Source organism: Levilactobacillus suantsaii, assembly GCF_014069315.1.
GTDB lineage: Bacteria > Bacillota > Bacilli > Lactobacillales > Lactobacillaceae > Levilactobacillus > Levilactobacillus suantsaii.
This window is the reverse complement of record NZ_CP059603.1, coordinates 57,672-114,223: the sequence shown is the minus strand read 5'-3', so window position 1 is coordinate 114,223 and position 56,552 is coordinate 57,672. Positions and strand designations below refer to the sequence as shown.

Below are 56,552 nucleotides of genomic sequence, written 5' to 3'. Positions count from 1 at the left end.
AAGCTTTCGCCAGACTCTAAGAGGACGAAGTCACGGACCACCGTCTGGTTGGCGATGGCGTGACTGCCCTTAGCGATGATGTTCTTGGCACCCATGGTTTGCATTTTCTGGGTGGCCGCGACCATGTCGGCATCGCTGTGAATTGTGATTTCTGCGATCTTTTCGACCTCGTAGAAGTTGGGGGTCAAAACCGTAGCCAATGGCAACAGCTTCGTCCGGAGCGTTTCAAAGGCGCTCTCTTCGAGCAGCTGGTTGCCGTGCTTGGTCATGATGACGGGATCGACGACCAACGGGCCAAAATCAGCTTGCTGGTAGTTACGCACGACATCGTTGATCAGTTCCGAATCGGCGAGCATCCCGGTCTTAGCAGCACGAATATGGTAATCGTCTGCTAAATCCTGGAATTCCTGATCGATAAAATCCGTAGGCATGGGGATGCTGGCGTGGATACCATAGGAGTTTCCCGCCACGCACGCGGTAATGACGGACGCGCCGTAAACGTTGCGGGCAAAGAAAGTATGTAGGTCAGCCTGCATGCCAGCACTGCCGTCGCTATCGGACCCGGCGATGGTCAGCGCTTGTGGATAAGTATTTGTCATATAAACCCTCCTAAGAAATGTCATTAAGCCTAGGATAGCATGAATTGCCACGGGGAACGATTAAATCGATTAAAAATTAGTGCGAGGGGGTAAACGGATTATGGGGAAACGTTGGCGGGGGCCACTCTGGGGCCTTATCGGACTGCTCATGGGGAGCTATGCGCTTACGGGGGCCCTCGGCTGGGCGTATCGCCTAACGGGTAACGAACCACTGACCTTAACGTTCGGATTGCTGGGATGTGTGCTAAGCTTAATAGGCCTAGGGAAAACGTTCGCTCACCAATCGGTCTGGTGGCTGGTCTGGACCGTGGTGGCTATGTGGGTCGCCGTTATCGGCGCTTTTGCCGACGGGTTGTTGCTCTGGTTCGGCCGGACCATCACTGGTTTTTATTAACGTTGCACCGAGGCAACGGTCAAACTTACAGGATAGAAGGGAACTGAAACGTCATGTTAATTCAACAGGGTTTCATTGAAAATGCCACGGAACCACAGGATATTCGAATCGAAAAGGGTCGCTTTACGGCCATTGCCCCGCACTTGACGCCGCTAGACCATGAAGATGTCCTGGACGCCAAGGGAAAGCTGATTTTACCACCATTCGTGGATCCACACGTTCATTTGGACAGCACCATGACGGCAGGGGACCCCGAATGGAACCAATCCGGGACGCTTTTTGATGGCATTCGTATCTGGGGAGAACGCAAGAAGACACTGACTCACGATGACGTCAAACAGCGGGCCCGACAGGCACTGGAGTTGCAAGCGTCACATGGGATTCAGTTCGTCCGTTCCCACGTGGATGTGACCGACCCGCATTTGACGGCATTGAAGGCTTTGATCGAAGTTCGTGACGAGGTCAAAGACTTTATCGAGTTGCAGTTGGTCGCTTTTCCACAAGACGGCATCTTGTCATTTCCACACGGGAAGGAACTCGTAGAACGCGCGGCCCAATTAGGAGTCGACGCGATTGGGGCGATTCCGCACTTCGAATTTACCCGGGAATACAGCGTGGAATCCTTACACTTTGCGGTGGGTATCGCCCAAAAGTACGGGAAATTAGTCGATGCGCACTGTGACGAGATCGATGATCCGGCATCGCGTGGCTTGGAGACGCTGGCGACGTTGGCCTACGAAACGGGGTTACGCGACAAAGTCACGGCCAGCCACACCACGGCGATGGGCTCGTACAACAACGCCTACGCTTACAAGTTGATGCGCTTGCTGAAGCTCTCGGGCATCAACATGATTTCGAACCCGCTGATCAACACTCACTTGGGTGGTCGCTTTGACACCTATCCAAAGCGTCGGGGCCCGGGTCAAGGAACTCAACGAAGCAGGCATCAACGTGGCTTTCGGTGAAGATGACATCAAGGACCCGTGGTACCCGATGGGCGATGGCAACATGTTGGATGCGTTACATACCGGGATTCACGTGACCCAAATGATGGGCTACGACGATATTTTGAACTCCTATCAATTTATAACCACCCACGGGGCTAAAGCCATGCACGTGGCCGACCACTACGGTATCGAAGTCGGTAAACCGGCGAACCTGGTCGTGATGAACAGCGATAACTTCTACAACGCGTTGAACACCCGTGCAGAAGTGTTGTATTCGATTCATCACGGCAAGGTGATTGTCCGGACCGAACCGAAACACGTCCACCTTCATTTGACACAAGACGAATTGAAATGATGCTTAAAAAGTCGCGCATTAATGACTCCGGTGAGACGCCTGCTTGGGGGTAGGCTCACCGAATTCGGGCTCAGCGCAACGACCTGACTTTTGGCGCCCGTTGCGGTATCGTTCTATTGGGTCACTTAAAAAGTGCACCGCCTTTAAATGGCTTTCCCATTTAAAGGCGGTGCACTTTAGTGTTTTGTCCCCGGCCCGTTTACCGATTAATGGGGACACAAAAAGCGTTCCCGAAAACGCGGAACGCCTATTTCTTCGCGTGTTTACTTTTCTTAACCACGGCAATCGTCGGTTTTTTCGCTACAGTGCTGGGTTTCTTTTTCTCGTGATGCTGGGTCCGTAGTTGTTTCTTCAGGACTTCAATTTCGTCAACGTGTAAGGATTTCCATTCTTGGTAGGAACTAGCGGAGTCAGTGTCGGTTGGTTTCAGACCGGTGTTTAACCAAAAGCAGGCCTCAGACAAACTAGGAAAATTATGAATCCACAACGTTTGGCCGTTGTCGGAATCAAACGCCACGTAAGACCGGAAGTGCCGTTTCAAGAAGGTGTGTCGGCGAATTTTAAACGCTTCACGTTTGCGGGTTAACCGATAATCTGGCAAGATATACTGACCGGAAAGTGCAAGGTGGGGAAAACGTTCGCCCCGTTGGTCGTGCTGATCTTTCAGCATGGCCCGGGCTTGGTCAACGGTAATGAGTGTTGCACGGATAGGACTTTCCATAAAGACCCCCCTTAGAAGTTTTAGACAAGGTAACAGATAAAGTCACTTTCCGGTCGGTAAAATCCCCTTATATACTAGGTTAGCATAATCTGTGCATAATGAAAACAAATATCCCCTGCAAAGGGCAGAATCCCGAATGAAAGCGGGAGCTAAGTCATTAGTCAGTTGATTTAACTTGTGAAATCGGCAAAGGTAACGGCTTCACAATTTTGGTAATACCCATTTTCAAAAATCTGATGAAAAAGTATGGTAAACTAACAAGGATTAGTGTGAAAGTGGGGATGACGATGGGACAGAAGTTTTATGCGGTCCGCCGCGGTCGTAAGCCCGGCATCTACCGGACTTGGCCGGAAGCTCAACGACAAGTCCAAGGGTTTCCGGGCGCCCGTTACAAGAGCTTTGCCACGCGCGGCGAAGCGCAGGCTTTTCTGACGGGGGAGCCCCCAAAAACGACGGCTAAAGTAGCGTCAAGCTCTCTGGCAACTCAATCGGGTGCCCAGACAACAGCGACGTCAACTAGTGAAATTACCGTTTATACGGACGGTGGCTCACGCAATACTGGTAACGTGGCGGGGGGCCACGTGCGGCAGGGTGATAAGGCCGCTTGGGCCTACCGCATCGAGTTGCCTGAGCAAGTCGTGACCGATTCTGCCGGTGAATGGGGCGCCAGTAATAACCGGATGGAGATCATGGCGTTTTTGCAAGCCCTCCAACGGTTAGTGGCACTCGACCAGACGGCGCGCCAAATTCAATTCGTGCTGGATTCCCAGTACGTTTTGAATGCCGTGACCAAGGGTTGGCTTTCTGGTTGGAAACGGCGTGGATGGAAGCGCAGCGCGGGGCCGTTAGCCAACACTGAGCTTTGGCAGCAAGTCGACCCCCTGTTAGGGCAGTTCCAGCACCTGAGTTTTCACTGGACGAAGGGGCACGCCACGAATCAAGGCAACGTGTTTGTCGACCACCTGTTAAACACGACGATGGATCAGATGGGGTCAACGGCCACTAACTCGCGGGTAAAACCGACGGGGACCCCGGCTAAGCAACCAACAGCCCAACCGGCGAATCAACAAACTGTTGACCAGTCGGTCGCGGCTATTCGGCGCATCCTCCAGATGCCGCCGGATGAGGAGTAATCAGACTAAGAATAATGAGGTAACGATCATGGAAGCAAAAATGATTCCCTATTTGGAATTCGAGAATGCTAAGGAAGCCTTAGCTTACTATCAACAAGTCTTTGGGGCCACGAACGTTTATCGGGTCAGTCCGACCGCGGACGAAGCGGAACAGTATGGGCTGAACGCTGACGTGGAATTGAGCCAATTGACCATGCGCGGGGGCTTTCAATTATTAGGGTTAGACGTGCAATGTGCCGACGCCTTCATGGGTCAACCCACGTCCTCGACGTTGATTTCACTGATGTTGCTGGTTGATGAGGACGACAGCGACAGCGTGAAGGCCTTAACGGCACTCTATCAACGCTTGGTGAAGGCCGACGTCAAGATTATCAGTCCGTTTACGGATCAACAACAGGGTGGTAAGATGGGCCAAATTGTTGATGCGTATGGCATCACCTGGATCCTCCGGGAAGCCCCGACACAACCCGTTGTGCCGACCCCGGCGGACTAAAGTGCCACTAAATCGATCATAAACCGGGGTCCGGGCAGGTTTTGCCGGGCTTTTTTGGCGTCCCCAGGTGGTGGGCTTTAGAGACCGTGCCTAGGGACTTCTGGGGGAAAGTGGTATCATTAACGGATATAGAGGAGTGATTCATGTTATGGCAACAGAACGGGAAAAGATGACCGCGGGCCAGCCCTACAAACAGTTCGATCACGAGTTGATTGCGCGGCGGACCGCAGCCCGGAAACAATTACGGGCGGTCAACCAGTTAGACGACAACGATGAACGGAACGCCGGCTACCGCAAGCTTATCACCGATACGGGTGACGACTTCTTCGTGGAAGCAGGGTTCAAATTTGATTACGGGTGGAATATCCACATCGGTGATCACTTTTATGGCAATTACGATATGACTTTCCTGGATACTTGTCCCATCACGATTGGTGAACACTGCTACTTTGGACCGAACATTGGTCTTTACACGCCGGTCCATCCCTTGAATGCGCTGGCCCGGTCGGCCGACGTGGAAATGGGCGCCCCCATCACCATTGGCGATAACGCCTGGTTGGGGGGCCGAGTCACTATTTTACCCGGGGTCACGTTGGGGAATAATGTGGTCGTAGGGGCCGGTTCCGTGGTGACGAAGTCCTTTGGCGACAACGTGGTCATTGCCGGTAACCCCGCGCGGGTCATCAAGGAAATCGATAATGGCGCGACGGGCAACGCCGCTGTTAAGGCGAAATGGCCCTGGGCTTTTTAGTTGCCGGCCAACCAATTGTCGACAATCAAAATTCTCATCAAATTCTTAGATTAAAGCCATGATGGGGACCGCAACCGTTTACAAAAGTAGGCTAATGTCTGATTTAAGGTTAGGGTTTTACTAATGACAGCGACCGCGTATAATAAGCTTTGGATATTGCTTCACAGGAATGCAGTCGTAGCGGCTGTTTAGGCGCGTAGCGTCGGACTCGTGGGACGACCCGGTTCGGCGCTTTTTGTGTATCCTGGGAGCGTGACACCCCGAGCGAAAGTCGTTCGGGTAGACTAATGAGGAGGTAATTGATGATTTCTAATTTCACCTAAAACATCTGTTGGCCTAATACAGCCAACAACGTTTCGAATGCGGTTATCATTTTCGATTACCGAAGATTGGCGGAACCTTAAGCCAACCCGACACGCAGTCTTTGTTCTCTAATGAGTCAGTCATTGATGTTTTGCCAATCGTGAGGCCTCAACTTGCGACGTCGCGACTGATGGGGGGCAAAGTGTTGAGCCAGTTGAAGGTTTGTCGGCACTGAGTTTTATTTGCGAGGCTTCGATCAGTATCTTGCACCGCAGGCCAGACCGAAGAAGGAAGGAAAATCTGCTACTGATTTTATACCTAGCAAAACTAGGCCGAACGTGCAAAAACTCTATCAGGAACGGAGTGTTCCCGTTCCTGCGCCCAACGAGGTTTTGTCAAAGCCCCGTTAAAAATCTGGAGATACTGAAAATCTTTGTGCGGTCGTTGACCGTTAGCAAAGGGCTGTACCGGTAGCTAGCCGGGAATTAACGCTTGTGGACTAGGCACTAAATTGTGTGTGATACAATTTGACGAGTGCGAATAGGACGAAGCAAGAACTTCTGAAACTTTTAACCAAGTTATCAGTGGCAGGATTTTTATTTTAGCGCGAAAAAATATTGATAAGTTAGTGTTCGTGCCAACCTTTGTCTTGTTTATTATCGCGTCCATCTTCTTTATTATGGGCGGTGATCGATTACAGGCAACGTTAAGTACCGTGCTGAGTTGGATTGATACCAACATGGCGTGGGCTTATCTGCTGGTTTACGTGATCAACTTTTTATTCTTTATGTATCTCGCTTTTGGTAAGTTTGGGAAAATTAAATTAGGGGATCCCGATGACAAGCCGCGTTACAGCAGCTTCCAGTGGGGGAGTATGGTCTTTGCGACGGCGATTGATGCCAGTATCTTAATGCTCTCCATCGTTGACCCCCTGCGGTACTTGCAGCACCCGGCCTTCGGGTTAAAGCCGTTTTCCAAAGCGGCTTACGGGGCAGCACACATGTACGGTCAGTTCAACTGGGGGCCGATGGCGTGGATGATGTTCGCGCCGGCTACCATTGCGATTGCCTACGTGTTGTTCGTGAAGCACGGAAAAGTGCAACGGGTAAGTGCCGCCATTACCAGCCTCCAAGGTGATAGTCGCGGTAAGAAGATTGCCCGTCAGGTGATTGACTTCCTCGTGGTCTTCGGGATCATGGGCGGAATCGGATCATCGGTCGGCATGGAAATTCCGATTATTTCGAAAGTCTTAAGTCGCTTGACCGGGGTTCAAGATAACTTGACCCTGAAGATTGAGCTCTTTATTATTTTATTCGTTTTGTTTGCCGTCACGGTCTTCCACGGGTTAAACGGGGGGATTGACCGGTTGAGTGCGGCACATATTTGGACCGCCTTAGGACTGTTGGCCTTGATTTTGATTATCGGACCAACCATGTATATTTTGAATTCCGAAACCAACAGTTTGGGCTTGATGGCCCAGAAGTTTGTCTCGATGGCCACGAATACCCTGCCGAACGGTGGGGACACCACGGCCCAGCAGGAAACCATTTTCTACTGGGGTTGGTGGTTGTCCTACATGCCCGTCATGGGACTGTTTATCGCCCGGATCTCTAAAGGCCGGACTATCAAGCAGGTCTTGATTGGAATGCTGACTTATGGGGCTTTGGGTTGCATGAGCTTCTACGCCATCTTCGGGGGTTACTCCCTGTGGCTCCAGCAGACGGGGGCTGTGAACTTGGTCCACATCTTAAACACGCAGGGGCAGGCCGCCGTGGTCGCCACGGTGATCTCTACCTTACCGTTTAAGATGATTGTGTTGGCCTTGTACTGCATCTCGTGTTTCATCTTCTTGGCCACCACGATTTCGTCATCGGCGTTCATCGTGTCGTCGTTCACCAGTCTGAACTTAGACGATGGGCAACAACCAAGTCGTTGGAACCGGATGGTCTGGGTCGTCGTCTTCATTTTCTTCTCCTTCGGGATTGTGATGGTCGGGGGCTTCAAGACTGTTCAGACGGTCTCAACGATTGCTGGATTCCCGTTGATGGCAGTTTGCCTGTTGTTGCTTCATTCCATCTGGCACATGTTAACGGCGAAGACCAAGCCAGCCACGGCACCCGTGGTTGTGCCTAAGCCAGTGGTGATGCGCCGAATTACGGTTGAATTACCACACGCGGTTCGCGGACCGATGATTCTGTCACCGGACCACGCCCGTTAAGGTCAGGCATCATTAACTTAAATCGAATTAGAAAAAGGGTCCTGCCGACTGATTGTCGGTGGGGTCCTTTTTAGTTAAGGCCGTCGCTTAGCGGTTCGGTTGCGTTTTCATAACTGGTTGTTATAATGAAATCAGGAAAAAGAGAACACCAGGAGGGGTTTTATGCCAGAAGAAGAGTACCGCCCGTTATTTTTTGACCGGATTTTGATTACGATTGATGAAGATGATCGCCCATCGACCAGTCGCGCCTTTCGCTTTGCGCTGACCATGGCGCGGGATTACGATGCCGAACTGGGAATCGTGTCGGTCCTAGAAAATAACGATATTAGCGTCTACGACTCGTTAATGCCGGATAAGCTACACCAGAAGCGTACGGAACTCCAAACGGTCGTTAAAGATTACGCCGCTAAGGCCGAAAGCTTTGGCGTCAAGCACGTTCAACCGCTGGTTGCTGAAGGCGGTGACGTGGACGACGTCATCTTACAGCAGGTCATTCCGAGCTTTGAGCCCGATTTGGTCGTCTGTGGGGCCGACGTTGACTTCGCGTCACACGGCCGACCAGGAGCTATTGGTCTGCGCTTGGCCCGCAAGGCCGACGTGTCCGTCATTGTGATTCGTTAAGACGGTTGATTGAAGTCACTTTAAAAGCGCCAGCGGATGAAATACCGTTGACGCTTTTAATGCTAATTGGGGTGTATAATTGCGCCTAATGAGTACGCGATAGGGGGGAGTCTCGTGACTAAAACACAGATTAAAGGCTTTTTATTTGATCTCCACGGCGTGATCGCTGATTCCTGGCAGTATCACTTGCAATCCTGGCAGGCCGTAGCTCGTGAGCTCCAGATTCCGTGGACCGCCGATTTGACGCGCCGGTTACCAGGGATGAGTCGGCGTCAATCACTGGTGACGATTCTAGACTCGGTGGGGCAACCCGACCGATTAGACGCCCAACAGTTCCAACAGATGACCGATCATGAAAATGAGCTGTACCGCCAATTTGTGGCTCAGATGACGCCGGCCAACCGGTTACCGGGGATTACGGCCTTTTTGACCGAAGTGACGCAGCAGGGCTACCCAGTGGCCTTAGCGTCGGCCTCAACCAATGCCCCGGCGGAAATCGCCCACCTCGGCTTAACGGCGATTTTTGATAAAATTGTCCCGGCGGCGAGTCTGCCAGCCAGTAAACCGGCCCCCGATGTCTATCTTGCCGCGGCCAAGTTAATCCACCAGGCTCCGGCGCAGTGCGTGGCGTTTGAAGACACGACCACCGGGGTGCAAGCGGCCATGGCGGCAGGGTGTTTGACCATCGGCATCAACGCTCAGCCGTTAACGCCGGTTACCGCGATGCTCGCCAGTACTGAAGAGCTTAGTCTGCCAACCGTTCAGCGGATACTTGCCCCGCAAGCTGAGCTTGTAGCCAAGCCTTGAGGACTACGGCCTGATTGTGGGTCTGGTCCTTGGCGCCGTAAAGTAAGATGACGTCTTGTTGGGGCAATTGCTCCGCCAGGAGTTGCAAAAAGGCGTCCTTGTCCGGGTTAGCGGCCAGCTCCGCTAAGTAGCGGGCCCGAAATTCGGGAAATTTTTCGGGATCGTGGTTGAACCATTTACGTAGGTCGGTCGATGGCCCAATCGACTTTTCCCAGCGATCCAACTTAGCGTTGACTTTAGAAATGCCGCGGGGCCATAACCGGTCGACGAGGACCCGGTAACCGCTAAGGTCGGCGGGCTTGGTATAGATGCGTTCTAATTTTAATGCCATCAGTCATATCATCTCCTATGCCCCATTTTACCGTTTCGTAAGCTGGGTGCAAGCGTACTTCTTTTAGATTGTCTCTCGCAGAAAACGGAAACCGGGTGTACAATTAAAGGGGAAGTAGAAATTTTTGGAAGGGAGCGTAGCGGATGACGAACCCAATTGGCGATTTTTATACGGGTCGGCCAACCGAGCAGATTGCCCAAGACCTGTTAGGGCATGAGTTGATTTACGAGACCCGGGCTGGTGTGATGAGTGGTTGGATCGTGGAGACCGAAGCTTATCTGGGCGAGCAGGATACTGCTGCGCATGCCTTTGGCGGCCGGAAGACGGCGGCTAACGCGGCGTTGTATGATGACCCGGGTACCATCTACATTTACGTGTTACGGGGTTATTACATGTTTGATGTCGCGACCCAAGCCAACGGGGTGCCTCAAGGAATCTTGATTCGCGGGTTAGAACCGCACCGGGGGCGTGAACTCATGCAGATTCACCGCGACCAACCGGTGTTGAACCTGACCAATGGACCGGGAAAGTTGATGGCGGCTTTAGGAATTCACACGAAGGACCTTAATCGGACTATGTTGGGAACCCACAACTTGACGATTACGGCGGAAGCCACGCGAGTGCCCCAAAGAATTCAGGCTTCAGCACGGGTCGGCGTCAGCGCCGGTAGCTGGCAAGACCAACCGTTACGCTTCACGGTCGCTGGTAACCCGTTCGTCTCAGCCAGCCGTAAACGTGACTGGGACCGTACCCACCACGGGTGGCAATTTTAACAGTCGTGGTGTACTCTGAAAGTGTAACCCCGAAACCATTTAAGGAATGAGAATCCAATATTATGAACGTAGAAATTTTCATTGAGACTCGAAAACAGATGCACCTCTCGCAAGATCAGCTGGCTCAGGGAATTTGTACGCAGGCCACCCTTAGTAAATTCGAACGAAAGGGGAAGGTCCCATCGTTAAAAATTCTGTTACAGCTGTGCGACCGCTTAGAATTGACCCTTGATGACCTTTTTCCGGTCAATCAGGGGGGCGATTCCAAACGTGCCGCTATTTTAGAAGCGGCCGAAACGCACCTCCAACGGGAGATGTATCCAGCTGTGCGTGCGGATTTGGTCCAACTAGGCGACCCACATGAGGATTCAACGACCTTTCAGTTGCGTTATTACTTCTTGCGTGGTTACGCGACGGCGTTGGGTCATGGGAGTATCAGCGATGCGTTGTTTGATTTCTCCCAGATTTTAAATCGCTTGGACGAAAGCCATCACTCGATGTACGCCTTATTGGCCTACACGGGGACGGGGATTGCGTACAACCTGGCTGGGGATGCGACCCGAGCTGAATTTTATTTTAATAAGGTTTTTGACGAAATCTATAAATTGTCGTTTAAGACGCATCACAGTATTTGGCGGGCGCTGAACATCGTCAATTACACCGCTGAATTTTACAGTCAGCAACACGATTATGAGACCAGCGACGACTTGTTAGCATACGGCGTGAAGATTTGCGCCCAGTACCACGTGACCTTTTATTTGGCCCGAATCACCTTGCGGCGGGCATTGAACCAGCAACAAGAGCACGGGGATCCTGCGGCCATCCAGCAAGACTTAGACGACGCCGCGGCCTTTGCGCGGTTGAACAATAATCAGCATGTCTTAGCGCTGATCGAACAAGCCCAGTAAGCGACTATTACATAGTAGTCTGGCAATCTAAGACGAGAGCGCAAGGAACTGATGTTGGCGCACGTTTGGCACTATCATGGCCACCAAACAGCTAAAAAGTGCACCGTTTTTAAGTGGATTTTCCATTTAAAAACGGTGCACTTTAGTGTTTTGTAAAGTAATGAGTAGTGGGGTTAACGCCACGGTTTGCGGCCGTAGTGGGCCGCTGCGGCTCCCAGATTGAAACGGGTATAGTGGACCGCCGTTAACCCGGCCGCTTGAAACATCCGGACCAAAGTCGTGGCGGAGACGAACTCATGGGTGGTCCGTTGCAGATACTGGTAAGCACGATAGTGGTGCGCTACCACCCGGCCCATCAAGGGAACCAGGTGACCGAAATACAATTGCCAGCCTGCGTGGATCACCGGGTTGGTCGGTTGGGAGGTTTCTAGACACACCACCTGGCCGCCAGGCTTGACCACCCGGGTCATCTCGGTGAGCACTTGCGCGGCATCGGGGACGTTGCGTAACCCAAAGCCAATCGTGACCACGTCAAAAGTGTCGTCCGGGTAGGGGAGGTGCATGGCGTCGGCCGTTTTGAGGGTGAGTTGACCCTGTAAGTGCTGGGCTCGCGCTTTTTTCTCGGCGATAGTCAGCATCTCGGCACTGAGGTCCAACCCAACCACGTGACCACTGGGGCCGACCGCTTGGGCTAACGCCAGCGTCCAGTCGCCGGTGCCACAGCACAAGTCCAGGGCAAAGTCCCCGGGCGTCACGGCCATGGCCGCCATCACTTTATGGCGCCACACCTGGTGGGTTCCCAGACTGATCAGACGGTTCATCTGGTCATACTGGGGCGCAATTTGGTTGAACAGTGTGGTGACCGTGGCTTCTGGTGTATGATTGGTTAACGACATGCTGACTCCCCCTTAAGGATTAAAGATACTTGGCATCAAATTCGGGGTCCTGCGAGGTTAAAATCTTGGGTCCGTCCTTAGTGATGACCAGGGTATGTTCGTATTGGCACGACAAAGAACCGTCGGCGGTGACGTAGTATTCCCAGGTCTTATCGGCCGTGGGCTTCGAGGCGATTTCCCAAGTCCCTAAGTTGACCATCGGTTCGATGGTGATGGTCATGCCTTCGCGGAGCCGTAAGCCGTGGCCCGCTTCACCGTAGTGGGGCACGTTAGGCTGTTCGTGCATGGTCGGCCCAATGCCATGGCCGATGAGTTCGCGGACGTCACCCATATGGTTCTGCGTTTCCACGTAGTCTTGGATGGCGTGGCCAATGTCACCAATCCGGTTGCCGACGACGGCTTGGTCGATGCCCAAGTAGAGCGCCTTCTTGGTGACGGCCATGAGACGCTTGGCATCGTCACTGATGGTGCCGACTGCGTAGGCCCAGCAGGAATCGCTTTCGAACCCATCTAAGTTGACGGTCATGTCAACTTTGACGATGTCCCCGTTCTTTAAAATTAAGTTCTTGCGGGGGATGGCGTGGGCCACTTCATCGTTGACACTGACGCAGGTGGCGTACTTGTACCCCTCAAAGCCCTTTTCGGAAGGTCGAGCGCCGTGCTCTTCGATGTACTTGTTGGCAAATTCTTCGATTTCCCAACTGGAGATACCGGGCTTGATGATCTTGCGTAGGCCCAAATGAACCCCCGCCAAGACAGCGCCAGATTCACGCATTTTTTCGATTTCACGAGCTGATTTAATAGTTATCAACGTGTTGCCTCCCTCTAAATTTATGTCCGTCTCTAATTTACACCTATTTCGCGTTTCCGGCGAGTTTTCAAGTCAGGATTAGGCGGAACCAAAAAGCCCCACGCCAGACCGTTTATCAGCGGGACCAGTGTGGGGCTGGTCATAGTGGCCTAACCCTTGGTGAGTTGGTCGATGTCGCCAGCGTCGATCTTGTTTAAAATATGCTTAGCTTCTTCAATTCGGGCGTCGCAGAGAAAGCGCATCGAACTGTTCTGCTCCTTTTCGGCGGCCGTCATTTGTTCGGTCAGAAAGTTGATTTCATCGTGTAAATAGCTTACTAAGTCCATAGCGTGCCCTCAATTCCTTTAGTCTAGTCATTCATAACCTCTATTGTACCAAAAAAAGGCGGGGAAGTAACGGCTGGTTCGGGGATGGACAGTTGGTAAAATCACCAGCGCTAGCCGGTTAACTTCGGCTGGGCTGAGCGGTGTGAGTTTACAGACCTGCTAAAAAGCGCTAGGATGGAACAGTTAAGAACAATTCTAAACTAGAGGAGTGGGTTAGATGGCAGAAGCACAATCGATTGATTTGAAGGGGAAACCCTATAATCACCTGGCGTTCATCTGGACGCTACTAGCCGGGACCTTCACCATGTCCATCAGTCAGTCGTCCTTGTCGACGGCGTACCCGACGTTGATGCGTTACTTTGGCGTGTCGGCATCGACCGTACAATGGCTGACGACCGGATTCATGTTGGTCATGGTGGTGATGATGCCGGTCAGTCCGTGGTTACTGAATAATTTGCGCTTCCCGATTTTATTTATGAGCATGTTGGCCTTATTCGACGTGGGGACGTTCATTATTTATCTGGCCACCAGCTTTCCGCTGATGTTACTGGGCCGGGTCATGGAGGCCATGGCCGTAGGAATCATGTTTCCATCGTATCAAACTGTGATGTTGCGCATCACGCCCGAGGATAAACGGGGCGGTGTCATGGGCTTCGCCGGGTTAGTCATGGGGTCTGCCTTAGCGGTCGGCCCGATTATCTCTGGCATCGTGTTGAAGTACACCACGTGGCAGGGACTCTTCGTAGTCTTTATGCTGATCATCACGGTAGTCTTTTTGGTGGCGTTCAAGACGATCAAGGACGTTATGCCCCAAAAAACGTCGCGGTTGGATTACATTTCCGTGATTGGCAGTCTTGGGTTCATCGGGATTTTATACGTAGTCAATCAAATTGGTAGCACCGGCGTCAACTGGGGCGCGCAAAGTGTGTTACTGATCGTTAGCTTACTATTGGTTGCCTTCTTCGTTTGGCGGCAATTTCACGTCACCTCACCGTTGCTGGATTTACGGGTCTTAAAGACTTTCAACTTTGACTTGGCCGTGTTGCTGACCGGAACTTCGTACATCGCGTTGATCGTCGTGACGATTATCTTCCCGTTGTACTACCAAAACGTCTTGGGGCTGTCGCCGTTTGCTTCCGGGATGTCGCTGGTTCCTGGGGCCGTTTTGTTAAGCCTCTTGAACCCGTTGACCGGACGCTTAGCCGATAAGATTGGCTTTAAAGGCACCATGTTGACCGGGATGGGCATGATTGTCGTCGGTTGGGCCTTACTGGCTATCATCTCCGGCAAGCAACCGCTGATTGTCATGATTTTGATTGCGGCCCTGATTGAAGGGGGCAATGCCTTCGTCATGATGCCCGCCGTCACGTTGGGGGCTAATTCGCTGCCCGACCAGTTGATTTCACACGGGACCGCGGTTATCACGACGGTGCGGCAAATCCTGGGGTCGACCGGGGTTGCCGTGGCGACCTTGATTCTAGCGGTCGTGACGGCCAGCCACAAGGCTACGATGTCGGCTTCTGCCGCGACCCTCGTGGGGTACCGGCGGGTTTTCATCACCTTCTTGGTGGTCTCGGTACTGGGCTTCATCTTTGCCGCAATGCTGCGCGATGGGCGGAAACAAAAGGCCCAAGCAGCTCAGGATTGATGCCTGACCTTAAATAGAAATGACTAAAAAAGGACGCCACACGGCATGCCCCTAATGGGCATCACGTGCGGCGTCCTTTCGTTTAGTCGGAGGTTAGTGGGTCTCGGCGAACCCGCGCCGGCCACCAGGCTTAGGAATCTGGTTTTGCATCATCACGCTAAAGCCACCGTCAATCGGTAAAGCCGCCGCGTTGATGTAGCTGGAACGGTCGCTGGCCAAGAACAAGATGGCGTTAGCGATGTCTTGAGTGGTGCCGATACGCTTGCTAGCGGTCAGTGCCTTGCGGCCATTTTCCACCTTGGGGTCGGCGTAAAAGTCGGCCGACATCGGCGTCTTGACCAGACAAGGTTCCAAGACATTACTGCGGATGCCAAACATGCCCCATTCGGCCGCCACCTGCTTTGAGAGCATGTTGACCCCAGCCTTACTGGTGCTGTAGGCGCCACTGTAAGTTTCGGGAATGTCACTGGCCACCGTTGAGATGTGAACGAAGGTCCCGTGTTTCTGGGCGATCATCAGTTTGCCAAATTCGTGCGTAATTAGGTAATAGCCGTTCAAGTTGACGTCTAAGACCTGTTTCCAGGTTGCGTAGTCGAGGTCTTCTAACGGGTCGAATTTTAAGATACCCGCCGTGTTGATGACCACGTCGACGTGGTCCAAAGCATCTTTGACCTGGGTAACGGCGTGTTGCACGCTGGTTTCGTCGGTGACGTTGCAGGCCACGGCTAAGGCGTTGGTCTGGTAAGTCGTCTTGAGCTCTTTGACGAATTTTTCGAGGGGGTCACGTTTCATATCTAACGCCACGACGGTCGCTTCTTGGGCGGCTAGTTCGTGACAGATTTTGGTGCCCATACCACCGATAGCACCGGTGACCACGCACACTTTATCTTTGAGTCCGAGCCAATCAGTTGCCATATTCATCATCCTCCTTTAAATTATGTAACCGTTCACTTTCTATGCTAGTCGCTCTTTTGGCAAATACCAATACGATTTTGGGGGCGAATTGATAGGCGGTGTCTATCAAACGGCTGCAAGGGGAGTTTAGTTCGGTTGACAACAAAACCAAAGACCGGGTCAAGAAAGGCTTTCATCTGGGCGGAAAATACGCTAAACTGAGGGCTAATCTAATAATGAGAGCACCATGAGAGGAGCCTTTTTATGCCAGTACCCGCACCGATTGATTTACGCACCTTTTATGCGACCCCCGACCGCAAAGTTGCCGTGTTGAACTACAGTGCCCGCTTTTTGTCGAGCACCTTCGAACTAATCAACAGCGCCGAATTTGCCGCGTTCGTCGCGTTGTTTTTGACCGAACAACAGGATCACCTGCCGACCGTTGCCGATGCCGAGACCACCTTTGCCTGCACGGATGCCGCGACCTATATCGACACGTTAAAGGACGTGTTGACCGACCAGCCCCGGGCCTTTGACCACTTTTCCCGCAAAGAGATCTTGGACAGCATTGAGGCCCTCTACTCGTATTATCGGTCCTATCTGCGCGTGGCCACGATGACCACTCAGCAAAATCACGTGGTCGCCAGTGAATTCATCACCATCGACCAACGGTTCAACGACGTGGTCTTGCGCTTGTACCGAACGATTGAAGAAAAGCTTCAGGGTCATGCCAACCACGTTTACCGGCAAACGGCCGCCGCGACCAGTGCCTGCATGTTACTGCAACGGGTGCAGTGGCCCATTCCGGCTGGGTACGAGGCCCTGCGTGACGTGCGCTTCATCAACCGTTTGATGTTACGGCCACCGATGATGTTGCATACCAAGAGCAACAAGCGCAAAGGCCGCTTCACGGCTAGTCAGGAGAACCCCCTGAAAAACTTCACGGGGGGCTATACCGATTGGCTGTGTTACCCGGCGAAGATTGGGACTAGCCTGGCTTATATTTACTTCCACCGCGACTACTTAGCGTCTGGACTAGCACTGGCGAACCTCTTTCAACTGGCCGACCGTCAGGAAGTCTTGAATCATAAGCCGGACCTGATCTTGCTGTTTGGGTCGCCCAGTGCGGCGGGGGATGCCGACCCAGAAAACGGGCACTATTTCTACGACGCGGCCAACGACCTCTACGTGGGCCAAGTCCCGTATAACGACCAGACCACTTACTTCGGCTACATGAAGAAGATGTGTTTGACGCTGCACAACCTCCACCAGATTGTCCGGCAACGGCTGCCGATTCACGGTGCGATGGTCAAAATTACCTTTGCCAGTGGCCAGGCTAAGACTGTGGTCTTCTTCGGTGACTCCGGGGCTGGTAAGTCCGAATCAATCGAAGCCTTACAGACCGTGGCGGATGACCAAATCGTTAACATCGAGACCATCTTCGATGACATGGGCAGTTTCACCCTGGATAGCCAGGAAGGCTTGTACGCACAGGGGACCGAGACCGGGGCCTTTGTCCGGCTCGACGACCTGAGCAGTGAGGTGGCCTTCACCAACATGGACCGAGGCATTTACATGAATCCCGAACAGGCCAACGCCCGAGTAATCATCCCTGCCAACACCTGGGGCCGGGTGGTGGCGCACCACCACGTCGACATGTGGGTCTACGCCAACAACTACGATGATGCCGTCGGGGTGCACCGCTTCACGGACCAGGAGACTGCCAAGGCGACCTTTGTGGCCGGGAAACGCCGCGCACTCGGGACTACCGACGAAGTGGGGATGAGCACGACCTTCTTCGCCAATCCGTTTGGTCCGGTCCAAGAACCTGCCGCGACGCAACCCATCATCGATGCGGTCTTCGCCCAGTTCTTTAAGGACCAGACCTACGTGGGGGAAATCTACACTCATCTGGGCAACGACAAGTCGCAAGATAAGTTGAACGAGTCCGCTAAGGCATTGTTGGCGGTCCTCATGACAGATTAAAAAATTGATTGAACCGCTTAAAATGACGTTAATCGTGATTTTAAGCGGTTTTTTAAGGGCTGAAGTAGCCGTCGTGGGGTGGTAAAATTTTACTAAATCTCGGAAAACGATGGTACTTAAAGGCTGATTATTATACAATGAAACCGGATTCTTAATCTTTTGGAGGTGCCTGTTTTATGCAAATTACGCAAGAAGTTGCTGGCGAACTTCACCAACAAAAAGTCACGAAGTATATTTTGACCAACCAACACGGGACGAGAGCCGCGATTCTCACCTGGGCGGCAACGCTTCAAGAATTTAGTGCCCTGGAAGACGGTCGGCGGCAACAGCTAGCCGTTCACCAGGATGACCTGGCGGCTTACGACGACAATACGTATTGCCTCTGCCAGGCCCTGGGCCGAGTGGCTGGGCGAATCAAGAACGCTGAGTTTGAACTGAACGGGGTGACGTCCCACATTGACGCCAACGAGGCGCCGAACGCAATTCACGGTGGCCCGCATGGGTTTCTGTTCATCAATTGGGATGCCACGACGACCCAAACCGACAACGCGGCCAGCGTGGTTTTGACGCATACGTCCAAGACGACCGACGACCGTTACCCCGGCAATCTGACCACGACGATTACCTATACATTAGATGAAAATGATCGGTTGACCGTGACCTTCACCGGGAAGAGTGACGCGACGACTTTGTTTAACCCGACGATTCACGCCTACTTCAACGTGACGGACGACCAGCACGATTTAGACCATCAGTGGTTGAAATTGAACGCCGACAAGCACTTGATCTTAGACGACCAGAAGATTCCGACCGGCGAAAAAGCGGCCGTGGCCGGCACTGGATACGATTTTCGAGAAGCACGAACCATCAAGGATGGTTTGGCCCAATTGGCAAAGAACGGGGGCGTCGAATACGATGATGCCTTTGAAGTCAAGCCCGGAGACAATCCTATTGCCACGGTCGGTGATACCACGGGGCACCGGGAAGTTCGCATTTATTCGGACCGAAACGGCGTCGTGGTCTTCACGGCGAACGCCACAGATCCCGACCGAGCCGCTAAGCGCGATTACAACGCCTTAGCGTTGGAAGCCCAGAACTTACCTGATGCCATTCACCACGAGGATTTCGGGGACATCATTTTGCCGGCTAATCAGTCAATCACCCATACGATTGCCTACCAGTATGTTCGCAAGTAAGGGCGTTTGTTCGCGGGTCTTGAAACGAGTACGATAATATTGGGTTAAAAAGTTACCAGCAGAAGGAGAGATTTGAATTGAGTTGGCAAGAAAACTATGCCGTTTGGCAAAAACAACCGACGATGTTGCCTACCGTGCGCCAAGAACTGGACGCCATGGCGGGAGACAATCAGGCCTTAGAGGCCGCATTCAGTGGCCCGATGAGTTTTGGGACCGCCGGGATGCGGGGCGTCATGGGCCCCGGTATCGGGCAAATGAACGTCTACACGGTGCGGCAAGCCACCGAGGGGGTCGCCCGCTACTTAGATACCCTCGATACGGCGACGAAACGCCGGGGAGTCGCCATCAGCTTTGATTCACGGTACCACTCGACGGAGTTTGCTCACGAAGCGGCGAAGGTCTTAGGCGCCCATCAGATTCCGAGTTTCGTGTTTGATGACTTACGACCGACGCCGGAACTGTCCTTTGCCGTGCGCTACCTGCATACCGCCATGGGCATCATGATTACGGCCAGTCACAACCCGAAGCAATACAATGGGTATAAGATCTATGGTCCCGATGGTGGGCAGATGCCCCCGAAGGCCTCAGATATGATTACCAAGTTCGTCCGGTCGGCCAGTGATGTCTTCGCGATTCAGACTGCCGATGAACAGGCGTTGCGCCAAGCCAACGTGATGCACATGATTGGCGAAGACGTCGACCAACCTTACTTACAAAACGTGGCCAGCGTGTCGATCAACCATCAGTTGATTGACCAAGTTGGTAAGACCATGAAGTTGATTTATACGCCACTTCACGGGACGGGGAAGGTCATTGGTGAACGGGCCCTGCGCAAGGCGGGGTTTGAAAACTTCACTATGGTCCCGCAACAGGCGATTGCCGACCCCGAATTTCCAACGGTTGACTTCCCGAACCCTGAATTCCCGGAAGCCTTTGACATGGCGATTGCTTTAGGCAAGAAACAGGGGGCCGATTTGTTAGTGGCCACCGATCCTGACGCCGACCGGTTAGGGGCTGCGGTACGCCAACCTGACGGCGAGTACCAATTATTAAGCGGGAACCAGATTGCGTCGATTCTGTTGGCTTACATTCTGAAAGCCCGGAAAGCGGCAGGGAACCTGCCCGCTAACGGCCGAGTGGTCAAATCAATCGTGTCGACCGAGCTCGCCACCAAGATTGCGGCGGCTTACGGGGTGGAAACGACCAACGTTTTGACCGGCTTCAAGTTTATCGCCGAACAGATTCACCAGTACGAAACGACGCATGACCACACCTTCCTGTTTGGGTTTGAAGAGAGCTACGGTTACTTGATCAAACCGTTCGTCAGGGATAAGGATGCCATTCAATCGACGGTCTTATTGGCCGAAGTGGCGGCGGATTATAAACAACGGGGGATGACCCTCTACGACGGTATCGAAGAGCTTTACGCAACCTACGGCTACTACGCCGAAAAAACCACCTTTGAAGAGTTCCAGGGTGTCGATGGTGCCGCGCAACGGGCCAAGTTGATGAATGAATTCCGGGAAAATACACCGCATGATTTTGCGGGAGAAACAATCACAGCCGTTGAAGACTTCCAGACGAGCACGAAGACGACCGCCACTGGCCAGACCACTGCCATCGACTTACCACAGTCCAACGTTTTGAAGTACTGGTTGACCGATGGGACCTGGATTTGCATCCGGCCATCCGGGACCGAGCCAAAGGTCAAGTTCTATATCGGGACCAGTGACCAGACGGCCGCTGCGGCGCAAAAGCGGTTGGCAAGCTACGAACAAGCGCTGAAGACTTACGTGGCTTCGATCAGCTAAAAGGCTCTCAGTTGAATGTTGTGTCGGTACTGTGTTAGCGGCCGGGGATGGTCGCTGACTAGATGGGAAGGAGTTTTGACCATGGCAAGAGACAAAATGACTTTAGATCCAGAAACGTTTGCGGCGGCGGTTTTAGGTGGCAACGCCCAAAAACCCGGAGAAGAAAATAAACGGTATATTAAGCGCCAACTGACGCTGTATCTAGAGGCGACCTTGCTAGCCCAAGACTTTAATCATTTGGAAGTGAGTCGCTTTAGCGCGGCGAAGGCCCAACAACGTGAAGATATCCTTAAAAAACTGATGGAACATCGTTATAATTAGCGCCGTTAGCCACGGGTTCTCAGGCTGAGCGTAACTAATGGTCCTTGTTGTAATCATCGTAATGAATTAAAGAAGCGCATGCCTTGAAATGAAGCATTTATTTTAGGGGATGCGCTTTACTATTTCGGCTACGCCCAGTTTACTGGCTGGCGGCGGTCGTTAGGTACGAGATTTACTAAATTTTTACTTTGAAAAGACAACCGGTTGCAATTACGTAAGACCGTTGATACACCTGGATTTAAGTATAATTGTGCACAAGGATTAGGGTTGTAATTTTTAACTAAAACCCCTAAACTAAAACCGTAAAGCGCTTACATCTAAGTTGACTTTGGTCACGAGTTTATCTGCAGAAAAGAGGGATCTAGAAATGGCAAACAGCGATAAGATTAAGCTCAATCCAGAGACGTTTGCGGCGGCTGTTTTGGGTGGTAACGCGCAACGGCCTGATGAAGAAAACAAGATCTATATCAAGCGTCAATTGACGTTATACTTAGAGGCCACGTTATTGGCCCAGGATTTCAATAGTTTGGAGGAAAGCCGGTTTACCATGGCTAAAGCGCAACAGCGCGAGGCTATCTTAAGCAAGTTAGTTGAGCACCGTTATCATGGTTAGCCTTAACATAGCAAGAAGAAAGGTGTTGTAGAACCGTGAATTTATTTAAACAGTACGCGTCATACGCGTTTGGGGCGTTCGGGCACGATGCGTTTTATGCCACGCTGAGTACCTACTTCCCTATTTTCGTTACCAGTGTCTTATTCACTGGCCACGCCAATTCCGCTAAAATGATTGGGACGGTCAGTGCGATGCTGGTCATCATTCGGTTGATTGAAATTGCCTTTGACCCCATGATTGGTGGGGTCGTGGATAATACCCGGACCCGTTGGGGGAAATTCAAGCCCTGGTTATTCTGTGGTGGGTTGATTAGTGCCGTTGCGTTGATGCTGATCTTTACCAGCCTGGGTGGCTTGGCCGACAGCAACGATTTGGCTTACCTGATTGTCTTTGGCATCGTGTTTGTTATCTTGGATATTTTCTATTCGTTCAAAGATATTTCACTCTGGTCAATGTTGCCAGCGCTGAGTGTTGATTCTGCGACCCGGACGAAATTCGGGACCGTTGGCCGGTTTGGGTCCACTTTAGGGGCCCAAGGGGTCATCATCGTGGTCATGCCGTTAGTTTACTTCTTCAGTCAGAAGTTCTCCGGCGCCACGGGTCAAACGCAGACTCGAGCCGGTTGGTTCGGCTTTGCCACGGTCATCGCCATCGTGTCCTTCTTAGGGGCGTTAGCGATTACCTTAGGGACTAAGGAACAAAAGAACCTGTTACGGGAAAACACCAAGAAGACCCGGTTACGGGACGTCTTCAAGGCGATTGGGGAAAACGACCAGTTGATGTGGTTAGGTCTCTCCTACTTCATGTTTGCCTTTGGTTACGTTGTCACCAATTCCCTCTTGCTTTACTATTTCCGTTACGTTATTGGGAATGCGGGGGCCTACAGTATCGTTGGGGTCATCACCGCGATCTTAGGGGTCATTTCCGTTGTCCTCTTCCCATTCATGGTCAAGTTGCTCACTCGACAAGGGGTCTACATTGGCGGTATTGCCGTGATGGTGATTGGTTACATTATCTTCCTGTTCTCAGGAACTAACGTGACTTCCGTCCTTGTCGGGGTTGCCTTTTACTTCTTCCCGTACCCAATGGTCTTCTTGGCTGCGTTGATGACCATTACGGACAGTGTTGAGTATGGTCAATGGAAGAACGGCACGCGGAACGAATCCGTCACCTTGTCCGTTCGGCCATTGATTGATAAATTGGCCGGTGCGTTCGCCAACGGGGTCGTCATGTTAGCGGCTTTGCAATCCGGCATGACCGGGAACGCTAAGCCAAGTGATATTTCGGCTAGTGGCCTCTTACAATTTAAGATGTTCATCTTCTACATCCCAGTGATTTTGATTATCTTGGCCGCAATCATTTACTTCACGAAGATCAAGTTAACCGAGAAGGAACACGCTAAGATTGTTAAGGAACTCGAAACGAAGTTGAAAGCTGAAAAGGCCGCCGGTAAAAAGATCGGAGACTAATCAGTGAGCAGGGGGTCTCTGGTCAATGACCGAGACCTCTTTCTTGAAACATCTTTGAAAACGCTTTATTTTTGTTTGACACACGAACTTTTACTGGGTATAGTTAAACTATAGTAAAAGTTTACTAAAATTCTAAAGGAGTTAATCGTCATGGATTATGCCAGCCTTGCATCTGAATATAAAGAAACTTTTAATGCCACACCACAACGGGTCTTTTTCTCCCCGGGACGGATCAATTTGATCGGTGAATACACCGACTTCAACGGGGGGCACGTCTTCCCAGCCGCCATCAGTCTCGGAACTTACGGGGCCTTTAGTAAGCGCGATGACCGGACGGTGCGGATGTATTCTGACAACCTGCCCAAGGCTGGCACCATCGAGTTTTCACTCGACGATTTGACCTACGACCCGGCCGATAACTGGACTAAGTATTTCAAAGGTCTACTCTTTGAACTTGCCAAGCAGGGCAAGACCATCGACCAAGGGTTTGACCTTTACGTTCACGGGAACTTGCCCGATAGTTCTGGTTTATCCTCTTCCGCTTCGGTGGAAATGTTGATGGCCCAGATTCTACTGGACGCTTACGACCAGCAGATCTCCCGGGTAGATTTGGTCAAGGCCGGGCAACAAGTCGAAAATGACTACTTGGGCTTGAACACCGGGATCATGGATCAATTCGCCATCTTCATGGGGAAAAAGGACCAAGCCATCCTACTGGACACCAACACGTTGAAGTACCAATACGCTCCGGTCAAGATGGACGGGTACGTGGTGGTTATCATGAACACCAAGAAGCGCCGGGAACTGACCGATTCGAAGTACAACGAACGGCGGTCTCAATGTGAAGAAGCCTTGAAGCGCCTGCAAACGAAGCTCGATATTCAAACTTTAGGTGATTTAAACAATGACCAATTTGACGAAAACAGTTATCTGATTAACGATGACGTGTTAATCAAGCGGGCGCGGCACGCGGTCGTCGAGAACCAACGGACGTTACGGGCCTTCGATGCGTTGCAAAAAAATGAGTTGACCACGTTTGGAAAGTTAGTCAACGCGTCCCACGTGTCATTACATTACGACTTTGCCGTGACCGGGAAAGAACTTGACACGTTAGTCGAAACGGCTTGGGCCCAACCAGGCGTCTTAGGTGCCCGGATGACCGGGGCCGGTTTCGGTGGCTGTGCGATTGCCATTGTGAAGGAAAGCAACGTGCAGGATTTCGAACAGGCTGTAGGGGACACTTACAACCAAAAGATTGGTCACCCGGCCGAATTCTACATCGCGCACTTAGCCGACGGGACTCACGAATTGACTAAATAAGGTTTAACGAGTTGAACGCACAAGATAGATTGAGGAGGAATTACGCAATGACAGTTTTAGTTTTAGGTGGTGCCGGTTATATCGGCTCCCACGCGGTTGATCGGTTGATTGAAAAGGGGTATGACGTGGCCGTCGTGGATAACTTGATCACGGGGCACCGCGCCGCCGTGAATCCCAAGGCCCGCTTTTATCAGGGCGATGTTCGCGACCAGGACTTTTTGAACAACGTTTTCGACCAGGAAGATATCGAAGGGGTCATGCACTTCGCGGCCTTTTCTATCGTACCTGAGTCGATGGAAAAGCCGTTGAAGTACTTTGACAACAATACGGCTGGCATGGTCTCACTGTTGGAAGTCATGAACAAGCATCACGTCAAGCGCATCGTCTTCTCCTCAACGGCCGCCACGTATGGTGAACCCAAGCAAATTCCGATTAAGGAAACCGACCCCCAGATTCCCACCAATCCTTACGGAGAAAGTAAGCTGATGATGGAAAAGATCATGCGGTGGTCCGACAAAGCGTACGGCATCAAGTTCGTGGCCTTACGGTACTTCAACGTCGCGGGCGCGAAGCCCGATGGTAGTATCGGGGAAGATCACCATCCGGAAACTCACTTAGTCCCCATCATTCTCCAAGTTGCGGCCGGCGAACGCAAAGAGCTGTCGATTTTCGGGGATGATTACCCGACTAAGGATGGCACCAACGTACGCGACTACGTGCAGGTGGTCGACTTGGCCGACGCCCACATCTTAGCGCTCGAATACCTAAAGGCGGGACACGACAGCGATGCCTTTAACCTGGGGTCTTCGACCGGCTTTTCCAACAAAGAGATGTTGGAAGCGGCCCGGAAGGTCACCGGCAAGGAGATTCCCGCCAAGATGGCACCGCGGCGGGCAGGCGACCCTAGCACCTTGATTGCGGCCAGCGATAAGGCTCGCAAAGTCTTGAACTGGCAACCGCAATACGACAACGTCGAAGACATTATCCGGACTGCTTGGAACTGGAAACAATCCCATCCCGAAGGTTACGCTGACCGGGGGGCGAACGCGTAATGGCTCAAACCACCTTACAACTATTCTTAGACGCTATCGTGGCGTCACCATCACCGTACACGGCCTTAGACCGCCAATACGTTGAAAACCGGATCTACGCGTTGATTGGCGACGGTGAGACGCAGGCTGCGGTGGCGGCCAATCCCATTGATTTGGTCACGGCTCTAATCAACACGGCCGTTGAGCATGGTAAGATTAACGACACGCCAAGTGAGCGTGAAATCTTAGAGGCCCAGTTGATGGATTTGATGACACCATTGCCATCCGCATTGAATCGCGGTTTCTGGGACCGGTATCAGGAAAGTCCGACTAAGGCGACCGACTGGTTCTACCAGTTGAGCAAGGCTAACGACTATATCAAGACGCGCAACATTGCGCGCAACGTGGTCTTCGATGCCGACACGGCGGCGGGCCCGTTGGAAATCACCATTAACCTGTCGAAGCCCGAAAAGGACCCGAAGGCCATTGCGGCCGCCCGGAACCAACCGAAAACGGGTTATCCGCTCGATCAATTGTGCATGACCAACGAAGGGTACCTGGGCCGCTTGGGTTATCCCGCCCGCAGCAATCACCGCATTGTGCGGTTGATGCTCGGTGGTGAAATCTGGGGCTTCCAGTATTCGCCGTACGCCTACTTCTCCGAACACGCCATCTTCTTGTCCCAGATTCACCGGCCGATGAAGGTCGACCAGCACGCCATCACGAACCTATTGGAGATTGTGCGGCAGTTCCCGACTTACTTTGTCGGTAGTAATGCTGATTTGCCCATCGTAGGCGGTTCGATGCTCAGTCACGACCATTATCAGGGGGGCAAACACACCTTCCCGATGATGAAGGCGCCGTTAGACCGTGAATTTGATTTGGACGTTCCCGGCGTTACGGCCGGCGTTGTTCAGTGGCCAATGACCGATTTACGATTACGCGGGGCCCATCCTGAAGAGCTAGTGACGGCGGCGGTCAAAATCATGGCGAGTTGGAAAATCTATTCCGATGAAAGCGTGGATGTGCGGGCCTACACCGATGACACGCGGCATCACACGGTCACGCCAATTGCGTACCGGGATGGTGACGACTACGTGTTGGACCTGGTCTTACGGGACAACCAAACGTCCGCGAAGTATCCGGATGGCATCTTCCACCCGCATCAGGACGTACAACATATCAAGAAAGAAAACATTGGTCTGATCGAGGTCATGGGCCGAGCTATTTTACCGGCCCGGTTGAAGACCGAGATGGCTGAAGTGCAGAAGTACTTGGTTGGGCAACCAAACCAGATTGCCGACATGCATCGGGCTTGGGCCGACACGATTAAGCAAGATAACGACGTAACGACCGCCAACGTGCAACAAATCGTCCACCAAGAAATTGGTAAGACGTTCGCGCGGGTCCTGGCTGATGCCGGGGTCTTCAAACGAAACGCGACCGGCCAAGCGGCGTTGGACCGATTCTTGGCCCAACTATAAGCTATTAATCCGGCATAAGGGAGGCGAGAACGATGGCAGCAACGTTAAAGGATATTGCCCAGACGGTCGGGGTCTCACTGGCGACGGTTTCGCGGGTCTTAAATTACGACCGGACGTTATCCGTCAGTGACCAGACCAGAAAGCAAATTTTCGAAGTCGCGGAGAACCTCAATTACGCGAAGTTGAAGCGGCGAACGGCCGTAACGGGTAAGCCACTAAAAATTGCCGTCGTTCAATGGTACTCTAAGGCTAAGGAACTTGATGACCTGTATTATATGTCGATTCGTCTCGGGTTAGAAAAGCGTAGTGAACAGCGGCATTTGCTCACGATGCGGACGTTCAAAAATGATTTGACCAAGATTGATACGGACGTCGATGGCATCATCGCAATCGGGAAGTTTAGTCCGCAACAGGTCACCGCGCTCGCCAGCTTGACGCCCAACCTGGTCTTCGTGGACCAGGATCAGCTAGAGCGGGGGTACGACAGCGTAGTCACTGATTTTGATATTGCTGTCCAACAGGTGGTCGACCACTTTACCCAGCACGGGCAGACCCGAATCGGCTTGCTGCACGGCACGGAATGGTCAACTGACCATCAATGTCGATTAATCGACCCACGATATCAGGTCTTTAAACGCTTGCTACAGGCGCAAGGGACCTATGACGACCACTTGGTCTTTGCAGGCAATTACACCAACGATTCGGGGTATCAGCAGATGAAACGAGCGATTGTGATGTTAGGTGACCAGTTACCACCGGCGTTCTTTGTGACGAATGATCCGATGGCAGCGGGGGCCTTGAAAGCCTTGCGTGAAGCGCAAGTCGCGGTCCCGCAACGGGTCAGCGTGATTGGGTTTAACGATACCACGATTGCCCGTTACGTTTTCCCCGAATTAAGCAGCGTGCACGTCAATACCGAACTGATGGGGACCACCGCCGTGGATATGATTGAAAATCGAATCCGGACGGGACGACACACGCCCCAGCGGGTGACCGTGGGAACACGGTTGGTTTTGCGGGAAAGTACCCGTTCAGATTAAGGCTAACAATTAAAAATAGGCGTTTCGGACAGTCTCGATTGAGGCTTGTCTGAAACGTCTATTTTAATGGTGCTAAGCTTTTTTTGGAATGGCTTACCAAATTTTGACCCGGTCGGCCGGCTTCAAGTACATCCCATCACCTGGTTGGACGTTGAAGGTGGTGTAGAAGTCATCGAGGTTCTTGACCTGGACGTCGGCCCGTAGTTTTGCTGGGGCGTGGACGTCGATCGACAACAGCAGCTGCATGTATTCGGTCGTTGCCTTCATCCGCCAAACATTGGCCCAGTTGATAAAGAAGGCCCGTAAGTCGACGTCGTCCGCTGATTTGGCAGCTTCTAGGGCACAGCTCAGGCCTCCAGCGTCGGCGATATTTTCGGAGACGGTCAGCTTCCCGTTGACCTTTTGACCCGCAAATTCGATACCGTCGAATTCCTTGATCATGGCCTGCGAGAGGTCCTTGAAGTGGGCCAAATCATCGGCGGTCCACCAGTTGTTCAGGTTCCCAAACTCGTCGAACTGTGATCCGTTGTTATCGAAGGCGTGGGAGATCTCGTGAGCCATGACCGCCCCGATGCCGCCATAATTGGTGCTACTGGATTGTTCGAGACTGTAGAACGGCTTTTGCAGGATAGCTGCGGGGAAGACGATTTCGTTGTTCGAAGGAGAATAGTAGGCGTTGACCGTGTTGGCACTCATGTCCCACTTGTCACGGTCGACGGGGTGACCCCAGTGACCGAAGTGTTCTTCAAGCGCGATTTCGTCGAAAGCCTGTGCGTTTTCGAAGAGTGTCTTAGTGGTATCGACTTTGAACTTAGCGAAGAGCGGGTCGATCTTATCCGGATAGCCAACCTTGATAGTCAGTTTTTGGAGTTTGACGATGGCCTTTTGCCGGGTCGCACTGCTCAACCAGTCGTTGGTCTTCAAGCGGTTTTGGTAGACCCCAGCCATCTTGACCACCATCTTACGGACGTCAGCCTTAGCAGTTTCACCGAAGTACTTGCGACCGTAATAGTCGCCGACGACTTGACTGAAGTAGCCACTAGCTAAGTAGTAGGCCGCCTTCTTCGGCGAACGGGCTTGCTTTTGTCCGGACAAGGCCCGGCTATAAGTCCCGCCGACTTGACGGAAGTCCTCACTTAGCGTGGCACTGGCAAATAGCACGGTCTTAACCAGCATCCAGCTCTTAACTAACGTGAAGTTGGCTGGCGTCAACAAGTCGCTTAAAGCGTCAAAGTAGGTCGGTTGCGGCAAGATGACCTGGTCGGGGGTGTCATGTAAGAGTTCGGTGATGGTAGCCGTCAAATCAAGGGCATCGGTCTTAGCCGCTACGGTCGCTAACGGGAAGGGGTTGTAATCCTTGACGTAGTCGGCTGCTTCCTCGGACGACTTCACGTGTGGTGCAATCAAGGCATCGAATTGCTTGGTCTGGTCAACTAAGCGTTGGGCGTCGTCAGCCGAGTACCCCACCATGGTCAGGAGCTTCGTCGCCATCTGCGTGTAAATCGGCAATAATTGCTTGGCTGCCGGATTGTCCTTAGCGTAGTAGGTCTTATCGGGCAAAATCAAGTTCGGTGCGTCGACGTACAGCGCGTAGTTGCTGGTATCTTTCATGTCCGGTTCGACCACCAACGTGACTGGTGTTGGGATACCTTGTCGATAGAACTTAGGCAGCTTGGCGTTTAAATCAGCGAAGCTGTGAAGGGCTTCGATTGAGGCCAAAAACGGCTTTAAGGGTGTAGCTTGCGCTTTATCGCGGGCGGCCGTGTCCAAGGCTAACGCGTAAAACTTCTTGAATTCGGCCATTTCTGAATTGGCTGGTGTCAATTTGCCAGCCAAGAGGTCATCGAAATCGGTCATCAAGGTGTGTTCGATGTTGTCGACCAGATCCATGAAGCCCCCAGTCGAAGAGTGGTCGGCGGGGATGGTGGCTTGCTTGGCCCATTGCCCGTTGACGGCGTCGTAGAGGTCCTGGTTCAATTGCGATTCGTCAATGGGAAAAGTCGTGGCACTACCGGGATTGCCGGCAGCAAAATGAGTGTTGTGCATACGAAAGTCCTCCTTAAAAAATAATATCATTAATCATAGGGTAACCCACTTAGGCTGGAAAGGGAACTGTTTTATCATCAAAATCTCATAATAGGGGGAGTTCGGTTGGCCGGTGAGCACGAAAAAGGTGGGGGACCAAGGTGGCTGGCGGACTAAAGCCCGGCTCTTCTTGGTCTCCCACCTTTTAGCCGCCAAGCGTGATTACTCCTCGGCTTGATGGCGCACCCGAACCACTGGCCGGTGGAACTTTGGCCGGTTCCGGTTCCAAAGTGCGACGTTGGCTTGGTAGTGAGTGAAGAAATCGGTGATAGCTTCCGGATCCAAATCGGAAGGTAGTTCGTTCCAAGTATGGGCGCTTTGCAAAAAGACTTGGTGGATATCGTCTTCGACCCGGGTGCCCTTTGGGGTCAACCGCAGGTACTTCACACGCCGGTCGTCCATCTTAGCTTCTTGTTCCACGTAACCATCGAGTAAGAGGGCCCGCAGTTTCCGGGCGGCCGCTGAACGGGTGGTTCGTGTATCGTCCGCCAGTTCACTCAAGGTGATGTTACGCTGTTCATGAATCTGTTTTAACAGTAGATATTGTTCGAAACTCAGTGAGTATTGCCCCGTAATCTGTTCGGCAGCGTTGATCAAGACGCAGAAGATTTCTCGATACTGTCGTAAGAATGTCTCAAATACTCTCTCCTCGCTTTGCATACTGACTCCCCCTAGTAGAAAAATGTTTTGGCCGGTTTAGGTGACTCCGAAACGACATGATGCCTCGTCGTCACTAGCACAGCTTACGGTCATTATGCGGCACTATCGACGGGGATGAAAATGATTACACTTTATTGCGGTGGGTTAAGAAAGCTCAGCTTTTTATCTAATTGGTCTTGGAAAGACCGTGTGGGGACGGGATTAGTTTGCCGAATCGTTTTGAGAGCAGACCGATGATGGGGCCGTTGACTGGTGGCATGAAAAAAACGTCCCCGACAGATTACCGGAGACGTTCAGATGGTGAGTAATTGAGAGCCTATTTGGTCATGTAGATGTAAAGATTATCGGTCGAAAAACCGGTGTTGAAGCGGATGCCGTTAGACCGAATGGTTTTGGTCTTAGTTGAGCTACTGTTGGCTTTGGCGTCCTTTAAGACCTGTTTGAACTTCTTCATCACGGTCTTGGGGTGGGCTTTTAAGGTCGTACCCAGCAAGGCAAAGGTGGTCCCAAATTGACGTTGCCCCACCTTGGTCTTCACCTTTTTAGTGGACGTGATCTGCGCGATGCCCATCAGCTTACCCTGTTGGACGTTGGCGCGTAATGTGACGCCGTTTGTCTTGACCAGGTTATGAATCCCATCCTTGGCCGTTGTCGGCAGCAACTCGTCTTTGGCGGCCTGTTTTTCTTTGGCCGTTTGTTGCTTGAGCTTTTTAGCTGCAGCCTGTTGTTTTTTAGCGGCAGCTGCGGCGGCAGTGGGGTTGCTTTGAGCTAATTTTTCTAGTTGACGCTTGGTCTTGGCCTGGTTCTTTTTGGCCGTTTGGAGTTGTTTTTGAACCTTGGTCGGCAGGTGACTGGCAATGACGAGTTGGTTATATTGGGTCGCGAGTTTGTGGTAGGTGCCTAAAGCCTGAGTTCCCTTGACCGTAATGGTCTTGTGGGCGCTACCACTGGAGACCTTAACGTCCTGGTCACTTGTCGCCGCGGGAACCTGGAAAAAGTAACTGCCGGCCTTGATGGGGGCGGTTTGTTTTGCGTGTCCCTTAACTTGGTAGGTCACCTGGTCACCCTTGGCCGTGCCTTTGACCACGGCGGTGAGGGCCGTGGGGTGATACGTTGTTTTGCTAGTGGTGAGTGAATTAGAGCACCCCGCGAGGACTAGGGCTAGGAGTCCAAGGGCACCCGTGAGTAGTTTTTTCATGGAGAATAACGCCATCCTTATCGTGTAAAGTCTTGCTACATCTTACCACAAGTCGCGCCGTTCCGGGGACTAAAAAGGTTAGGGCCACCAAGAACCAGGGGACTTGAGCGGGGGAAAAGTCAGATGGTTACTTCCATAATTTAACGTTTATTGGTATGATAAAGGTGTTGAAAGCGATGTCACCGACACCGGATTATGGAAAGGACGGGATAGCATGTATGATCGGATTTTGGTCCCGATGGATGGAAGTAAAAACGCCCACGCTGCACTGGTGGAGGCCATTAAATTAGCCCAGAAACTCGGCTCGAAACTGTTCATCGTTTCCGTCGCCAGTGACCAGACTTACGCCCATTACGGGGCGGAATTTGGTAGTGAAATCGTCACGCACTTTAAGGACGCAGCGACGAAGTTCCTGGATAGTGCGGTCCAGGAAGTCGAAGACGCCGGCGTTCCGGTCGAGACCAGTTTCAAAGTGGGGTTGCCAAAACCAACCATCGCCACGACTCTGCCTAAGGATTTAAACACCAGTCTGACGGTCATTGGCCGCTCAGGGGTCCACGGGTTAGGTCGGGCCATCATGGGGTCGACTACTGCTTACGTGGTCCGTAACGCCAAGACCAGCGTGTTAGTCGTCGATTAACTTGACGAAATTAAAGGATAGAAAAAGAGCCGGGACAACCGTCCCGGCTCTTTTTGGTCATTGGCGATTACTTGGTTTTGATTTCGCCCTTCAACCAACGTTGGAGGTCAGAAATTTCGCCTTGCCGCTTCCGGTCCTTTTTACGGTTAACCTTCCGCCGGCCTTGTACGCCATTTGGATGTGCTTTTCTCATGGTATAAACCCTCGCTTAATTAAAATAACAATCGGCTACTATTCTACTGGATTCCGCTTGAAATTGCAAGGCTTTCCCATAATTGAGGGGGGCCACTTCGATTTGGTTAAGTTTTACCAGGAGTTGCCGTGCTGTCAAAGTAAAGTGGTATATTGGACGTATGTGCAGTAAATTAACGGACTAATAACGGGACGGATAGTCTTTTTTGGAGGGGACAAGGTTGCAAGGATTCAATAAAAAACATCGGGTGACCTGGTGGGCCTGGTTACTGGTTCTTTTCATTGGCGGCCTTTTGGTTTGGGGGACCGCACACGATGCGCGGCTCTACCAGGATCCCATTTTGCAAGTTACGGCCGTGCAAAAACAACAGACCACTAAGGAAACGGACGATTTTCAAAACGTTGACCATCAGACCAAACAAAAACTGACGGGGCACTTGTTGAATACTAAACGCCGCGGGCAACGGGTGACGTTGACGAATACGTATTCGACTTCGGGAGCTATGGATCAACGCTACCATGTGGGGAGTCAACTCTTCGTGGTGGTGCACAGAAGTGGCCAGCAGCTCCACGCCATGGTCAAGGATAAGAAACGAGACACACCACTAGTCTTCATGCTGTGGCTAGTGGTCGGCTTACTGTTGCTGATAATGCAGACGAGTGGCTTGATGGCCTTCTTGAGTGTGGCGGCCAATGGCGTGCTGTTTTTCTTAGCCATTCTGTTGAATGGGTCGACGCAGGGCGCCCAAGTCCTCTGGATTTTCGGAAGTTTGGCCGTGGCGTTTGCGGCCGTAACACTGTGGCTGGTTTTGGGGTGGACCCGCCAGATGGTCATCACGTTAATGACGACGTTAGGTGGGACCCTGTGCTCGATTCTCGTGGCGTTGGTGGTCTTTCACCTGACCCACGAAAAGGGGATGTATTACGAATCGATGCAGTACGTCACGCAGTTACCACGCCCCTTGTTTATCGCGGAGACGCTGCTAGGGTCTTTGGGGGCGGTGATGGACGAATCGACCGACATCATCTCATCGCTCTACGCGTTGAAACGTGAACGGCCGCAGTTGACGCCTCGCCAGATTTTTCTTTCCGGCCGTCAGATTGGAAGCACCATCATGGGGCCGCTCATCAATGTCTTGTTCTTTATTTTTGTGGCTGATACTTTTCCCATGGCGTTGCTATACCTCAAAAATGGCAATAGCTGGGGCTACACCTTCTCGATGAACATGTCGATGGGAGTTGTTCAAAGCCTGATCAGTGGGATTGGCATCGTGTTGGCAGTGCCACTGGCCAGTTACTTGGCTAGTCGTTGGCTGCCGCAAGAGGAGGTGCACGCATGAGTACGATTACGGTCTTAGGATTGCTCTTATTGCTCCTGATGATTTTAGTGGGGGGCAAGGCGGGAGCCCAGGCGTTTTTTGCCTTGATTCTCAACTTCGGCTTGCTTTTCTTAGCCATCGTGCTGGTGGCCTTTCACTTCTCACCGTTGATCGTGACGCTGGTCGTGGGAGTTCTAGTTCTCGCGTTGACCATCTTCATGAGTAGTGGTGACGACTTGTCCAGTACGGTTGCCTTTCTGGCGTCAGTCGGCGTCTTAGTCGTGCTGGTCTTGCTGATTGTTCCGGTCGAACACTGGGCGCTGGTCCAGGGCTTTGGACCCGAAGACAGTGAAGATCTGGAAGGCCTTTCGGTACTGGTCGGCATCAGCTTCGTTCAAGTTACTATGGCCACGGCGATTCTCAGTACGCTGGGGGCGATTGCGGAGGCCGCGATGGCGATTTCTGCGGGGTTGAGTGAAATCCTCGAACAACACCCGCAGGTGACTATGAAGGCCCTGTTTGGCGATGGCATCACGGTGGGCAAGCAGATTATTGGGACCACCTTCAACACCTTGTTTTTCGGATTCTTTGGGGGCTTTTTGGCGTTGTTTATCTGGTTTACCGGCGTGAACTATTCCTTCGGCGAAATCTTGAACGATAAGATTTTTGTTGCGGAGGTCTTGATGGTTCTCTTTGCGATGTTCAGTGTCTTACTGACGGTGCCCATCACCACTTGGGTGATGACCCGGGCCATCGCATTACGGCGGAAACGGCCGCAAGATTCGACGGAAAGTTAACTCACTCATAAAATTAAAGGGACGGGCGCGAAGACAAGCCTTCGCGCCCGTTTTGCGTCGCTTTAGGGGATGATTACCAGCAGTCACCATCGCGAAGTGCCCCATTCTGGCGGGGGTGGGCATACTGTCTGGCAGATGGGTGTGGTATGCTGGTCCCGATAATTCGACAGCTAAAATATTACGACTATCGATAACTCGGTTGGTGAGGCATCGATTGCTAGCCTGATGGTAGCCTTTGGGGGATAGAAAAAGGACCCCGGAAAAATCCGGGGTCCTGAGTTGAATTCGAGTTTAGTTGCTAGCACTACTACTGCTGGTCGAAGCGCTACTGCTTGCAGTACTGCTACTGTCGGCGGAAGGCGTAATGGCCGCGTTAGTGGCACTAACCGTTTCGGTCGGCACGTTCTTGATACCCGTCAGGACCTTCGAGTAGACCCAGTAACGTTTGCTACTGTTCTTGGAAGGCTTGATCCGGTACCAGGTAGTCTTAGTCGACTTCTTCTTGGCCGTCATGTCGATATAGTAGGTCTTGCCCACTTTAGGCGAGATCTTCGACCACTTGAGGCGCTTGGCGTTTTTGTTGGCGCCCTTAACGTGGTTGTACAGGTAGTACTTCGAGTACTTGCTGCTGAGTTTGGCCTGCTTGTCGACGGACTTATAAGTTGCCGTGGTCAATTTAACGTGGCTCTTAGTGGTCAAGGACTTGTAGTACTTCTTGGTCAACTGGTAAAAGGCGGCCATGGTGTACTTTTGGCCGAAATACTTCTTACCGGCGCTAGCGTAGTAGCCGTCCGGATCGGTATGGCTCGAGCCCCCGAGGTGCTTAGCCACGGATTTATGAGACCAAACCGTTCCCTTACCATCGTAAGCGGCGTCGTTGGGCTTCAAGTTATACTGCTTCAATAACGAGGCAGTGTACCAAGCAGCGTTGTTGACCTCACGAGCGAAGGCGGATTTACTGTGGACTTCAATCTGTTCGAATTGAATGAACCGCGCGTTCCCCGGATAGCCAACGCCCCAGGCGAGGTAGTTAGTGTTGGCGATGTTGATGATGTGCGAAGCGTCCACGAAACTGTGCACAAAGGCATTATTATAGTTACGCTTCATATAAGAAATTTCGTTGTAGATAGTTGAGGACGGGTTGGCCGTTTCGTGGACCACGACGCCTTCTGGTTTCCCCCTTACCATGTCGGTATTTGTACTTTGGAAAGCCACTCCAGATGGATTTTGTGACCTTGGCTGGCTTGTAATTTTTACTGTTAATATAGTTGTTAACTTTTGAACTAGCGTTGGCCGTCGTAGTCGTCCCACCGAAGACACCGGCTAGACCGACCGTCGCCAGGACAGTCAAAAGCGCTGTATGCATTTTCACCCGAATCATCCCTCAAATCTGTAACCTATTGTTGGCAATTGTCCGTACAATTGCGTCGTCATTTTACACTTCATCCCTTACTATATCCGGAAAAGGAGTCTACGACAACTGCTATGACGGGGATTGACGCCAATATTACATGGTTAATATCACTAATAACGGGCTTTGTTTTGGGTGTTTGCAAATAGATTAAAACTCCACGACGACTGTAACCTAAATGTAATAATTCCTAAGTTGCGGTTTTATTGGGGGTCGACCATCTTTAAACGGTCACCTTGCGTCCACTCCTGACGAGTGGGATCGATATGCAACTTCTGTTGACATTCAGGGCATAAACCGTAGACTTCCACGTGGTTGCTGGTGACCAGGTAACCGGTCTTTTCACTGGCTTCGCGGTTGAGTTGCTGTTCCAATTGACCAAAGTCCGAGGTGAAGACGTCGGTGATTTTGCCACAATTTTCGCAGATAACATGATAGTGGGGTTGGCCGTAAAAATCGTAGCGCACCCCGCCGGCATCGTTTGGCAGCTCAATCACAATTCCCAGATCGACCAAGAGGTTTAAGGTGTTGTAGATGGTGGCCATGCTGAGGTTCGGTTGTTCAGCGGTCAAAGCCGTGTAAATCGTGTCGACTGCGGGGTGATTGTGGTGGGTCACCAGATACGTCAAGATGGTACGACGTTGCGGGGTGACCCGAATATGGTGCTCCTTCAAGGTTTTTAACGCCTGAGCGAGCAATTCATTGGGTTGGGCCATTGTGATTTCCTCCTTATAATTAGTCTTGTCTGACTCTATTAAACCACATTTTAGCAAGACTTCCAGTCTTCTGCTCAATTTAGAATAATTCGTACTTAATTTAAATTCTTGAGCGGGAGCGATTTACTTTCAGGGAATTCATGGTAAAATAGAACCGTTGCTAGGTAATAATAATTCTAATATAAATAAAATTTTAAGGACACCAAACTTTTAAATTGGACTCGTGTTATGATGAAAGTACTGTGTCTAAAAGAATTGTAGGGGGTAGGCAGTAATGAAAGGAAAGAAGAAGCCAGCTACGTTAGCCCAACGGGTCAACGTCTTACGGGCTAGTGTCATGGGGGCTAATGATGGCATTTTATCCGTCGCCGGGATTGTCTTGGGGGTGGCTGGAGCGGCAACTAGTAGCTTTGCCATTTTCATTTCCGGGATTGCCGGTATGATTGCCGGGACCGTCTCGATGGCCATGGGGGAATACGTGTCGGTGAATACGCAAAAGGACGCCCAACGTAAAGCCATCGAAACGCAGACGGTGGCGCTGGATGACCAGTACACCGATGAGTTCGCGTTCGTTAAGAACAAGTACGTGGCGAGTGGCATTAAGCCCGAACTAGCGGAACAAGCGACCCACGAGATGATGACAAAAGACCCGTTGAAGACTACGGTGCGGGAACGCTTCGGGTTCAATGTCGGGGAGTACACCAATCCATTTTCCGCGGCCATCGCTTCAATGATCTCGTTTCCAACTGGGTCAATCTTGCCGCTGGTTTCCATCGGGTTATTGCCCAAGAATCTCCGGATTATCGGTACGTTCATCGCGGTGATCATCGCGTTGTCGATCACCGGGTACTTAGCGGCGGTGCTTGGCAACGCCAATCGCCGCAACGGTACGATTCGTAACGTGGTCGCCGGAGTCTTGACCATGTTAGTGACTTACGGTATCGGTCACTTATTTGCATAAAAGGGGCGTTAAATAATGGTAGCAAATGATTCAGTGCAAGTAAAAAAACAAAAAGAACACCAGACGATGGAAGAAAAACTGAATACCTTACGGGCTGGTGTCCTGGGGTCCAATGACGGAATCCTGACCGTCGTCGGGGTCCTGTTCAGTGTGGCAGCTGCCACGACCAATCAGTTCACCATCTTTATCGCGGGACTGTCGGATTTGATTGCCTGCGCTTTCTCGATGGCGTCGGGGGAGTACGCGTCCGTGAGCACCCAAAAGGACACGGAGCAGGCGGCCGTGGCCGAAGAAGCGAAATTATTAAAAAAAGACTATGCCGGTGAACAAGCGCTAGTGCAGAAATTCTACGAGCAACGCGGCGTCTCGTCCGCGACCGCATTAGCAATCGCTAAAGATCTGATGAGTAAAAATGCGCTGGAAACTTTAGTGGGAATTCGTTATGACATTAAATTAGGGCACTATATGAACCCATGGAACGCTGCATTTTCGTCCTTATTTTCTGCTTCGGCCGGTGGGGTCTTCCCATTGGTTGCCATGACGTTTTTGCCGGTGGCTTGGCAATGGCCGGGGACCATCACTGCGGTGATTCTATCGGTTGCATTGACCGGTTATTTGAGTGCAAAATTAGGGCATGGTCTGGTCAAAACGGCCATCATCCGCAACATCGTCGTCGGCATCATCACCATGTTCATTCACTACTACGTTGGCCAGCTCTTCTGAGAGGATTATGAGGGCCTTATCATTGCATTACTCGCTGACAGGAGTAAAATGGCACTAATCTGACGAAGGTGAGGAATTTTGGCTTGAAACAACGTAAAATGAGTCTATTTTCATTAGTCATGCTAACACTTAGTGCCATTATTGGCTCTGGTTGGCTGTTTGGTGCCGGAATGGCCGCCCAAATTGCCGGGCCAGCTGCGGTTCTATCTTGGGTGATCGGGGCCGTTGTGATTGGCTTGATTGCTTTGAACTACATTGAATTAGGAACCATGTTTCCGTCCAGTGGGGGGATGAGCCAGTACGCTGCCTTTTCCCACGGGCCCCTGTTAGGGTTCGTGGCGGCTTGGGCGAACTGGTTGTCACTGTTAACGATCATTCCCATTGAAGCTGTTGCCGCGGTTCAATACATGAGCTCGTGGCCATGGTCCTGGGCCAACTGGACCCGGGGCTTCCTAAGTGGTGGCAATATCACGAACTTGGGATTATTTATCGTGTTCTTGTTTATTTTGGCGTTTACGCTACTGAACTTCTGGTCGGTTAAGTTGATGACCCGGTTCACGAGTTTTATTTCGATTTTCAAATTAGGGATTCCGACGTTGACGATCATCGTTCTGTTTTTGACCGGTTTTGATTCGTCGAACTTTATGGCTCAGGGATGCTTCATGCCGAGTGGGACCGCGCCAATCTTCGCGGCCACGACCGCTGCCGGGATTATCTTCTCGTACAACGCGTTCCAGACGACCATTAACATGGGGAACGAAATTGACCACCCCGAAAAGAATATTTTCTGGGGAATTATCATTGCTTTTGCTATTAGTACGGTCATTTACACGTTGCTCCAAATCGTCTTTATCGGGACCGTTCCAGCGCACTCATTGATTCACGGCTGGTCTGGGGTTAACTTCCAGTCACCGTTCGCGGATATCGCGATTTTGCTGAACCTGGGGTGGCTATCCACGTTGCTCTACTTGGATGCGTTCGTGTCGCCATTCGGGACCGGGGTCTCATTCGTTGCCACGGCCAGTCGGGCCTTAGCCGCAATGGGGGCCGACAAGCATATGCCGACCCGGTTGGGTGAATTCAACCGGATGTACCAGACTCCTCGGCGGGCCATGGTGGCTGATATGGTCCTCGGGGTCTTATTGGTAGCTTGTTTCCGGAACTGGAGTGCGTTGTCCGATGTCATTTCAACGGCAACGTTGATTGCATATCTGACTGGTCCTATCACGGTCATTAGTTTGCGGCATCAGGCACCGGATTTCGTTCGGCCTTACCGGATGCCACACGCCAAATTGTGGGCGCCGTTATCCTACGCGTTGGCTAGTCTGGCAATTTACTGGGCCAAATGGCCGACGACCGTAGAGGTCTTCGGGGTCATTGCCCTGGGCTTGGTCTTCTACGTTTACTATGAAGTCCGTGAGCCTGCGGGGTGGCGGAAGATTCGTAACAGTCTCCGGGGAAGCCGTTGGCTGTTATTCGAAATGATTTGGCTGACCCTAATGTCTCTCATGGGAAGTCATGAATTTAGTGGTTTGGGTTGGATCCCTTATCCACTGGATTTCGTGGCGGTTGCCGCCGGAAGTTTGGTTTGTTACGCATTGGGGTTACACGATGCTTACCGGAGTGATTCCATGGACTTAGCGGTCGACTTAAATGAACGGGTCTCGTAAGTTTCATCAGGAAAGTTAAATCAGCAAACTAACTTAATTCACTTTGAAACCAAACTAAAGAGCTCATCAACCAGTGTTCAACTGGCTGATGAGCTCTTTTTAGGTCGTCATAGAATTAAAGTTTTAAGCGCCACTGGTGGTTCTGACGAGGGGTGAAGCCTAACGTCGTCAAGACCGTGGTATCGAGGTCGTGATCGTCGAGCAACGTTAAGGTGGTGAATTCCAATTCGGATTGGGCGAATTTCACCAACCGGGTCAAGATTTCTTGTTGTTCACTGCTGGGTAACTGAGGGGCGGTCAGATAAACGTCGCCGCGGTGGCCGGGTAAATCGATAGCTTGAAAGCCGCCCCAGCCCACCAGTTTGCGGGTAGCGCGGCGCTCGATGCCCCAGGTCAAGGCCTGACGGCTCATGGTTTGGCGCATGACGGTATTCAACCAATCGGCAGTTTCGGCTAAGCCTTGATGGGTCAAGGTCGCCACGTGTTTCAGACGAAATTGAGTCAGCCAATCAAACCGAAACGTGGGCGTCATTAAGGGATGGTAGCCTTCAAAACTAGACATAGTACAGGAGTCCTTTCTGCGATAAGACTGGTAAGCTATCGAGGAGATTGCCCCGGTCAACCAGTAAGTTAAGTCTATTTTACCGGTTCTATGCAGGAAGTACCAGTCAGGACTTTGGCGACGAAAAGGGCCCCTCTAGCAGGTTCGTTTAGGAGCTGTGCTATACTTAAAGAGGATACAGATAAGTTGAAAGGGGTAACAGTATGACTGAAGAGTTTTACATTGGGACTTATACCAAACGCATTAGTCGTGGAATTTATCAGGTCAGCGTCGATTCAGACGCGGCTGAAATGACGAAGTGCGAATGGTTGGCATCTGCCGGCAGCCCAACTTACATTGCGAAGTCGAAGGCCCACCGCCTGTACGTCATCAACAAAAAGGAAAGCGATGGTCAGACCCAGGGTGGTTTGATCATCTATGACATGACGGATAAGAAGCCGCGGGCGATTCAACAAGTCTTAACACCGGGGTCGTCACCGGCTTACGTGTCTGTCGATGAGGATCGGCAATTGGTCTATACGGCCAACTACCACACTGCTGAAGTGACGGTCTACAAGATTGCCGAGGATGGGGCTTTGACCGTGGCTGACGAAGTGACCGATACGGATCCCGTGGGTCCTGCGCCAGAGCAGGCCGATGGGCCGCACCCGCACTACGCCGACTTGACGCCGGATAAGCGCTTAGTTGTGTGTGACTTGGGGACGGACCGGGTCTACCTCTATGATGTCTCGGATGCCGGGAAGCTATCAGCTGTAAGTCACCTCGACTTGCCGGCTGGCTTTGGTCCGCGGCACATCGTTTTCGATGCTACCAAGGGCGTGGCTTATCTGGTGGGCGAACTGAGCAGTAACGTGGCCACGTTGACCTACGACGAAAAGGCGGGTCAATTAGCCGTTAAGCAGATCACCCATGTGATTCCTGATGACTGGACCGCCCACAACGGTTCAGCCGCCATTCGGTTAAGTGGTGATGGTCGTTTCGTCTACGTTTCCAACCGGGGCAATAACTCGATCACGGTCTTGCAGACGGCCGACGATGGGACGTTGACCGAGATTCAACGCATCGCCACGGAAGGGGACTTCCCCCGCGACTTCAACTGGACGGCTGACGAAAGCTTAGTCTTAGTAGTTCACCAAAACTCCGACAACGCTTCGTTGTTTAAGCGCGATGCCGCGACTGGGAAACTGACCTTGGCCCAAAAGGACTTTATGGTTCCCGAAGGCGTCAGCGTGTTACCCGCTTAAGTAATTGATTAAAAGTGAAATTAATTAAAAATTGCGTACCCACACCGATTGGGTGGGGACGCAATTTTTGTGTACTTAGGATTCCCCGGACAACGGGTTGGTCACGCCGGCCCAAAATTGTTGGAGTGCCGGTTGCAATTGTTCGGGACGAAACAGGCGCTGGTAGTGTTGCCAATGCTGCGGGTAAAGTGACGTGTAACGGGTGGTGGCGAAACGTTGGTCCATCAGCAAGACGACACCGACGTCTTTAGCCCCGCGAATCAGGCGTCCAGCGGCTTGAAAGACGTTGTTCACCCCAGGCAATTGGTAGGCAAAGGCAAAGCCGGGTTGCCCTTGCTGGTCGAAATAGTCGCGAATCAGGTCGTTTTCGGGGCTGATTCCAGGAAGCCCCACGCTAACGATACCGACACCACTTAGCCGGTCAGCTTGCAAGTCGATTCCCTCGGCGAAGATGCCTCCCAGGAGCGCAAAGCCAACTAAGGTTTGGTTAGGATGCGGTTGAAAGGCCGCTAAGAAATCATGCCGTGCCGCTTCGGTCATCTGCGCTTCCTGGGCGATCGTTGCAACTTGCGGATAGGCCAGGCTAAAGGCTTGTTTAACCGTCAGGAGATAACTGTACGACGGCAAAAAAATCAGGTAGTTACCCTGATGACTGTCGATCATGGTTTTGATAGCTAACAGGATATTGGCCAGGTTAGCTTGGCGTTGCTTGTAAGTCGTTTGGATGTAATTGGTAATGAACAATCCCTGGTGGTGCGGATCAAAAGGCGACTCGAGGCGGTAAGCTAGGCTCTTGGGGCCGCCCCCTAGGACGGTCTGGTAGTAATCAAGCGGGGAGAGCGTGGCGGAAAAAAGCACGGCGCCATGGCCCAATGCCAGACTGTCAGCCAAAAAGGCACTGGGGTCCAAGCAGAGTTGTTTCAAAGTGATGCCGGTGTGGTCCACCGTCAAACGCATCCGGTAGGTGTCGTCATAATATTCCCCGATACGTTGGTAGCTGATGGCCGTAAAGTAGAAGTCCAAAATCGCCTGGGTAAACGGCGTTTGGGCTTGGTCAGCCAGCCAATCGTGGATGGCTTCGATGAGCCGACTAAGATCGTGGTTGAAGGCTTCCGGCGGCGTCAGAAAGGTGGTGTCGGTCTGGCGACTTTCCCGCAGCGGCGCGCTGACGTCATCGAAGGTGGCCCGGAGATCTTGCAGGCGCCGGCGTAGCTTAGGAGTGGCCTGAGTCGCGTCACGACTGCTGTCGATTAGCGCGTCGAGTGGCGCACTGCTGATGGCTGCCGAGTACATATCGCGGGAGCGGTCCACCAAATTATGGGCTTCATCGATCAAAAAGAAGTTTTCGGGGTCGGCCGTGGCGAAGAACCGCTGAAGGTGGACTTGCGGGTCGAACAGATAGTTGTAGTCCCCGATGACCACGTCGCAAAGGAGACTAGCGTCCAATTGAAATTCAAACGGATCGAGCGTATGTTTGCGCGCATAGCGTTCGATGACGGGCCGAGTCAGTTGGTCGTTGTGTTGAATCAAGTCGAGTAACGCCGGTTTGAGGCGGTCGTAGTAACCCAACATGAACGGGTTGTTTTCGGGCAACAGGTTCTCTTCTTCGGGAAATTGAATCTTGGCCTTGGCCGTGAGGGTGATGCTCTTGAGCTTGAGTCCCTTAGTCGCCATTAAGTCGAGGGCTTCTTCGGCCACGCGTCGGGTACTTTGCTTGGCCGTCAGGTAAAAGATGCGTTGGATGACGCCTTCGCCGATGGCTTTAATGGTGGGAAACAGGGTCGAAATGGTCTTGCCCGTCCCGGTCGGCGCTTCGGCAAAAAGCCGTTGGTGACTGAGAATCGTTTTGTAAACGGCTACGGCTAATTCGCGTTGGCCCGGACGGTACTGCCCGTATGGAAAGGTCAAACTTTGAATCGTGGGGTCACGGCGGGCCCTTAATTCGGCCTTGAGGGTCAACCAGGCCACGTAGTCATCGATGACTTGCTGGAAGAAGGCCTTGGCACTCTCCGGGTCGATGGTCTGGGTGGTCTGAGTCACCTGGTCTGTGTCGGTCTGGTAGTAAGTCAAAGTCAGGGTAAGTTCGGTGAGCTTGGGTAGTTGGCAAAAGAGCAGGTGCGCGTAAAGCTTGATTTGCCCCCAGTACAACGTCAACGTATTGGCACTCAGTTGGTCAAACGGGGTGTCTGAAGTTTTGATTTCTTCGATTTCGGCCGTGGTGTCGTGCAGGGTGACCCCGTCGGCCCTGCCGTGGAGGAGATAGTCGTGGTGGACCAGTGTGAGGGGGAGATCCAGATAATATTCTTTTTGATAGTCGTTGCCGCGCTGTTTTTGGAGCCGCCGGTGAATCTGGGCACCGAGTAAAGCGGTATTCTGACTGTTCGTGGTGGTCCCGAGATCGCCGGTTCGTAAGGTGAACTCGACTAAGTCGCGCACCCCAAGTTTGATTGGCATGTTGCGTTTCTCCGTTTCTGAGCCCCATCATACCATACTTTTTTGAACGCACGTTCGCCGTCATTTTGACGCGAGCGTGTAAAGGGGGTTGGCTTCACTTGTGAAATCGCTTACAATAAAGATGAGGTGATTACTATGAAGACAATTGGACTCCCATTATACCCGACGATTCCAGCGACAGACGAAGCCCCCATTTTGCAAAAAGTCTGTCAAAAGTACACGGGTAATGTTATGATTCGTATTCGGGATATCGAACTTGATCCCCGCAAACAGCCGGGCATTGCGGAACTTAGCAATCACGGTGGTGAATTCATGCAAATCGTGGCGGAGGGGCCCGATGAAGGGGGCCTGGCTGCGGCCATTCACCAGCAACTCGCTAAAGATAAGTATTGTTATTGACCTTGACGCGCCCACCCGCTTTGATTAAGCTCAAATCAGGGGGCGTTTTGTGATGAACGAACAGCAAGTCGACCGGCTCTGTACGGTGGTGGCGCCCAAGTATGGGTTGACCCTGACTCATGAGGGGACGATGATCACGACGGTGGACGGCGAACCAACCAGTTTTGAAGCCGCTCAATACATGCCGGACCAGTTTATCGATTTTTTGACCAAGATTATTGCTACTAAAATGAAGGCTGACCTGTGGAATTGGCAGTAGGTCATTGAGTCCACGATGTAGTCTAAACTAAAAGAGATCCGGAAAGCTTTGTTTTCCGGGTCTCTTTTAGTTTAGTTAAGCTTCTTCCCATTTGTTAAACTCGTTGGGATGGCTACCAAGGTACGCAATTGCTTCTTTCGTCAGTTCCGTGCTGGCGGCCTTTACGTCGTTGGATTCTTCGACGGCGTTGACGTTGTCTTTATCTCGTAAAAATCCCGTGGCGACCTCTTCGTACTTGGTACGCCGGCCGACCCCCTCATCCTTGAATAAGTCATCTAAACCGGTCAAATCAGGTTGTCCGGCTGCCGCGACTTGTTGGGCGAGGTTAGCTTGTTGGCCTAATTTACCAGCAGCGTAATCCATCAAGAAATCGTTCATGTCGACGATAATAGCGTGCCGTGCCCGTTTTTCATCCTTTTTTGCCACTTCGAATCACCTCTTAGTCTTAATTTTAGCCATTTTTGCGCGGGGACGCAATTGTTCCACCACTCCGGCGGTAATCGGGGTAAAATCCTGGTCGAACGCCCCCTAAATGATGGCACGGTACCCTGTTTTACCGGCATTCGCGGGCAATTTTGCGTAAAACGCTCAACATTTACTCAAAATTTACATGATTGCGACAATTACTATATATTCGTCGCTTAAAATTAGTTTTGTAAGTTAAGGGGAGGCGTCACGGAGTTCGTTGCCTGACTTACAAAGTTGACGTACCGACTATATCTAATAGACATGGAGTGACAGGGATGAATAAAGGAACGAAGTTAGCAATGGGATTTGCAACGATCAGCTTATTGTTGGTTGGCTGTGGTAAAGCCACGAGCTCAACGAGTAGCAGTAAGTCCAGTAGTGCAGCACTTTCTGGTAAGGTAACGGCAGTAGGGTCAACGGCGTTACAACCATTAGCAGCCAAGGCCGGCGCTAACTTTCAATCGAAGCATAGCAAGGTTAACTTGACGGTGCAAGGCGGTGGGTCCGGAACTGGTTTGAGCCAGGTTCAATCCGGTGCCGTTTCAATCGGGGACTCTGATATCTTCGCGGAAGAAAAGCAGGGGATTGACGCTAGCAAGTTGACTGACCACAAGGTGGCCGTTGTGGGGATGGGCCCCGTCGTCAACAAGGATGCCGGTGTGAAGAACTTGAAGATGTCACAACTGAAGAAGATCTTTACGGGTAAGATTACGAACTGGAAGATGGTCGGTGGTAAGGATCAAAAGATCGTCATCATTAACCGGGCACAGGGCTCTGGGACCCGGGCAACCTTTGAAAATGCTGTCTTGAAAGGAAAGACCGCCGTTAAGTCACAAGAACAAGACTCTAATGGTGCCGTTCAAAAGATTGTCGCAACGACGCCAGGGGCTGTGAGTTACTTAGCCTTCTCCTACTACACGAACAAAGTTCAGGCACTTTCCATCAATAACGTTGCCCCAACCGACAACAACGTGGAAAACAACAAGTGGAAGATCTGGTCTTACGAACACATGTACACTAAGGGCAAGCCTAACGCAACCACGGCAGCGTTCTTAAGCTACATGACGTCGAAGGACGTCCAAAACAGTTTGGTCAAAGACATGGGTTACATTAGTATTCATGACATGCAAGTCACCAAGGATGCTAAGGGCGTCGTGACGTCTAAATAATCCAGCTTAAGGTGAATGGTCGGGTGAAGGTGCAGACGTCAAACGCACCTTCACCTTTTTTAAAGGAGAGTTATCTTATGGAGCAAACAAATTCGAGTTTTAAGCAGGAGAATACCCAGACGAAGGATTGGGCGTACACTCTGCATCACGCGACCCGGGCAACCCATGAAGACTGGTTAGGCCGGAGCATTAGTTACACGTGTATCGGAATTATTATCTTGGTCGTGGCGTCAATGTTATGGTTCATCACGTCGAAAGGGATTGCCACGTTTACGCAGAACCACGTCAACGTTTGGCAATTCTTAAGTGGGACCAACTGGGCCCCTGACCAAGGTAAAATCGGGGCTTTACCCATGATTGTCGGATCGTTTGCAGTGACTTTTGCCGCTGCATTAGTCGCGACACCTTTCGCGATTGGGACGGCCATCTTTATGACCGAGATTGACCCGAAACGCGGGCGGAAGTTCTTACAACCGGTGATTGAACTGCTAGTTGGGATTCCTTCCGTGGTGTACGGGTTCATCGGTCTGGCCGTAGTCGTGCCGTTTATGCGGCACCTAGTCGGTGGTTCCGGTTTCGGGATTATCTCGGCGACCTTCGTGCTGTTCGTCATGGTCTTACCGACGATTACGACGATGACCGTCGATAGCTTACGAGCCGTACCACGCTTCTACAAGGAAGCTTCGTTGGCCTTAGGGGCGACGCGGTGGCAAACGGTCTCGCGGGTCATCTTACGGGCCGCGACGCCCGGAATCTTGACCGCGATTATCTTCGGAATGGCGCGGGCATTTGGTGAAGCTCTAGCCGTCCAAATGGTCATCGGTAACGCGGCCATCATGCCCAAGAACCTGGTTTCACCAGCTGCAACGTTGACCAGTCAATTGACGACGGGAATTGGGGACACTATCGACGGGACCCTGCCTAACAACGCTTTATGGTCACTAGCACTGATTCTGTTACTGATGTCACTGTTCTTCAACGCCTTAGTGCGGGTCATTGCAAAGAGGGGGCAACTGAGTCATGAACGCTAAATGGAAAGACTTATTGGCAACGATTATTATCGACGTGATCGTGGCAACGGTCGTCGGTATTCTGGCCTTCCTACTGGCCTACATCTTAATTTCAGGATTGCCGCACGTGAGCTGGTTATTTCTGACCGGATCCGCGGATTCCTTTAGTGGGGCGGGAGGTATCGGTATCCAACTGTTCAATTCCTTCTACCTGCTGATTTTAACCATGCTGATTTCAATTCCTATTTCGCTGGGAGCCGGGATTTATCTGGCCGAATACGCGAAGGATAATTGGCGGACGCGTTTGATTCGTTCTGCCATTGAAGTCTTGAGTTCACTGCCATCCGTGGTTGTAGGGCTGTTCGGTTTCCTACTCTTCGTGGTGAAATTCAAGATTGGCTTTTCGGTCATTTCGGGGGCGATTGCCTTGACGTTCTTTAACTTACCATTATTGACGCGGAACATCGAAGAGTCCTTGAGCGCCGTTTCCCGGAGTCAACGGGAAGCGGGCTTATCGTTAGGGTTGTCGAAGTGGAAGACTGAGATTGGCATCATCTTGCCCGTAGCCTTACCCGGCATCGTGACCGGGATTGTGTTGAGTGCCGGGCGGGTCTTCGGGGAAGCCGCTGTGCTGATTTACACGGCCGGTCAAAGTGCCCCGGTCACGAACTTCAGTGACTGGAACCCGATGGACGCAGCCAGTCCGTTGAACCCGTTTCGACCCGCTGAAACATTAGCGGTCCACATCTGGAAGGTCAATACGGAAGGTCTCGCTACTAACGCCGCGCAGTTATCAGCGGCGGCGTCGGCCGTCTTGATTATTGCGGTGCTGTTGTTCAACTTGTTTGCGCGGGTGTTAGGGAACTACCTATATCGGCGCGTCACGGCCAGTAAATAGGGAGGTCAGCTGATGCTAAAAAATTATTCTTTTGAGAAAACGGCGGTTCAGACGTTTGATGAGCATACGACGTTGGCCATGAAGACCGAAAACATGCAAGTGTTTTACGGCAGTAACCACGCGATGCACGATGCCAGTCTGGCTTTTCCGAAGAACCAGATTACGGCGTTGATTGGCGCTTCGGGGTCTGGGAAGTCCACCTACTTACGGTCGTTGAACCGGATGAACGATACGATTGCCACGGTGACCGGTAAGATTTGGTACCACGGGGTGGATATCAACCAGCCAAATGTTAACATCTATGAAATTCGGCGGCACATCGGGATGGTCTTCCAACGGCCCAACCCGTTCGCCAAATCGATTCGGGAAAACATCATCTACGCTTTACGAGCGACGGGGGTCAAGAATAAAAAGGTCCTCGATGAGCGGGTCGAACAGAGTTTGCAAGGGGCGGCTTTATGGGATGAAGTTAAGGACTCATTAGATAAGAGCGCCTTGGCGTTGTCTGGGGGGCAACAACAGCGACTGTGTATTGCGCGGTCACTGGCCATGTCCCCGGACGTCCTGCTCTTGGACGAACCGTGTAGCGCGTTAGATCCCATCTCCACGGTAAAGGTCGAAGAGACCCTTCTGGAGTTGCAGAAGAAGTACACGATTATCATCGTGACGCACAATATGCAACAAGCGGCCCGAATCAGTAGCCAGTGTGCGTTCTTCCACCTGGGTCACGTGATGGAATACTCACCGACGACCACGATGTTTAGTACCCCGCAAATTCAAGTCACCCAAGACTACGTTTCCGGAAGTTTCGGTTAAACAAACGATAATTCAAACCCAGCGACTCGTGCCTGCCGGAGATTCGGCGTGGTAACGGGTCTTTTTGTTTGAGCTAAAACGACCAGCACCCCTTGCGGAGGCTGGTCGTTTGGCGTTAATGGTGCATTTTAAATTCGAGATAACGGTCGTTATACAGTTGGACGGTTGCGGTAGACTTGCAGATGGCGAATCGTTGCGTCATCAGGATAGAACTGGCGGTCATTGCGCACGCTTCTTGGTAACAGCGCCTTAGCTTTGGCGTTGGGGGTGGCGTAACCGATGTATTCGGCGTTTTGGGCGGCGTTTTCCGGTCGATTCATGAAGTTCAAGAAGGCGTAAATGGCTTGATAGTGCTGGGCGGATTTCGGAATGACCAGGTTGTCGAACCACAAGTTACTGCCTTCTTTAGGCACTACGTAGTGCAGGTGGCTGTTGGACGCCAGCATCTCGGCGGCTTCTCCGGACCAGTCCACCGCAATGGCGGCTTCGTCTTGAATCATGTACATTTTGATTTCATCGGCGACGATGGCTTTGACGTTGGGACTGAGTTGGTCGAGCCGGTGGGTGGCCGCTAGTAGGGTCTGCGGGTTCGTGGTGTTCATGGATTCCCCCCGTTCGACCAAGGCCATGCCCAGGATATCCCGGGCGGAATCGACCAGCATGATCTGGTGGCGGTACTTAGGTGACCAGAGTTGGGACCAGTGAGTCAGCGTCCCCGGGCGAATATAGCGGTCGTTATAAATGATGCCCAAGGTACCCCAGAAATACGGAATCGAGTAGCGGTTGTGGCGGTCAAAGGACTGATTTAAAAAGCGCGGGTCGTAGTTTTGCATGCCGGTCAACCGGTGCCGGTCGATAGGTTGGAGTAAGTGGGCCTGTTTGAGCTTGCTGACCATGTAGTCACTGGGGACCGTCAAATCGTAGTGGGTTCCCCCTTGCTTGAGTTTGGTGAACATCGCTTCGTTGCTGTCGAAGGTCTCGACGTTGACGTGGTAACCCGTTTCGCGTTGAAACTTACTCAGTAGAGACGGATCGATATAATCCCCCCAGTTGTAGAGGTTGAGGACTTTACTGCCGGAATCACCACTTGAACGTTGTAGACGATTGCCAGTGTAGGCTAACAGCCCACAGATGGCTAATAAGCCGATGACGAGACTGATTAAACGTTTCATTGGGCCGCCTCCTGACTCCGTTGCCGGCGTTTCGCGTTGCCCTGTTGTAGGAGGTAGTAGCCGCCCACTAGTAGAAGCGAGAAGATGAACATGACACCAGACAGCGCGTTGATTTCCAGGTTGATCCCTTGCCGAGCCCGAGAGTAGATTTCCACGGACAGGGTCGAAAAGCCGTTACCGGTCACGAAGAAGGTCACCGCAAAGTCATCGAGGGAGTAGGTCAAAGCCATGAAGAAGCCCGCCATGATGCCCGGAGTGATGAACGGAATGATGATTTTGTTGAGTTGTTGACGGGTGGTCGCGCCGAGATCGGCTGCGGCACAGAGAAGTGAAGGCGACATCTCCCGTAGGCGGGGCAGAATCATCAAGACCACGATGGGGATCTCGAAGGCGATATGACTGAGTAACACCGAGGTGAAGCCTAACGGGACTTTCAAAGTGGTGAAAAAGATTAAGAAACTGGCCCCGATAATGACGTCCGGGGAAACCATCAGAATATTGTTTAAGCTCAACAAGACATCGCGGGTAACCCGTTTAGACGTGCGGTGAATGCTCAACGCACCTAACGTGCCAATCAAGGTCGCAATCAGCGAAGACAGCAGGGCAACCAGTAGTGTATCGGCCACGATGGCTAGCATCCGTGGGTCGGCAAAGAGGTCACGGTAATGTTGCCAGGTAAACCCGTGGTAGTTGGTCATAGTCGTGCCCTGGCTAAAGGAATAAGCAATCAGGTAGAGAATGGGCAGGTACAGGACGATGAACACCAAAACCAGATAAACGCGTGAGAGCTTTTTCATTGTGAAGACCTCCCCGAATGATCGTTAGTCAGTTGCATCACGATGATCATGGCCACGATGAGGACGACCCCAATCGTCGAGCCCATCCCCCAGTTCATGGTGGTCAAGAAATGTTCTTCAATGGCGGTTCCCAGTGTGATGACCTTGTTGCCCCCAATCAGACGGGTCAACATGAAGAGGGACAGTGAAGGGATGAAAACGGCCTGTACACCCGCCTTCACACCGGGGAGAGTCAGCGGGAAAATCACCCGGTAAAAAGTTTGCCAACGGGTTGCGCCTAAATCTAAGCTGGCATTGATGTAGGCCGGATTTAGATCGGCCAGCGAATTATAGATGGGTAAAATCATAAACGGAATTTGAATGTAGGTCGCGACAAAGATAAAGCTGGCGTTGGTGAACAGTAACTGCTGGGGGCCGATACCGATGAAGCGTAAAAAGCTGTTGGCCACACCGTCTTGACTGAAGATGCCGATAAAGGCGTAGGCTTTGAGTAAAATATTGATCCAGGTGGGGAGGATAACCAGCAGAAGCCAGAATTGGCGGTGCTTCAACTGGCGCAGGACGTAGGCCGTGGGGTAGCTGATGAGCCCGGTGAAGAGGGTGATCAGAAAAGCGTACCAGACAGAATTCAACGTCATTTTGAGGTAGACCCCGGATTGAAAGTAAGTGGCGTAGTTCGCCAAGGTCACGTGATGGTCCAGGCTGAAAAAGGATTGGTAGACGATCAACGCAACGGGCGCAATTACGAAAAGTCCTAACCAGAGACCGTAGGGGATGAAGTACCCACAAGTTTTACGCTTCGTCATGAGCCGTCCCCTCCACTTCTTCATAGGTTTCCAAGCGTGCTTCGAAGTCGGCCTCCCGTTCGTGAAGGCGCATGACGTGGAGGTCGTCCGGTTGGAAAGTGAGGCCGACCTGCTGGCCCTCGACGGTGGCACGGACCGAATGGATTAGCCAGGAATGGCCCTGGTCATCGGTCGCGCCAATCTCGTAGTAGTCGCCGCGGAAGAGTTGGTTATCGATGGTCACCTTGAGCTTGGCGTGGTCGAGGTCGGTCAGCGTCAGGTCCTCGGGCCGAATGACGATTTCGATGGGTTCATTAGAGGGGATGCCCGCGTCGACGCATTCAAAGGTGCGATTATCGAAGCTGACCTGGTAATCGGCCACCATGTGACCGGGCAAAATATTGCTTTCACCGATAAAATCGGCGACAAAGTGGTTGACCGGTTCGTTGTAGATGGCGACGGGCGAGCCACTTTGGAGGATCTCGCCGGCGTTCATCACGAAGATATCGTCACTCATAGCCAAGGCCTCTTCTTGGTCGTGGGTTACGAATAAAAAGGTGATGCCTAAGCGTTGTTGCAGGTCGCGTAATTCGTATTGCATGGCCCGGCGGAGTTTAGCATCGAGAGCTGAGAGGGGTTCGTCGAGCAACAGAACCCGGGGCTGCATCACGATGGCGCGAGCAATGGCGACCCGTTGTTGTTGCCCGCCAGACAGGGCACTGATGGCCCGGTTGCCGTAGTCGCTGAGGCGGACTAGTTTCAGGGCTTTGGCGACCTCGTCGTCACGTTTGTCGGCGGGCATCTTCTTGATGGTCAACCCAAAGGCCACGTTTTGGGCCACCGTCATGTTAGGGAAGAGGGCGTAGTCTTGGAAGACCGTGTTGACGTTGCGCCGGTTGGCGGGCAGGTCGTTGACCCGTTTCCCGTCGAAGAAGATGTCGCCCGCCGTAACCTGGTCGAAACCGCCGATAGCTCGCAGAATGGTGGTCTTACCGCATCCCGAAGGCCCCAGCAACGTGTAGAACTTTCCTGATTCCAGGGCCAGACTCACGTCCTTTAAAATGGTGTGGGTCCCGTACCGTTGCGTGACGTGACGTAGTTCGATCATGGGTTGAGTCATGAGAAACCCTCCTTTAGCAAAATTGGCAAGTGGGCCAACCAAAGTGACATAGTGATGGCAGATGGTGGTGGCCATCGAGTTAGGCTATAATAAAAACTTATAAGGAAGTGACGCAAGATGGACCTGACGTTTAAAACGGCACAGCGGGCGGACCTCCCGCGTATCGTTGCAATTTATAATGACAGTATTCCTGGACGACTAGCTACCGCTGATACTCGACCGGTTCAGGTAGCGGACCGCGAAGCCTGGTTTGCGGCCTTTGATCCCGCTAGCCGCCCGATTTGGGTGGTAAAAGTTGGTCAACAGATTGCGGGCTGGGTCAGCCTGGAATCCTTTTATGGGCGCCCAGCGTATTATCAGACGGCGGAGATCAGCCTGTACATCGACCCAGCTTTTCATCACCAGGGTTTGGGCCAACACGCGTTGGACTTTGTGACGGCGCAGTTACCCCGGTTAGGTCTCAAAACCATCGTGGCCTATGTCTTTAGTCACAATGCCCCTAGTCAGGGACTATTCGTTAAAAATGGGTTTGCGTGGTGGGGGCATTTACCTGACGTGGCAGTCCTTGACGGGCAGCTGCGAAGCTTAGATATCTTGGGCCGACGGTTTGAGGCCTAAGTGGTATTGCGGATAAGGTGATCAGCCACGTTAATCCTCAGTTTATGGTCCCAAAGGACAGGGCGCAAGCAATTGGCATTTAATCAATTCGAGCCTTCAATCAATTCTACACGCAACGGTGGCAATGGTTCACGGCTCACCATTTAGATACGCCAGTGACCTTACTGGGGGGGTGAGCCCAATTGAGACTGATGGGGACTTCTGCAAGCTAAAGCAGTTGACTGACCTCAAGAGAGGGCAGTCAACTGCTTTTAACGTTACCCTTAAGAATATAAGTTCTCAGCTTGATGCAACGCACGAAACGTTTACCAAGAACCGTCAATTAATTAAAAATATAACCAGTAGTTCACTCTTAAACGGCTCAATTGAGGGAACTAAGCACAAATTAAACGAACAGCATATGGTTATCGTAACTGGCGAAACTTTATTTACCGTGATTCAAATCGAATTTAAAATCAGAATAAAGAAAAGGAACCCAATTCGAAAGTGAATTGAATTCCGAGCAACCTCCTCATCAACAACGGTTGACAAAGAGTCGTATAAAAAAACTCACCGACTATATCAGCCGATGAGTTCAACGCCCCTGTAAGTTTATTTATTTCTCAGCATCCCTAAAAATCAAGAATGCTGTAACAACAGTATTTTAAGCGACTATTTCTATCTCTAAACAATCAAAAATGGACCCTACCGGATTTGAACCGACGACCTCCTGCATGCGAAGCAGGCGCTCTCCCAGCTGAGCTAAGGGCCCGAAAAACTTACGTGTCTAATTATAGCACTTCCATGCAAAATGTGAATATCGAATTTGAAAATTTTTGTTATAGCTTCCATTAGGTGAATTGCCAAACGAAAGCACCTCGGTGACACCAGGCATTTTGCCTGCGTTACCGGAGTGCTTTTAATTAGTTGATGGATGGCGCTTAGTGTCGACTACTGCGGTGAGTGCCCGAGCCATGATCCTTGACTACGTGGCGCTTGAACTTGGGACCCGTTGCGTCGGGCACAAACTTGAAGTGGCGCAGACGTCCCGGATAGGGTTGCCCGGTCAGCCGCACCTGTGTCCAGCGCTGCATGGCTTGAGCCATGTCTTGCGTGGCGGTGACTAAATCGGCGCGGTGTTCCGCTTTAGCGGCGGCCGGCAAGTCGCTGGTCAAACGGCCCAATAACTTTTGATGGTAATCGAAGAGCTCCTGGGTCAACGGCGCGTTGCGGTAGCTGTTGAATAATTTTTGGACTTCCGTCAGGGCGTCGGTGACGTCACTGGGTTGATAATAACGGTCTTTTTCCGCCATAGTGACTTCCTTTCTAGTGGTGGTGCTTGAAGAGGTGTTGCCAAACGCTGTGACTGTCGGTCTGCAACATCAACTTCTGGTATCGCCGTCCAATATACTCGGCTAGCAGGATCACCGTCAAGAGGGCCAGGGCCAGCGAAATCCATTGAGTTTCGAGACTGACCGTGCCGTTGATGATTCGCAGGGGCATAAAGTACGACGACAGAAATGGGATATACGACATGATTTTGACCGGTAGCGCGTCCAGATTGTTTTGGAAGGGGAAGGTGGCGAAGAAACCGACCATCCCTAGTAACGTAATCGGTTGGGCGGCCTTCGAGGCGTCCTCGGCTTTGGCGACTACGGCCCCGCTGTAGGCGGCGACCAGGGTAAAGAGAATCACCCCGAGCAACAGGTACAGCAAATTCAGGTTCAACAGGTTGTGAATCACGGTCGAAATCAACGTGCGGTACTGCTCCCACATGGCGTGGAAGTGCGGCTGGCTGAGGGCCCAACTGTAAATCGCCCAACCACCCAACAGGTAGATCACGATTTGGGTCAGAATCATCAGGAGAATCCCAGTGATCTTGCCCACGAAGTAGCTAACGGCCGTGGTACTCGAGAAGATAATCTCCATAATCTTAGTGCCCTTGTCCGATGCAATCTCCTGGGCAGTGATCGAAGCATAGGTAATCAAGATGATGTAAATCAACGTGACGATCAACCAAAACGAAATCATTTTAGCCGTATTAGCGGCCCCGGTCTTTTTGGCGATGAGCTGTTTGAGTTGTGGGGCCTGTTGTAGGGCCTGCTGTTGTTTGGGCGTCAACTGGGCCTGCTGGTAATTTTGTCGTTGTTGGGCCTGCGTGAGATAATTTTGAATTTGCGCCTTAACGCCACTGTCTAACGACTGGTTCCAGTGAAAGTCGGCGCGTACC

At 51.9% G+C, this 56,552-nt stretch carries 55 protein-coding genes, 1 tRNA gene and 3 pseudogenes (2 of these 59 cut by a window edge); 36 read left to right on the top strand and 23 right to left on the bottom strand.

What is annotated here, in order from left to right; genetic code table 11:
• On the bottom strand, positions 1–599 hold the 5' portion of the coding sequence (gene thiD / locus H3M12_RS00580) for a bifunctional hydroxymethylpyrimidine kinase/phosphomethylpyrimidine kinase (RefSeq protein WP_129032128.1). The gene continues 226 nt to the left of window position 1, outside the view; the window shows 599 of its 825 coding nt (coding positions 1–599); its start codon is at positions 597–599; the stop codon falls past the left edge of the window.
• Positions 600–699: 100 nt separating this feature from the next.
• On the opposite strand from thiD, the gene H3M12_RS00575 reads away from it, so the two are divergent.
• Together H3M12_RS00575 and codA are read left to right on the top strand one after the other, a co-directional pair.
• Positions 700–993 carry a hypothetical protein gene (locus tag H3M12_RS00575; RefSeq protein WP_182150774.1) on the top strand — a complete coding sequence of 98 codons (294 nt, stop codon included), beginning with the start codon at positions 700–702 and terminating at the stop codon, positions 991–993.
• A gap of 53 nt (positions 994–1,046) precedes the next feature.
• Positions 1,047–2,295: pseudogene (gene codA / locus H3M12_RS00570) on the top strand (cytosine deaminase).
• A gap of 247 nt (positions 2,296–2,542) precedes the next feature.
• On the opposite strand, the gene H3M12_RS00565 reads toward codA, so the two are convergent.
• Entirely contained in the window at positions 2,543–3,016 is a 474-nt protein-coding gene (locus H3M12_RS00565; RefSeq protein WP_129032122.1) for a hypothetical protein, read from the bottom strand.
• Positions 3,017–3,303: 287 nt separating this feature from the next.
• Here H3M12_RS00565 and H3M12_RS00560 point away from each other — a divergent pair, with 287 nt between their 5' ends.
• The 6 genes from H3M12_RS00560 (at position 3,304) to H3M12_RS00535 (ending at position 9,342) form a co-directional block, all read left to right on the top strand.
• Positions 3,304–4,149 (top strand): ribonuclease H family protein, encoded by an 846-nt coding sequence (locus H3M12_RS00560; protein WP_129032119.1) that lies wholly within the window; start codon positions 3,304–3,306, stop codon positions 4,147–4,149.
• 28 nt (positions 4,150–4,177) lie between these two features.
• On the top strand, positions 4,178–4,642 hold the full coding sequence (locus tag H3M12_RS00555; RefSeq protein ID WP_129032117.1) for a VOC family protein: 465 nt from the start codon (positions 4,178–4,180) through the stop codon (positions 4,640–4,642).
• A 148-nt stretch (positions 4,643–4,790) separates the two neighbouring features.
• Positions 4,791–5,393, top strand: a complete 603-nt coding sequence (locus H3M12_RS00550; protein ID WP_129032115.1) for a sugar O-acetyltransferase — start codon at positions 4,791–4,793, stop codon at positions 5,391–5,393.
• Positions 5,394–6,375: 982 nt separating this feature from the next.
• Positions 6,376–7,914: a BCCT family transporter gene (locus tag H3M12_RS00545; protein WP_233449192.1), complete on the top strand. Its 1,539-nt coding sequence runs from the start codon at positions 6,376–6,378 to the stop codon at positions 7,912–7,914.
• A gap of 162 nt (positions 7,915–8,076) precedes the next feature.
• Positions 8,077–8,535, top strand: a complete 459-nt coding sequence (locus tag H3M12_RS00540; protein ID WP_129032111.1) for a universal stress protein — start codon at positions 8,077–8,079, stop codon at positions 8,533–8,535.
• A 114-nt stretch (positions 8,536–8,649) separates the two neighbouring features.
• Complete coding sequence (locus tag H3M12_RS00535) at positions 8,650–9,342, top strand: beta-phosphoglucomutase family hydrolase (protein WP_129032109.1); 693 nt, start codon at positions 8,650–8,652, stop codon at positions 9,340–9,342.
• On the opposite strand, the gene H3M12_RS00530 is transcribed toward H3M12_RS00535, so the two are convergent.
• Positions 9,281–9,673, bottom strand: coding sequence for a DUF488 domain-containing protein (locus H3M12_RS00530; protein ID WP_129032107.1), 393 nt, complete (start codon positions 9,671–9,673; stop codon positions 9,281–9,283). The two genes, H3M12_RS00535 and H3M12_RS00530, sit on opposite strands and share 62 nt — an antisense overlap.
• Positions 9,674–9,816: 143 nt before the next feature.
• On the opposite strand from H3M12_RS00530, the gene H3M12_RS00525 reads away from it, so the two are divergent.
• Both H3M12_RS00525 and H3M12_RS00520 read left to right on the top strand, forming a co-directional pair.
• Positions 9,817–10,446 (top strand): DNA-3-methyladenine glycosylase, encoded by a 630-nt coding sequence (locus H3M12_RS00525; RefSeq protein ID WP_182150773.1) that lies wholly within the window; start codon positions 9,817–9,819, stop codon positions 10,444–10,446.
• Between the two features lie 62 nt (positions 10,447–10,508).
• On the top strand, positions 10,509–11,354 hold the full coding sequence (locus H3M12_RS00520) for a helix-turn-helix domain-containing protein (RefSeq protein WP_129032103.1): 846 nt from the start codon (positions 10,509–10,511) through the stop codon (positions 11,352–11,354).
• A 173-nt stretch (positions 11,355–11,527) separates the two neighbouring features.
• On the opposite strand, the gene H3M12_RS00515 is transcribed toward H3M12_RS00520, so the two are convergent.
• The 3 genes from H3M12_RS00515 to H3M12_RS00505 form a co-directional block, all read right to left on the bottom strand.
• Positions 11,528–12,250 (bottom strand): demethylmenaquinone methyltransferase, encoded by a 723-nt coding sequence (locus H3M12_RS00515; RefSeq protein WP_129032101.1) that lies wholly within the window; start codon positions 12,248–12,250, stop codon positions 11,528–11,530.
• 19 nt (positions 12,251–12,269) lie between these two features.
• Entirely contained in the window at positions 12,270–13,061 is a 792-nt protein-coding gene (gene map, locus H3M12_RS00510; protein ID WP_182150772.1) for a type I methionyl aminopeptidase, read from the bottom strand.
• A 149-nt stretch (positions 13,062–13,210) separates the two neighbouring features.
• Positions 13,211–13,387 carry a hypothetical protein gene (locus H3M12_RS00505; RefSeq protein WP_170954949.1) on the bottom strand — a complete coding sequence of 59 codons (177 nt, stop codon included), beginning with the start codon at positions 13,385–13,387 and terminating at the stop codon, positions 13,211–13,213.
• Positions 13,388–13,604: 217 nt separating this feature from the next.
• On the opposite strand from H3M12_RS00505, the gene H3M12_RS00500 reads away from it, so the two are divergent.
• On the top strand, positions 13,605–15,035 hold the full coding sequence (locus H3M12_RS00500; protein ID WP_129032097.1) for an MFS transporter: 1,431 nt from the start codon (positions 13,605–13,607) through the stop codon (positions 15,033–15,035).
• A gap of 93 nt (positions 15,036–15,128) precedes the next feature.
• Here H3M12_RS00500 and H3M12_RS00495 read toward each other — a convergent pair whose 3' ends face one another.
• Positions 15,129–15,950, bottom strand: a complete 822-nt coding sequence (locus H3M12_RS00495) for an SDR family NAD(P)-dependent oxidoreductase (RefSeq protein WP_129032094.1) — start codon at positions 15,948–15,950, stop codon at positions 15,129–15,131.
• 243 nt (positions 15,951–16,193) lie between these two features.
• Between H3M12_RS00495 and H3M12_RS00490 the strand changes: the two genes are divergently transcribed.
• From H3M12_RS00490 to H3M12_RS00445, 10 genes are all read left to right on the top strand, one after another.
• Complete coding sequence (locus H3M12_RS00490) at positions 16,194–17,915, top strand: phosphoenolpyruvate carboxykinase (ATP) (protein ID WP_129032092.1); 1,722 nt, start codon at positions 16,194–16,196, stop codon at positions 17,913–17,915.
• A gap of 176 nt (positions 17,916–18,091) precedes the next feature.
• Positions 18,092–19,111 carry an aldose epimerase family protein gene (locus H3M12_RS00485; protein WP_129032090.1) on the top strand — a complete coding sequence of 340 codons (1,020 nt, stop codon included), beginning with the start codon at positions 18,092–18,094 and terminating at the stop codon, positions 19,109–19,111.
• A gap of 77 nt (positions 19,112–19,188) precedes the next feature.
• The gene (locus H3M12_RS00480; RefSeq protein WP_129032087.1) at positions 19,189–20,922 is read left to right on the top strand and encodes a phospho-sugar mutase; all 1,734 of its coding nucleotides are present in this window, start codon (positions 19,189–19,191) and stop codon (positions 20,920–20,922) included.
• Positions 20,923–21,003: 81 nt separating this feature from the next.
• Positions 21,004–21,243, top strand: a complete 240-nt coding sequence (locus H3M12_RS00475) for a hypothetical protein (protein ID WP_129032085.1) — start codon at positions 21,004–21,006, stop codon at positions 21,241–21,243.
• A gap of 367 nt (positions 21,244–21,610) precedes the next feature.
• Positions 21,611–21,856, top strand: coding sequence for a hypothetical protein (locus H3M12_RS00470; RefSeq protein WP_182150771.1), 246 nt, complete (start codon positions 21,611–21,613; stop codon positions 21,854–21,856).
• Positions 21,857–21,891: 35 nt separating this feature from the next.
• Positions 21,892–23,325: a glycoside-pentoside-hexuronide (GPH):cation symporter gene (locus tag H3M12_RS00465; protein ID WP_129032081.1), complete on the top strand. Its 1,434-nt coding sequence runs from the start codon at positions 21,892–21,894 to the stop codon at positions 23,323–23,325.
• 150 nt (positions 23,326–23,475) lie between these two features.
• The gene (locus H3M12_RS00460) at positions 23,476–24,645 is read left to right on the top strand and encodes a galactokinase (protein ID WP_182150770.1); all 1,170 of its coding nucleotides are present in this window, start codon (positions 23,476–23,478) and stop codon (positions 24,643–24,645) included.
• Positions 24,646–24,692: 47 nt separating this feature from the next.
• Positions 24,693–25,697, top strand: a complete 1,005-nt coding sequence (gene galE, locus H3M12_RS00455) for a UDP-glucose 4-epimerase GalE (protein ID WP_129032077.1) — start codon at positions 24,693–24,695, stop codon at positions 25,695–25,697.
• Positions 25,697–27,160 (top strand): UDP-glucose--hexose-1-phosphate uridylyltransferase, encoded by a 1,464-nt coding sequence (locus tag H3M12_RS00450; protein ID WP_129032075.1) that lies wholly within the window; start codon positions 25,697–25,699, stop codon positions 27,158–27,160. Before galE ends, H3M12_RS00450 begins: the two co-directional genes overlap by 1 nt.
• Before the next feature lie 32 nt (positions 27,161–27,192).
• Entirely contained in the window at positions 27,193–28,200 is a 1,008-nt protein-coding gene (locus H3M12_RS00445) for a LacI family DNA-binding transcriptional regulator (protein ID WP_182150769.1), read from the top strand.
• 93 nt (positions 28,201–28,293) lie between these two features.
• Here H3M12_RS00445 and H3M12_RS00440 read toward each other — a convergent pair whose 3' ends face one another.
• From H3M12_RS00440 to H3M12_RS00430, 3 genes are all read right to left on the bottom strand, one after another.
• Complete coding sequence (locus H3M12_RS00440) at positions 28,294–30,246, bottom strand: M13 family metallopeptidase (RefSeq protein ID WP_182150768.1); 1,953 nt, start codon at positions 30,244–30,246, stop codon at positions 28,294–28,296.
• A 201-nt stretch (positions 30,247–30,447) separates the two neighbouring features.
• On the bottom strand, positions 30,448–30,945 hold the full coding sequence (locus H3M12_RS00435; protein ID WP_129032069.1) for a MarR family transcriptional regulator: 498 nt from the start codon (positions 30,943–30,945) through the stop codon (positions 30,448–30,450).
• Positions 30,946–31,261: 316 nt separating this feature from the next.
• Positions 31,262–32,143, bottom strand: coding sequence for a hypothetical protein (locus H3M12_RS00430; protein WP_129032067.1), 882 nt, complete (start codon positions 32,141–32,143; stop codon positions 31,262–31,264).
• Between the two features lie 214 nt (positions 32,144–32,357).
• On the opposite strand from H3M12_RS00430, the gene H3M12_RS00425 reads away from it, so the two are divergent.
• Entirely contained in the window at positions 32,358–32,783 is a 426-nt protein-coding gene (locus tag H3M12_RS00425; RefSeq protein ID WP_129032065.1) for a universal stress protein, read from the top strand.
• Between the two features lie 67 nt (positions 32,784–32,850).
• Here H3M12_RS00425 and H3M12_RS12970 read toward each other — a convergent pair whose 3' ends face one another.
• A complete protein-coding gene (locus H3M12_RS12970) occupies positions 32,851–32,976 on the bottom strand; it encodes a hypothetical protein (protein ID WP_263853898.1) in 126 nt (41 codons plus the stop codon).
• 220 nt (positions 32,977–33,196) lie between these two features.
• Here H3M12_RS12970 and H3M12_RS00420 point away from each other — a divergent pair, with 220 nt between their 5' ends.
• Complete coding sequence (locus H3M12_RS00420; RefSeq protein ID WP_182150767.1) at positions 33,197–34,315, top strand: YibE/F family protein; 1,119 nt, start codon at positions 33,197–33,199, stop codon at positions 34,313–34,315.
• Positions 34,312–35,091 (top strand): YibE/F family protein, encoded by a 780-nt coding sequence (locus H3M12_RS00415; protein ID WP_129032061.1) that lies wholly within the window; start codon positions 34,312–34,314, stop codon positions 35,089–35,091. The genes H3M12_RS00420 and H3M12_RS00415 overlap by 4 nt, the downstream gene beginning before the upstream one ends.
• Before the next feature lie 291 nt (positions 35,092–35,382).
• Here H3M12_RS00415 and H3M12_RS00410 read toward each other — a convergent pair whose 3' ends face one another.
• Together H3M12_RS00410 and H3M12_RS00405 are read right to left on the bottom strand one after the other, a co-directional pair.
• Positions 35,383–36,279 carry a peptidoglycan recognition protein family protein gene (locus H3M12_RS00410; protein WP_233449191.1) on the bottom strand — a complete coding sequence of 299 codons (897 nt, stop codon included), beginning with the start codon at positions 36,277–36,279 and terminating at the stop codon, positions 35,383–35,385.
• 426 nt (positions 36,280–36,705) lie between these two features.
• The gene (locus H3M12_RS00405; RefSeq protein ID WP_129032059.1) at positions 36,706–37,218 is read right to left on the bottom strand and encodes a Fur family transcriptional regulator; all 513 of its coding nucleotides are present in this window, start codon (positions 37,216–37,218) and stop codon (positions 36,706–36,708) included.
• A gap of 274 nt (positions 37,219–37,492) precedes the next feature.
• Here H3M12_RS00405 and H3M12_RS00400 point away from each other — a divergent pair, with 274 nt between their 5' ends.
• From H3M12_RS00400 to H3M12_RS00390, 3 genes are all read left to right on the top strand, one after another.
• The gene (locus H3M12_RS00400) at positions 37,493–38,179 is read left to right on the top strand and encodes a VIT1/CCC1 transporter family protein (protein ID WP_129032057.1); all 687 of its coding nucleotides are present in this window, start codon (positions 37,493–37,495) and stop codon (positions 38,177–38,179) included.
• Positions 38,180–38,194: 15 nt separating this feature from the next.
• Entirely contained in the window at positions 38,195–38,902 is a 708-nt protein-coding gene (locus H3M12_RS00395) for a VIT1/CCC1 transporter family protein (protein ID WP_129032055.1), read from the top strand.
• 98 nt (positions 38,903–39,000) lie between these two features.
• Positions 39,001–40,572, top strand: coding sequence for an APC family permease (locus tag H3M12_RS00390; RefSeq protein ID WP_129032170.1), 1,572 nt, complete (start codon positions 39,001–39,003; stop codon positions 40,570–40,572).
• Between the two features lie 115 nt (positions 40,573–40,687).
• On the opposite strand, the gene H3M12_RS00385 is transcribed toward H3M12_RS00390, so the two are convergent.
• Complete coding sequence (locus H3M12_RS00385) at positions 40,688–41,134, bottom strand: GNAT family N-acetyltransferase (protein WP_129032054.1); 447 nt, start codon at positions 41,132–41,134, stop codon at positions 40,688–40,690.
• A 203-nt stretch (positions 41,135–41,337) separates the two neighbouring features.
• Here H3M12_RS00385 and H3M12_RS00380 point away from each other — a divergent pair, with 203 nt between their 5' ends.
• Entirely contained in the window at positions 41,338–42,378 is a 1,041-nt protein-coding gene (locus H3M12_RS00380; protein WP_182150766.1) for a lactonase family protein, read from the top strand.
• A 75-nt stretch (positions 42,379–42,453) separates the two neighbouring features.
• Here H3M12_RS00380 and H3M12_RS00375 read toward each other — a convergent pair whose 3' ends face one another.
• Positions 42,454–44,832 (bottom strand): ATP-dependent DNA helicase, encoded by a 2,379-nt coding sequence (locus H3M12_RS00375; protein WP_129032050.1) that lies wholly within the window; start codon positions 44,830–44,832, stop codon positions 42,454–42,456.
• A gap of 135 nt (positions 44,833–44,967) precedes the next feature.
• On the opposite strand from H3M12_RS00375, the gene H3M12_RS00370 reads away from it, so the two are divergent.
• Both H3M12_RS00370 and H3M12_RS00365 read left to right on the top strand, forming a co-directional pair.
• Positions 44,968–45,231 (top strand): PTS sugar transporter, encoded by a 264-nt coding sequence (locus H3M12_RS00370; RefSeq protein WP_182150765.1) that lies wholly within the window; start codon positions 44,968–44,970, stop codon positions 45,229–45,231.
• 52 nt (positions 45,232–45,283) lie between these two features.
• Positions 45,284–45,490, top strand: coding sequence for a hypothetical protein (locus H3M12_RS00365; protein WP_129032046.1), 207 nt, complete (start codon positions 45,284–45,286; stop codon positions 45,488–45,490).
• A 75-nt stretch (positions 45,491–45,565) separates the two neighbouring features.
• Here H3M12_RS00365 and H3M12_RS00360 read toward each other — a convergent pair whose 3' ends face one another.
• On the bottom strand, positions 45,566–45,916 hold the full coding sequence (locus H3M12_RS00360; protein ID WP_129032044.1) for a hypothetical protein: 351 nt from the start codon (positions 45,914–45,916) through the stop codon (positions 45,566–45,568).
• A 317-nt stretch (positions 45,917–46,233) separates the two neighbouring features.
• Between H3M12_RS00360 and H3M12_RS00355 the strand changes: the two genes are divergently transcribed.
• The 4 genes from H3M12_RS00355 (at position 46,234) to pstB (ending at position 49,851) form a co-directional block, all read left to right on the top strand.
• Positions 46,234–47,127, top strand: a complete 894-nt coding sequence (locus tag H3M12_RS00355; RefSeq protein ID WP_129032042.1) for a phosphate ABC transporter substrate-binding protein PstS family protein — start codon at positions 46,234–46,236, stop codon at positions 47,125–47,127.
• 77 nt (positions 47,128–47,204) lie between these two features.
• The gene (gene pstC, locus H3M12_RS00350) at positions 47,205–48,158 is read left to right on the top strand and encodes a phosphate ABC transporter permease subunit PstC (protein WP_182150764.1); all 954 of its coding nucleotides are present in this window, start codon (positions 47,205–47,207) and stop codon (positions 48,156–48,158) included.
• The gene (gene pstA / locus H3M12_RS00345; RefSeq protein WP_182150763.1) at positions 48,148–49,035 is read left to right on the top strand and encodes a phosphate ABC transporter permease PstA; all 888 of its coding nucleotides are present in this window, start codon (positions 48,148–48,150) and stop codon (positions 49,033–49,035) included. Before pstC ends, pstA begins: the two co-directional genes overlap by 11 nt.
• A gap of 12 nt (positions 49,036–49,047) precedes the next feature.
• Entirely contained in the window at positions 49,048–49,851 is an 804-nt protein-coding gene (pstB, locus tag H3M12_RS00340; RefSeq protein ID WP_129032036.1) for a phosphate ABC transporter ATP-binding protein PstB, read from the top strand.
• 115 nt (positions 49,852–49,966) lie between these two features.
• On the opposite strand, the pseudogene H3M12_RS00335 reads toward pstB, so the two are convergent.
• The 4 genes and pseudogenes from H3M12_RS00335 to H3M12_RS00320 all read right to left on the bottom strand — a co-directional run bounded on the left by H3M12_RS00335 (position 49,967) and on the right by H3M12_RS00320 (position 53,725).
• Positions 49,967–51,023 (bottom strand): annotated as a pseudogene (locus H3M12_RS00335) (ABC transporter substrate-binding protein).
• On the bottom strand, positions 51,020–51,820 hold the full coding sequence (locus tag H3M12_RS00330; RefSeq protein WP_129032034.1) for an ABC transporter permease: 801 nt from the start codon (positions 51,818–51,820) through the stop codon (positions 51,020–51,022). The pseudogene H3M12_RS00335 and the gene H3M12_RS00330 overlap by 4 nt, the downstream one beginning before the upstream one ends.
• Positions 51,817–52,626, bottom strand: coding sequence for an ABC transporter permease (locus H3M12_RS00325; RefSeq protein WP_129032032.1), 810 nt, complete (start codon positions 52,624–52,626; stop codon positions 51,817–51,819). Before H3M12_RS00325 ends, H3M12_RS00330 begins: the two co-directional genes overlap by 4 nt.
• Positions 52,613–53,725 (bottom strand): ABC transporter ATP-binding protein, encoded by a 1,113-nt coding sequence (locus H3M12_RS00320; RefSeq protein ID WP_129032030.1) that lies wholly within the window; start codon positions 53,723–53,725, stop codon positions 52,613–52,615. Before H3M12_RS00320 ends, H3M12_RS00325 begins: the two co-directional genes overlap by 14 nt.
• Before the next feature lie 117 nt (positions 53,726–53,842).
• Between H3M12_RS00320 and H3M12_RS00315 the strand changes: the two genes are divergently transcribed.
• On the top strand, positions 53,843–54,343 hold the full coding sequence (locus tag H3M12_RS00315; RefSeq protein WP_129032029.1) for a GNAT family N-acetyltransferase: 501 nt from the start codon (positions 53,843–53,845) through the stop codon (positions 54,341–54,343).
• Positions 54,344–54,605: 262 nt separating this feature from the next.
• Positions 54,606–54,833: pseudogene (locus H3M12_RS12785) on the top strand (transposase); the annotation flags it as partial.
• Positions 54,834–55,021: 188 nt separating this feature from the next.
• Here the strand turns inward: H3M12_RS12785 and H3M12_RS00310 are convergent.
• The 3 genes from H3M12_RS00310 to H3M12_RS00300 all read right to left on the bottom strand — a co-directional run.
• Positions 55,022–55,094 (bottom strand) — tRNA-Ala (locus H3M12_RS00310).
• Between the two features lie 169 nt (positions 55,095–55,263).
• Positions 55,264–55,635 carry a hypothetical protein gene (locus tag H3M12_RS00305; RefSeq protein WP_129032027.1) on the bottom strand — a complete coding sequence of 124 codons (372 nt, stop codon included), beginning with the start codon at positions 55,633–55,635 and terminating at the stop codon, positions 55,264–55,266.
• A 13-nt stretch (positions 55,636–55,648) separates the two neighbouring features.
• A protein-coding gene (locus H3M12_RS00300; RefSeq protein WP_129032025.1) for an ABC transporter permease crosses the window boundary here: on the bottom strand, positions 55,649–56,552 show its 3' portion. Its footprint extends 311 nt past the window's final position; 904 of the gene's 1,215 nt are visible here — the last part of the coding sequence; its start codon lies off the right edge, out of view; it ends in the stop codon at positions 55,649–55,651.

Excerpts from the sequence above, each read along its gene's own strand:
- H3M12_RS00575 (WP_182150774.1), top strand. The coding sequence starts at position 700 with ATGGGGAAACGTTGGCGGGGGCCACTCTGGGGCCTTATCGGACTGCTC.
- H3M12_RS00565 (WP_129032122.1), bottom strand. The coding sequence starts at position 3,016 with ATGGAAAGTCCTATCCGTGCAACACTCATTACCGTTGACCAAGCCCGG.
- H3M12_RS00560 (WP_129032119.1), top strand. The coding sequence starts at position 3,304 with ATGGGACAGAAGTTTTATGCGGTCCGCCGCGGTCGTAAGCCCGGCATC.
- H3M12_RS00555 (WP_129032117.1), top strand. The coding sequence starts at position 4,178 with ATGGAAGCAAAAATGATTCCCTATTTGGAATTCGAGAATGCTAAGGAA.
- H3M12_RS00550 (WP_129032115.1), top strand. The coding sequence starts at position 4,791 with ATGGCAACAGAACGGGAAAAGATGACCGCGGGCCAGCCCTACAAACAG.
- H3M12_RS00545 (WP_233449192.1), top strand. The coding sequence starts at position 6,376 with ATGGGCGGTGATCGATTACAGGCAACGTTAAGTACCGTGCTGAGTTGG.
- H3M12_RS00540 (WP_129032111.1), top strand. The coding sequence starts at position 8,077 with ATGCCAGAAGAAGAGTACCGCCCGTTATTTTTTGACCGGATTTTGATT.
- H3M12_RS00530 (WP_129032107.1), bottom strand. The coding sequence starts at position 9,673 with ATGGCATTAAAATTAGAACGCATCTATACCAAGCCCGCCGACCTTAGC.
- H3M12_RS00525 (WP_182150773.1), top strand. The coding sequence starts at position 9,817 with ATGACGAACCCAATTGGCGATTTTTATACGGGTCGGCCAACCGAGCAG.
- H3M12_RS00520 (WP_129032103.1), top strand. The coding sequence starts at position 10,509 with ATGAACGTAGAAATTTTCATTGAGACTCGAAAACAGATGCACCTCTCG.
- H3M12_RS00515 (WP_129032101.1), bottom strand. The coding sequence starts at position 12,250 with ATGTCGTTAACCAATCATACACCAGAAGCCACGGTCACCACACTGTTC.
- H3M12_RS00505 (WP_170954949.1), bottom strand. The coding sequence starts at position 13,387 with ATGGACTTAGTAAGCTATTTACACGATGAAATCAACTTTCTGACCGAA.
- H3M12_RS00500 (WP_129032097.1), top strand. The coding sequence starts at position 13,605 with ATGGCAGAAGCACAATCGATTGATTTGAAGGGGAAACCCTATAATCAC.
- H3M12_RS00495 (WP_129032094.1), bottom strand. The coding sequence starts at position 15,950 with ATGGCAACTGATTGGCTCGGACTCAAAGATAAAGTGTGCGTGGTCACC.
- H3M12_RS00490 (WP_129032092.1), top strand. The coding sequence starts at position 16,194 with ATGCCAGTACCCGCACCGATTGATTTACGCACCTTTTATGCGACCCCC.
- H3M12_RS00485 (WP_129032090.1), top strand. The coding sequence starts at position 18,092 with ATGCAAATTACGCAAGAAGTTGCTGGCGAACTTCACCAACAAAAAGTC.
- H3M12_RS00475 (WP_129032085.1), top strand. The coding sequence starts at position 21,004 with ATGGCAAGAGACAAAATGACTTTAGATCCAGAAACGTTTGCGGCGGCG.
- H3M12_RS00470 (WP_182150771.1), top strand. The coding sequence starts at position 21,611 with ATGGCAAACAGCGATAAGATTAAGCTCAATCCAGAGACGTTTGCGGCG.
- H3M12_RS00460 (WP_182150770.1), top strand. The coding sequence starts at position 23,476 with ATGGATTATGCCAGCCTTGCATCTGAATATAAAGAAACTTTTAATGCC.
- galE (WP_129032077.1), top strand. The coding sequence starts at position 24,693 with ATGACAGTTTTAGTTTTAGGTGGTGCCGGTTATATCGGCTCCCACGCG.
- H3M12_RS00450 (WP_129032075.1), top strand. The coding sequence starts at position 25,697 with ATGGCTCAAACCACCTTACAACTATTCTTAGACGCTATCGTGGCGTCA.
- H3M12_RS00445 (WP_182150769.1), top strand. The coding sequence starts at position 27,193 with ATGGCAGCAACGTTAAAGGATATTGCCCAGACGGTCGGGGTCTCACTG.
- H3M12_RS00440 (WP_182150768.1), bottom strand. The coding sequence starts at position 30,246 with ATGCACAACACTCATTTTGCTGCCGGCAATCCCGGTAGTGCCACGACT.
- H3M12_RS00435 (WP_129032069.1), bottom strand. The coding sequence starts at position 30,945 with ATGCAAAGCGAGGAGAGAGTATTTGAGACATTCTTACGACAGTATCGA.
- H3M12_RS00430 (WP_129032067.1), bottom strand. The coding sequence starts at position 32,143 with ATGAAAAAACTACTCACGGGTGCCCTTGGACTCCTAGCCCTAGTCCTC.
- H3M12_RS00425 (WP_129032065.1), top strand. The coding sequence starts at position 32,358 with ATGTATGATCGGATTTTGGTCCCGATGGATGGAAGTAAAAACGCCCAC.
- H3M12_RS12970 (WP_263853898.1), bottom strand. The coding sequence starts at position 32,976 with ATGAGAAAAGCACATCCAAATGGCGTACAAGGCCGGCGGAAGGTTAAC.
- H3M12_RS00415 (WP_129032061.1), top strand. The coding sequence starts at position 34,312 with ATGAGTACGATTACGGTCTTAGGATTGCTCTTATTGCTCCTGATGATT.
- H3M12_RS00410 (WP_233449191.1), bottom strand. The coding sequence starts at position 36,279 with ATGGTAAGGGGGAAACCAGAAGGCGTCGTGGTCCACGAAACGGCCAAC.
- H3M12_RS00405 (WP_129032059.1), bottom strand. The coding sequence starts at position 37,218 with ATGGCCCAACCCAATGAATTGCTCGCTCAGGCGTTAAAAACCTTGAAG.
- H3M12_RS00400 (WP_129032057.1), top strand. The coding sequence starts at position 37,493 with ATGAAAGGAAAGAAGAAGCCAGCTACGTTAGCCCAACGGGTCAACGTC.
- H3M12_RS00395 (WP_129032055.1), top strand. The coding sequence starts at position 38,195 with ATGGTAGCAAATGATTCAGTGCAAGTAAAAAAACAAAAAGAACACCAG.
- H3M12_RS00390 (WP_129032170.1), top strand. The coding sequence starts at position 39,001 with ATGAGTCTATTTTCATTAGTCATGCTAACACTTAGTGCCATTATTGGC.
- H3M12_RS00385 (WP_129032054.1), bottom strand. The coding sequence starts at position 41,134 with ATGTCTAGTTTTGAAGGCTACCATCCCTTAATGACGCCCACGTTTCGG.
- H3M12_RS00380 (WP_182150766.1), top strand. The coding sequence starts at position 41,338 with ATGACTGAAGAGTTTTACATTGGGACTTATACCAAACGCATTAGTCGT.
- H3M12_RS00375 (WP_129032050.1), bottom strand. The coding sequence starts at position 44,832 with ATGCCAATCAAACTTGGGGTGCGCGACTTAGTCGAGTTCACCTTACGA.
- H3M12_RS00370 (WP_182150765.1), top strand. The coding sequence starts at position 44,968 with ATGAAGACAATTGGACTCCCATTATACCCGACGATTCCAGCGACAGAC.
- H3M12_RS00365 (WP_129032046.1), top strand. The coding sequence starts at position 45,284 with ATGAACGAACAGCAAGTCGACCGGCTCTGTACGGTGGTGGCGCCCAAG.
- H3M12_RS00355 (WP_129032042.1), top strand. The coding sequence starts at position 46,234 with ATGAATAAAGGAACGAAGTTAGCAATGGGATTTGCAACGATCAGCTTA.
- pstC (WP_182150764.1), top strand. The coding sequence starts at position 47,205 with ATGGAGCAAACAAATTCGAGTTTTAAGCAGGAGAATACCCAGACGAAG.
- pstA (WP_182150763.1), top strand. The coding sequence starts at position 48,148 with ATGAACGCTAAATGGAAAGACTTATTGGCAACGATTATTATCGACGTG.
- pstB (WP_129032036.1), top strand. The coding sequence starts at position 49,048 with ATGCTAAAAAATTATTCTTTTGAGAAAACGGCGGTTCAGACGTTTGAT.
- H3M12_RS00330 (WP_129032034.1), bottom strand. The coding sequence starts at position 51,820 with ATGAAAAAGCTCTCACGCGTTTATCTGGTTTTGGTGTTCATCGTCCTG.
- H3M12_RS00325 (WP_129032032.1), bottom strand. The coding sequence starts at position 52,626 with ATGACGAAGCGTAAAACTTGTGGGTACTTCATCCCCTACGGTCTCTGG.
- H3M12_RS00320 (WP_129032030.1), bottom strand. The coding sequence starts at position 53,725 with ATGACTCAACCCATGATCGAACTACGTCACGTCACGCAACGGTACGGG.
- H3M12_RS00315 (WP_129032029.1), top strand. The coding sequence starts at position 53,843 with ATGGACCTGACGTTTAAAACGGCACAGCGGGCGGACCTCCCGCGTATC.
- H3M12_RS00305 (WP_129032027.1), bottom strand. The coding sequence starts at position 55,635 with ATGGCGGAAAAAGACCGTTATTATCAACCCAGTGACGTCACCGACGCC.